Annotated in this window: 49 protein-coding genes, 1 tRNA gene, 1 other RNA gene and 5 pseudogenes (1 of these 56 running past the window's edge); 13 read left to right on the forward strand and 43 right to left on the reverse strand. The window is 44.9% G+C overall.

The window, feature by feature from the left end:
- The 7 genes and pseudogenes from DXA13_RS11065 to rlmD form a co-directional block, all read right to left on the reverse strand.
- Positions 1-181: pseudogene (locus tag DXA13_RS11065) on the reverse strand (IS256 family transposase); the annotation flags it as partial.
- Positions 182-312: 131 nt separating this feature from the next.
- On the reverse strand, positions 313-885 hold the full coding sequence (locus DXA13_RS21760; protein WP_347559829.1) for a DUF1016 domain-containing protein: 573 nt from the start codon (positions 883-885) through the stop codon (positions 313-315).
- A 51-nt stretch (positions 886-936) separates the two neighbouring features.
- A pseudogene (locus tag DXA13_RS21765) lies at positions 937-1,227 on the reverse strand (DUF1016 N-terminal domain-containing protein); the annotation flags it as partial.
- A gap of 563 nt (positions 1,228-1,790) precedes the next feature.
- A complete protein-coding gene (locus tag DXA13_RS11075) occupies positions 1,791-2,762 on the reverse strand; it encodes a virulence RhuM family protein (protein WP_347559830.1) in 972 nt (323 codons plus the stop codon).
- Between the two features lie 194 nt (positions 2,763-2,956).
- Positions 2,957-4,207 carry a recombinase family protein gene (locus tag DXA13_RS11080; RefSeq protein ID WP_118244420.1) on the reverse strand — a complete coding sequence of 417 codons (1,251 nt, stop codon included), beginning with the start codon at positions 4,205-4,207 and terminating at the stop codon, positions 2,957-2,959.
- Positions 4,208-4,301: 94 nt separating this feature from the next.
- Entirely contained in the window at positions 4,302-4,490 is a 189-nt protein-coding gene (locus DXA13_RS23100) for a hypothetical protein (RefSeq protein ID WP_347559826.1), read from the reverse strand.
- Positions 4,469-5,446: a 23S rRNA (uracil(1939)-C(5))-methyltransferase RlmD gene (gene rlmD / locus DXA13_RS11085; RefSeq protein WP_347559827.1), complete on the reverse strand. Its 978-nt coding sequence runs from the start codon at positions 5,444-5,446 to the stop codon at positions 4,469-4,471. Before rlmD ends, DXA13_RS23100 begins: the two co-directional genes overlap by 22 nt.
- 797 nt (positions 5,447-6,243) lie before the next feature.
- Between rlmD and DXA13_RS11095 the strand changes: the two genes are divergently transcribed.
- Positions 6,244-6,771 (forward strand): prolyl-tRNA synthetase associated domain-containing protein, encoded by a 528-nt coding sequence (locus tag DXA13_RS11095; protein WP_347559831.1) that lies wholly within the window; start codon positions 6,244-6,246, stop codon positions 6,769-6,771.
- 8 nt (positions 6,772-6,779) lie between these two features.
- On the opposite strand, the gene DXA13_RS11100 is transcribed toward DXA13_RS11095, so the two are convergent.
- The 5 genes from DXA13_RS11100 to DXA13_RS11120 all read right to left on the reverse strand — a co-directional run bounded on the left by DXA13_RS11100 (position 6,780) and on the right by DXA13_RS11120 (position 12,987).
- A complete protein-coding gene (locus DXA13_RS11100; RefSeq protein WP_118244424.1) occupies positions 6,780-8,573 on the reverse strand; it encodes an aminopeptidase P family protein in 1,794 nt (597 codons plus the stop codon).
- Positions 8,574-8,770: 197 nt separating this feature from the next.
- Positions 8,771-10,174 (reverse strand): dihydrolipoyl dehydrogenase, encoded by a 1,404-nt coding sequence (gene lpdA, locus DXA13_RS11105; protein ID WP_118244427.1) that lies wholly within the window; start codon positions 10,172-10,174, stop codon positions 8,771-8,773.
- A 14-nt stretch (positions 10,175-10,188) separates the two neighbouring features.
- Entirely contained in the window at positions 10,189-10,998 is an 810-nt protein-coding gene (locus DXA13_RS11110) for a Cof-type HAD-IIB family hydrolase (RefSeq protein ID WP_118244429.1), read from the reverse strand.
- Complete coding sequence (locus tag DXA13_RS11115; protein ID WP_147348024.1) at positions 10,982-11,362, reverse strand: M3 family oligoendopeptidase; 381 nt, start codon at positions 11,360-11,362, stop codon at positions 10,982-10,984. The genes DXA13_RS11110 and DXA13_RS11115 overlap by 17 nt, the downstream gene beginning before the upstream one ends.
- Positions 11,317-12,987, reverse strand: a complete 1,671-nt coding sequence (locus DXA13_RS11120) for a M2 family metallopeptidase (protein ID WP_118244433.1) — start codon at positions 12,985-12,987, stop codon at positions 11,317-11,319. The genes DXA13_RS11115 and DXA13_RS11120 overlap by 46 nt, the downstream gene beginning before the upstream one ends.
- A gap of 244 nt (positions 12,988-13,231) precedes the next feature.
- On the opposite strand from DXA13_RS11120, the gene DXA13_RS11125 reads away from it, so the two are divergent.
- Both DXA13_RS11125 and DXA13_RS11130 read left to right on the forward strand, forming a co-directional pair.
- Complete coding sequence (locus DXA13_RS11125; protein WP_347559828.1) at positions 13,232-14,218, forward strand: AEC family transporter; 987 nt, start codon at positions 13,232-13,234, stop codon at positions 14,216-14,218.
- Positions 14,219-14,461: 243 nt separating this feature from the next.
- On the forward strand, positions 14,462-14,974 hold the full coding sequence (locus DXA13_RS11130; protein ID WP_118244435.1) for an SEC-C metal-binding domain-containing protein: 513 nt from the start codon (positions 14,462-14,464) through the stop codon (positions 14,972-14,974).
- 112 nt (positions 14,975-15,086) lie between these two features.
- On the opposite strand, the gene DXA13_RS11135 is transcribed toward DXA13_RS11130, so the two are convergent.
- The gene (locus DXA13_RS11135; RefSeq protein WP_118244437.1) at positions 15,087-16,445 is read right to left on the reverse strand and encodes a citrate/2-methylcitrate synthase; all 1,359 of its coding nucleotides are present in this window, start codon (positions 16,443-16,445) and stop codon (positions 15,087-15,089) included.
- A 158-nt stretch (positions 16,446-16,603) separates the two neighbouring features.
- Between DXA13_RS11135 and DXA13_RS11140 the strand changes: the two genes are divergently transcribed.
- A tRNA-Pro gene (locus DXA13_RS11140) sits at positions 16,604-16,677 on the forward strand.
- Between the two features lie 409 nt (positions 16,678-17,086).
- On the opposite strand, the pseudogene DXA13_RS11150 reads toward DXA13_RS11140, so the two are convergent.
- The 11 genes and pseudogenes from DXA13_RS11150 to DXA13_RS11195 all read right to left on the reverse strand — a co-directional run.
- Positions 17,087-17,936: pseudogene (locus DXA13_RS11150) on the reverse strand (IS256 family transposase); the annotation flags it as partial.
- A gap of 398 nt (positions 17,937-18,334) precedes the next feature.
- Positions 18,335-18,607 carry a hypothetical protein gene (locus DXA13_RS11155; protein WP_118244439.1) on the reverse strand — a complete coding sequence of 91 codons (273 nt, stop codon included), beginning with the start codon at positions 18,605-18,607 and terminating at the stop codon, positions 18,335-18,337.
- 337 nt (positions 18,608-18,944) lie between these two features.
- Positions 18,945-19,370 carry a hypothetical protein gene (locus tag DXA13_RS21770; RefSeq protein ID WP_243009082.1) on the reverse strand — a complete coding sequence of 142 codons (426 nt, stop codon included), beginning with the start codon at positions 19,368-19,370 and terminating at the stop codon, positions 18,945-18,947.
- 47 nt (positions 19,371-19,417) lie between these two features.
- Entirely contained in the window at positions 19,418-20,146 is a 729-nt protein-coding gene (locus tag DXA13_RS11165) for a hypothetical protein (protein ID WP_118244441.1), read from the reverse strand.
- A 132-nt stretch (positions 20,147-20,278) separates the two neighbouring features.
- Positions 20,279-21,184: a dihydrodipicolinate synthase family protein gene (locus DXA13_RS11170; RefSeq protein WP_118244443.1), complete on the reverse strand. Its 906-nt coding sequence runs from the start codon at positions 21,182-21,184 to the stop codon at positions 20,279-20,281.
- An 18-nt stretch (positions 21,185-21,202) separates the two neighbouring features.
- A complete protein-coding gene (locus DXA13_RS11175) occupies positions 21,203-22,225 on the reverse strand; it encodes a tripartite tricarboxylate transporter substrate binding protein (RefSeq protein WP_181995631.1) in 1,023 nt (340 codons plus the stop codon).
- Between the two features lie 121 nt (positions 22,226-22,346).
- Positions 22,347-23,525 (reverse strand): UxaA family hydrolase, encoded by a 1,179-nt coding sequence (locus DXA13_RS11180; protein ID WP_118244448.1) that lies wholly within the window; start codon positions 23,523-23,525, stop codon positions 22,347-22,349.
- A 33-nt stretch (positions 23,526-23,558) separates the two neighbouring features.
- Positions 23,559-23,714 carry a hypothetical protein gene (locus DXA13_RS21015; RefSeq protein ID WP_181995632.1) on the reverse strand — a complete coding sequence of 52 codons (156 nt, stop codon included), beginning with the start codon at positions 23,712-23,714 and terminating at the stop codon, positions 23,559-23,561.
- 126 nt (positions 23,715-23,840) lie between these two features.
- Positions 23,841-25,358 (reverse strand): tripartite tricarboxylate transporter permease, encoded by a 1,518-nt coding sequence (locus DXA13_RS11185; protein ID WP_118244450.1) that lies wholly within the window; start codon positions 25,356-25,358, stop codon positions 23,841-23,843.
- Between the two features lie 61 nt (positions 25,359-25,419).
- Positions 25,420-25,902 carry a tripartite tricarboxylate transporter TctB family protein gene (locus DXA13_RS11190; RefSeq protein WP_118244452.1) on the reverse strand — a complete coding sequence of 161 codons (483 nt, stop codon included), beginning with the start codon at positions 25,900-25,902 and terminating at the stop codon, positions 25,420-25,422.
- Between the two features lie 20 nt (positions 25,903-25,922).
- Positions 25,923-27,101 carry a UxaA family hydrolase gene (locus DXA13_RS11195; RefSeq protein WP_118244454.1) on the reverse strand — a complete coding sequence of 393 codons (1,179 nt, stop codon included), beginning with the start codon at positions 27,099-27,101 and terminating at the stop codon, positions 25,923-25,925.
- Positions 27,102-27,343: 242 nt separating this feature from the next.
- Between DXA13_RS11195 and DXA13_RS11200 the strand changes: the two genes are divergently transcribed.
- Positions 27,344-29,206 carry a sigma 54-interacting transcriptional regulator gene (locus DXA13_RS11200; RefSeq protein ID WP_118244456.1) on the forward strand — a complete coding sequence of 621 codons (1,863 nt, stop codon included), beginning with the start codon at positions 27,344-27,346 and terminating at the stop codon, positions 29,204-29,206.
- A 93-nt stretch (positions 29,207-29,299) separates the two neighbouring features.
- Here the strand turns inward: DXA13_RS11200 and DXA13_RS11205 are convergent, their stop codons facing one another.
- The 7 genes from DXA13_RS11205 to DXA13_RS11235 form a co-directional block, all read right to left on the reverse strand.
- The gene (locus DXA13_RS11205; RefSeq protein ID WP_118244458.1) at positions 29,300-30,124 is read right to left on the reverse strand and encodes a prepilin-type N-terminal cleavage/methylation domain-containing protein; all 825 of its coding nucleotides are present in this window, start codon (positions 30,122-30,124) and stop codon (positions 29,300-29,302) included.
- A gap of 115 nt (positions 30,125-30,239) precedes the next feature.
- Positions 30,240-32,504: a SpoIID/LytB domain-containing protein gene (locus tag DXA13_RS11210; protein ID WP_118244460.1), complete on the reverse strand. Its 2,265-nt coding sequence runs from the start codon at positions 32,502-32,504 to the stop codon at positions 30,240-30,242.
- Positions 32,501-33,784, reverse strand: coding sequence for an AI-2E family transporter (locus tag DXA13_RS11215; protein WP_118244463.1), 1,284 nt, complete (start codon positions 33,782-33,784; stop codon positions 32,501-32,503). Before DXA13_RS11215 ends, DXA13_RS11210 begins: the two co-directional genes overlap by 4 nt.
- Before the next feature lie 168 nt (positions 33,785-33,952).
- A non-coding RNA gene (gene ssrS / locus DXA13_RS11220) (6S RNA) lies at positions 33,953-34,133 on the reverse strand.
- 106 nt (positions 34,134-34,239) lie between these two features.
- Positions 34,240-34,674: a cytidine deaminase gene (cdd, locus tag DXA13_RS11225; RefSeq protein ID WP_181995633.1), complete on the reverse strand. Its 435-nt coding sequence runs from the start codon at positions 34,672-34,674 to the stop codon at positions 34,240-34,242.
- Positions 34,675-34,886: 212 nt separating this feature from the next.
- On the reverse strand, positions 34,887-35,150 hold the full coding sequence (locus tag DXA13_RS11230; RefSeq protein WP_118244465.1) for a hypothetical protein: 264 nt from the start codon (positions 35,148-35,150) through the stop codon (positions 34,887-34,889).
- A 510-nt stretch (positions 35,151-35,660) separates the two neighbouring features.
- Positions 35,661-35,891, reverse strand: a complete 231-nt coding sequence (locus DXA13_RS11235) for a hypothetical protein (protein WP_118244467.1) — start codon at positions 35,889-35,891, stop codon at positions 35,661-35,663.
- A 304-nt stretch (positions 35,892-36,195) separates the two neighbouring features.
- On the opposite strand from DXA13_RS11235, the gene DXA13_RS11240 reads away from it, so the two are divergent.
- The 3 genes and pseudogenes from DXA13_RS11240 to DXA13_RS11250 form a co-directional block, all read left to right on the forward strand.
- Positions 36,196-36,753, forward strand: a complete 558-nt coding sequence (locus DXA13_RS11240; protein WP_243009083.1) for a spore coat associated protein CotJA — start codon at positions 36,196-36,198, stop codon at positions 36,751-36,753.
- Positions 36,753-37,040, forward strand: a complete 288-nt coding sequence (locus DXA13_RS11245; RefSeq protein ID WP_118244469.1) for a spore coat protein CotJB — start codon at positions 36,753-36,755, stop codon at positions 37,038-37,040. Before DXA13_RS11240 ends, DXA13_RS11245 begins: the two co-directional genes overlap by 1 nt.
- Positions 37,040-37,135, forward strand: a pseudogene (locus DXA13_RS11250) (manganese catalase family protein); the annotation flags it as partial. The gene DXA13_RS11245 and the pseudogene DXA13_RS11250, both read left to right, overlap by 1 nt.
- Before the next feature lie 152 nt (positions 37,136-37,287).
- On the opposite strand, the gene DXA13_RS11255 reads toward DXA13_RS11250, so the two are convergent.
- Positions 37,288-37,716, reverse strand: coding sequence for a hypothetical protein (locus DXA13_RS11255; RefSeq protein ID WP_118244471.1), 429 nt, complete (start codon positions 37,714-37,716; stop codon positions 37,288-37,290).
- A gap of 304 nt (positions 37,717-38,020) precedes the next feature.
- Positions 38,021-38,215: a hypothetical protein gene (locus DXA13_RS11265; protein ID WP_118244476.1), complete on the reverse strand. Its 195-nt coding sequence runs from the start codon at positions 38,213-38,215 to the stop codon at positions 38,021-38,023.
- A gap of 137 nt (positions 38,216-38,352) precedes the next feature.
- Here DXA13_RS11265 and DXA13_RS11270 point away from each other — a divergent pair, with 137 nt between their 5' ends.
- Positions 38,353-39,819 (forward strand): recombinase family protein, encoded by a 1,467-nt coding sequence (locus DXA13_RS11270; RefSeq protein ID WP_243009084.1) that lies wholly within the window; start codon positions 38,353-38,355, stop codon positions 39,817-39,819.
- A gap of 118 nt (positions 39,820-39,937) precedes the next feature.
- Here the strand turns inward: DXA13_RS11270 and DXA13_RS11275 are convergent, their stop codons facing one another.
- Complete coding sequence (locus tag DXA13_RS11275) at positions 39,938-40,486, reverse strand: TetR/AcrR family transcriptional regulator (RefSeq protein WP_118244478.1); 549 nt, start codon at positions 40,484-40,486, stop codon at positions 39,938-39,940.
- 242 nt (positions 40,487-40,728) lie between these two features.
- On the opposite strand from DXA13_RS11275, the gene DXA13_RS11280 reads away from it, so the two are divergent.
- Positions 40,729-41,307 carry a manganese catalase family protein gene (locus tag DXA13_RS11280; protein ID WP_118244481.1) on the forward strand — a complete coding sequence of 193 codons (579 nt, stop codon included), beginning with the start codon at positions 40,729-40,731 and terminating at the stop codon, positions 41,305-41,307.
- Between the two features lie 422 nt (positions 41,308-41,729).
- On the opposite strand, the gene DXA13_RS11290 is transcribed toward DXA13_RS11280, so the two are convergent.
- From DXA13_RS11290 to DXA13_RS11325, 8 genes and pseudogenes are all read right to left on the reverse strand, one after another.
- Positions 41,730-42,176 (reverse strand): hypothetical protein, encoded by a 447-nt coding sequence (locus tag DXA13_RS11290; RefSeq protein ID WP_118244485.1) that lies wholly within the window; start codon positions 42,174-42,176, stop codon positions 41,730-41,732.
- On the reverse strand, positions 42,173-42,631 hold the full coding sequence (locus DXA13_RS11295) for a LytTR family DNA-binding domain-containing protein (protein WP_118244487.1): 459 nt from the start codon (positions 42,629-42,631) through the stop codon (positions 42,173-42,175). Before DXA13_RS11295 ends, DXA13_RS11290 begins: the two co-directional genes overlap by 4 nt.
- Before the next feature lie 200 nt (positions 42,632-42,831).
- Positions 42,832-43,308: a CBS domain-containing protein gene (locus tag DXA13_RS11300; RefSeq protein ID WP_118244489.1), complete on the reverse strand. Its 477-nt coding sequence runs from the start codon at positions 43,306-43,308 to the stop codon at positions 42,832-42,834.
- Positions 43,309-43,663: 355 nt separating this feature from the next.
- Positions 43,664-44,452 (reverse strand): peptidoglycan DD-metalloendopeptidase family protein, encoded by a 789-nt coding sequence (locus DXA13_RS11305; protein ID WP_118244491.1) that lies wholly within the window; start codon positions 44,450-44,452, stop codon positions 43,664-43,666.
- 254 nt (positions 44,453-44,706) lie between these two features.
- Complete coding sequence (locus tag DXA13_RS11310) at positions 44,707-45,624, reverse strand: SpoIID/LytB domain-containing protein (protein ID WP_118244494.1); 918 nt, start codon at positions 45,622-45,624, stop codon at positions 44,707-44,709.
- 136 nt (positions 45,625-45,760) lie between these two features.
- Complete coding sequence (locus DXA13_RS11315; protein WP_118244496.1) at positions 45,761-48,220, reverse strand: glycogen/starch/alpha-glucan phosphorylase; 2,460 nt, start codon at positions 48,218-48,220, stop codon at positions 45,761-45,763.
- A gap of 9 nt (positions 48,221-48,229) precedes the next feature.
- Positions 48,230-51,372, reverse strand: a pseudogene (gene ileS, locus DXA13_RS11320) (isoleucine--tRNA ligase).
- Between the two features lie 505 nt (positions 51,373-51,877).
- Complete coding sequence (locus tag DXA13_RS11325) at positions 51,878-53,137, reverse strand: family 10 glycosylhydrolase (RefSeq protein ID WP_243009085.1); 1,260 nt, start codon at positions 53,135-53,137, stop codon at positions 51,878-51,880.
- Positions 53,138-53,531: 394 nt separating this feature from the next.
- Here DXA13_RS11325 and DXA13_RS11335 point away from each other — a divergent pair, with 394 nt between their 5' ends.
- Entirely contained in the window at positions 53,532-54,992 is a 1,461-nt protein-coding gene (locus DXA13_RS11335; RefSeq protein ID WP_118244500.1) for a nicotinate phosphoribosyltransferase, read from the forward strand.
- A 273-nt stretch (positions 54,993-55,265) separates the two neighbouring features.
- Positions 55,266-55,766, forward strand: coding sequence for a hypothetical protein (locus DXA13_RS11340; RefSeq protein WP_118244502.1), 501 nt, complete (start codon positions 55,266-55,268; stop codon positions 55,764-55,766).
- Between the two features lie 176 nt (positions 55,767-55,942).
- Here DXA13_RS11340 and DXA13_RS11345 read toward each other — a convergent pair whose 3' ends face one another.
- On the reverse strand, positions 55,943-56,476 hold the full coding sequence (locus DXA13_RS11345) for a GGDEF domain-containing protein (protein WP_118244504.1): 534 nt from the start codon (positions 56,474-56,476) through the stop codon (positions 55,943-55,945).
- A gap of 457 nt (positions 56,477-56,933) precedes the next feature.
- Between DXA13_RS11345 and DXA13_RS11355 the strand changes: the two genes are divergently transcribed.
- Positions 56,934-57,671, forward strand: partial view of a YwaF family protein gene (locus tag DXA13_RS11355; RefSeq protein WP_118244507.1) — the 5' portion only. The gene runs 30 nt beyond the window's last position; 738 of the gene's 768 nt are visible here — the first part of the coding sequence; its start codon is at positions 56,934-56,936; its stop codon lies off the right edge, out of view.

The raw sequence follows: 57,671 nt of genomic DNA on the forward strand, positions 1-57,671 counted from the left end.
CCAGGTGCTCATCCATCTCTGCTTCCATCATTTCTTTGATTGTGCCGCCAAGCAGATCCTTGAGAGCATCCTGAATATCCTCTGCGGACTGGATGTCATACTCCTGAAGGAGCTGCTGGATAATGTTCCTTTTCCCATCTGTCATTTGTACTTTGTGTACGGGTTTCTTTTCTCTTGCCATAATAAAAGGCTCCTATGATTTTTATTTTACCATAGAAGACCTTATAAAACCTTAGTTACAGAAAAACTTTCACATACTCAGCTTTGTTCAACATAATGCGGACTCGAATTAGGCAACAAGCCGTTGCACAATTACTCCAGCTCTTTTTCAATATCTTCAATGGACGGAAGGCTACTACGCAATTCTTCCGGTAATGCCTTAGCCATCTGGTTTTTCCACTCCTCCACGCCAATGGGATTCTGGTAGCCGGCTAGAGAATACTCTACTACAGTTTCGTTTTTACCCTTTACCAACAACAAACCAATCGTTGGCTTATCGTCCGGGTGTCGCAGAATATCGTTAACCACATTCTGATACATATTTAGTTGGCTAATAAATCCTGGTTCAAAGTCACAGGCTTTTAGCTCAACTACGACAAAGCACCGCAGTTTTAGATGGTAAAACAGAAGATCGAGATAAAAATCATCACCGCCTACTTCCAAATGTACCTGCCGGCCTACAAACGCAAATCCTTGCCCCAGTTCCAAAAGAAAGCTCTGAATATGTTCAGTAAGTTGCCGTTCAATCTCTATCTCCCGCCGGGGCATATCCGTTCCGAGAAAATCAAACAGATACGGGTCTTTAAACACCTGATTAATCAGATCGGAATCCTCTGGCGGAAGTGCTGCCGGGAAGTTATTCACACTCCTACCAGAACGCTCCATCAGTCTGCTTACTATTTGCAAGTCTAAACTTGTTTTACTCCAGCCATTTTCAATTACTTTATAAGCATACCAAATACGACTTTCTTCATCTTTCAGTTTATCCATTAAAGAAATATTAGTTCGCCATAGTATTTGTGCAACGACCCGTTACACAATTTCAAAGTCAGGCCAACTCTCGGCAAACTTTCTCATATATTTTATGTTTCTTGGAGAAAAGCCTGACATTTCCGGGAAGGCATCCTTTAAATCCTTTGCCATACGGTCAATGATTTTGGCGCCCCAGCCTTCCTCCGCCTGCCTTTTTAGAATACTTCTGCCAATGTTCCAGTACAGGTAAATCATATTGGAATTAGCATTTAATACAACAGAAACCCCTGCTTTTGAATTTCCGATTTTACTTCTTCTATAAATTTCAAATAAGCATCACTCATCTCGGAAAGATTCGGCACAACTGGGAATATTACTCCATTTTTATTCTTTCCCATTTGATTTCGATTATCCAATTTCTCACCTCGCTATTCCCTTTAGTTAAATTCCTCTACCTATGCTATACGCTTTTGCAACATCCAAATTATAGTGAGCAACCCGTCTCACTACGGTTTTTTCCCATCCTTTTGAACTATCGCAAAATTTGCGACAGTTGCAGGCTGGTCTTGCAATTCCTCTTTTTCAAAGCGTTTTTAATATATTTTCCAATCGTTTTTTACATTGCGCTCAATTAATTTGGCCATCTGTAAATAAGATAATTTCCATTTTATTCATTGTAATCCACCTGTCATAGCTATTATATATTGCCTTTCTGCTGCAACAGAATGATACTTTCCGTATGTGGTGAGCAGACTATAATAATGGCGAAAAGATATAGTTTCCTTCTTAATGGAAATTATTCGTCAGCATCCTACTAATTATTTTTTTCCGTCCATCTTATCTAATTCCCCAATACTCTCTAAAAAATGACATTCCACAGGAGACAATATATATTCCTGATTTCTTTTATATTTCTCATACTCCAAATGCGCCTTTTCTAAGGCCTGTTGATGTGTTACTTTCCCCTTTGTTGTTAATATATCACGTCTGGTCATCCTTAGATAATCATCAATCGTCTCCAGCCAGTCTTTCATATACATAGGCTCCTGATTTAAAGCATGTACCTCCGCAATATCTAAATATGCCGTAACAATTTTATTGAGCGCATCCAACTCTTTTTCATCAAGATAATTTTTCGCCACTTCTACATCAGAGCGATTTATACGTTTGCCACTCCATGTAGTCAGTCCCATATTATCTTTATCCGCATCTGCCCTTTGATAAATCACCTCTGCCGCTGTATACTTATGTGCTGCCCAATGCATCTTGTTCTGAACCTGTTTAAAAAACTGCACGGAGCTCTCCGCCTTCGGATTATAGTCAATACTAGTCGCATAAATTTCCAGCACTTTTCTCCAAAACACCTTTTCTGAAGACCTTATATTCCGGATACGCGCCAGCAACTCATCAAAATAATTTCCCCCACCAAGATTCTTTAATCGTTCATCATCCAGTGCAAATCCTTTTTTCATATATTCTTTCAGAATATTTGTTGCCCAAATCCTAAATTGTGTTCCTCGTAAAGATTTTACGCGATAGCCAACAGAGATAATAACGTCAAGATTATAAAAATCCACATGATATCTTTTTCCGTCGGAACCAGTTGTTGCAAAATTTGCAACAACTGAATTTCGGCTTAACTCGCCTTCTAAAAAAATATTTTTTATATGTCTGGATATCGTGGATTTATTTCTTTGAAATAGATCTGCTATCTGATCTAACGATAACCAAACAGTATCATTATCAAACGTAACTTCAACTTTGGTAACCCCATCCTCTGTTGTGTACATCAATATATTAGATTTTTCCACTTTCTCTTCCCCCGCCAAAAGATCTCCGAAAAAAATTCGATGATTATACTATTCCTTAAGTTTCCATATCCATTTCACTATATTTTACCATACTCCCCTCACCATTACCATCTGAAAGATTCCTTCCTGTCCGTTTATTTTCCCCTCTGCAACATAACATCCTCGTTTACCTATTATTCAAACTCACATATCTGATATCCCTCTTTTTCAGCATAACAAATTATCAACCGCTTCTCATAAACATCTATTCTCTTTACTCTATCTTTTACAACATTTTCACCATATTCCCCATTACACACAACTTCTCCCAACATATTTCTTACATATTGATCGTTCAAGGTAGGTGAATTTTTACACTCCACCTTTCCTTTTTCCAGCTTTGTCCCGCATCTCCACACAATCTTTCCACGCTCCGTTCTACGCCTGAATCCTCCCCCACAATCCCCACATACCAATAAATTACTAAGCAAATATTTGTTGCTATATCGGTTACCACTGCTAATCTGATTGCCGTCAGCTGTTCTGAGCAGTCTGGCTCTATTAAGCATTTCTGCCTGCACTTTATCAAATATTTCCGAAGAAATAATGGCCGGATGACTTCCTTTTACATAATATCTGATACGCTGTCCTACATTTTTCTTTCGTATACCATTTAGATAATCCTCTGTAAATGTTTTCTGAAGCATCATGTCTCCCTTATATTTCTCATTCTTTAGCATTTGTTGTATTACATTTGCACTCCATACCTCTTTACCTGTAACCGTTTTTATACCATTATCTTCCAGATATTTTTTAATCTGTGAAAATGTGTATCCCCTCAAATATAACTCAAAAATTAATCGTACTACTTTAGCCTGTTCAGGAACAATTACCAATTCCCCTTCCACACACAGATACCCCATAAAATGTTTGTAGCTGCTAAATAATCCTTCTTCAAATTTTCTTTTAATCCCCCACTGAATATTCTCACTCAAGTTTCTGCTTTCTTCTTGTCCCATTGCTCCTGATAAGGTTATTGCCGCTTCTGCATCCGGATCAAGCGAATTCACATTTTCAATTTCAAAATACATTTGAATCCCCCTTTCTTTCAAATATCTCATAATCTGCAATAGCTCTACCGTATTCCTGGATATTCGTTTTGCTGATTTAGTGATTATGTAATCGAATTTCCCCTCTATTGCACTTTCTAACATATGTTTCAATCCGTTACGGCCCTTTTTCCTTAATTCACTTCTTCCACAATCCCAGAATACTCCTGAAAATACCCAACCTGGATGATCTGATATCTGTTCTGTATATGCCACAATTTGATGAGCCAAACTGGTTAACTGCGTCTCTTTCTTAGTGCTGACGCGGCAATATGCCGCCACTCGCAGCGGTTCCATATTCTCTTTTTTCACAGGTATATAATATATCTTTTTCACAACACATTACCTCGTTTCATCAATAAGGAAAAGGCGCGAAAGCCAAAAGCCTTCACGCCTCACCACACGGCAACTATACAATCTCACCTAATCATCATTTAACACTCTTTTGCAACAGGACAATACTTTCCGTATGCCCCGTCGCCGGAAACATATCCACCGGCCACGCCTCCTTCGCCACATACCCCAGCTTTTTAAAATACTTTAGATCCCGGGCCAGCGTCTCTGGGCCGCAGGAGATATATACCACCTTCTTAGGCTTCAGCTTCGCCACCGAATCCATGAATGTTTCCGTACTCCCGCTGCGCGGCGGTCCATGAATACAACGTCGGCACGTCCGCCTTCTGCTGCCATCTCCTCCATAAATCTGCCTGCGTCATTGCAGTAGAAACGAATATTCTTAATCCCATTGCATTTCGCGTTGCTGATGGCGTCACGGACTGCCTCTTTATTCAGCTCTACGCCGATAACACTGTCCGCCGATTTGGAGGCGATAATGCCGATCGTACCGATTCCGCAATATGCATCAACTACCGATTCCTTTCCTGTAAGCCCGGCTAACTCCATCGCCTTTTTGTAAAGTACTTCTGTCTGAACCGGATTTATCTGATAAAAAGATTTGGAAGAAATACGGAAACGGCACCCGCAGAGAATATCCTCTATGTACCCTTTTCCATAGAGCACGTGTTCTTTATCTCCCAGCACCATGCTCGTTCCCCGTCCATTGATATTTTGAATGATCGTAGTGATATCCGGATGCTTCTGTCTGAGCGCCTTTACAAAATTATTCTTGGAAGGAAATACAGGAGAGGCCGTCACTAGAACGACCATAATTTCATTCGTTGTAAATCCCCTTTTCACCAGCACATGGCGAAGAAGTCCGTATCCCGTATCCTCGTCATACGTCCTGATCTTAAATGATCTCAGCATGCCGCGGATTGTGCCTATGATTTCATCCGCTTTCTCATCTTCAATGAGGCAGCTTTCTACAGGTACCACAATATGACTGTTCGCCTGGTATACCCCGGAAATTGGATTTCCTTTCCGATCATGATCGAAGACTGCGTGAACCTTGTTCCGGTAATGATAAGGATTTTTCATGCCGATGATCGGCTTGACCGGACAAATCCCCTTTAACAGTTCTTCCATCATTTTCTGTTTCTTTTTCAGCTGTTCATTATATGGCATGTCAAGAAGCTGACATCCGCCGCATTTTTTATATACAGGACACTGGCCCATTGTTTTCCCTCTTTTCTCCAAACTCTGATTTCATTTTTTCTTTCGTGTTACTGCATTCCTACATGATTTTTATACATGCCCGCTTTCTCTTCTTCCCTATCTCCGATCCCCTGTCTTCCTCCATATCCTCCGGATAGATTCATCCATTTTTTCGTCCGGCTTTCAGAATGTTGCTATTCCGGCAATTCCGGCTTTTCCAGCTTTTCCGGCTGCCGATTTTCTGTCACATATCCATGTCATAAGACTCTTCCTTATTTCTCTTACTTATCTCTCTACTCTGCCTGAATCCGTACAATGCCCTATGCTCTGTCTGTATCCATGCAATGACCTATGCTCTGGTATACCACCTGTTTTTTCCGCTCCGTTCTTGCTTTTTCGCTGATTTCCTGTATAATAATCAAAAAACAGAGGCATTGAGGGCTTTGCAAAGGAGAAACGATTCCTCTCGATATCAGATGAATTGACCTGGCTACTGCCGGGAACGAAAGCCGACATTGGGGCCATCTCCTATTTTACTTTTATACTGCCCTCAAAGCCACCGATAACGGGCAGGCACGGAAAATGCAGACGAAAAATGATACGGTTGTCGTTTTTTGCCATAAACTGCCGCTGCCGTTTTTCAGCCATCATTCAGCAGGAGGATAACAAACATGGGACATCATCATATGGACACGATTCAAACAAATACGCCTCAGTCAGATACCATTCATACCCATACGATACATACGGCCGATTCGGTAACAGCGCCGTTTTTTTATATCGACAGGACAATCTATACAGGACGTCCCAATTCACCAATGGGACGGCTTCCAAAAGAAATCCGCACTTATGATCTGCTGGACAGCCTGGGAGTCTCCTATCAGCGCCTTGACCATGATCCAACGGCGACCATTGAAGCCTGCCACGATATCGATCAGCTCCTTGGAATCGAAATCTGCAAAAATCTGTTCCTATGCAACGCTCAGAAGACAAAGTTCTATCTTCTCATGATACCTGGTTCCAAGAAATTCCGGACCGCACAGCTTTCCAGGCAGATCAATTCTTCCCGCCTTTCCTTTGCCGGCCCGGAATTCATGGAGAAGTACCTCGATATCACTCCCGGTTCTGTCAGCGTTCTGGGGCTTATGAATGACAGGGACAATCATGTTCAGCTTCTCATTGATCAGGCTATTCTGGAAAATGAATATATGGGCTGCCATCCATGCATCAACACATCCAGCCTGCGCATCCGCACAAAGGATATTATGGAAAAATTCCTTCCTGCCATTGGCCATTCCCATCTGACCGTTGTGCTTCCCTCAGATGATGAAGAACACCATTCCTGACCGGATATTTATTTCCTGATCTCTCTCGTATATTCCTCCAGCCATGTCCGTTCCTCTTTATCAAGGTAAGGGGATATCTTTTCCCGAACGGCTTTATGATAGCGGTTCAGCAGCTCGATGTCCCTCTCCTCCATCACGGATACGTCGATGGCATCCAGGTCAATCGGGGCAAAGGTCACGAATTCGAATTCCATGAACTGGCCGTATTCGTTCTTCTCTCCCCTGTGGCAGAGCATCAGGTTCTCTGTCCTGATTCCATGGCTTCCTTCCATGTAAATTCCCGGCTCGTCAGAGGTGAGCATGCCTTCTTCCATCACCCAGTCCTGATCTGCGGCGGACGATTTCCACCGTATGGAATTCGGACGCTCGTGGACATTCAGCAGATACCCGACGCCATGGCCCGTTCCATGATTAAAATTAAGATTTTGCTGCCACAGCGGCTCTCTGGCGATATAATCCAGGTTTGCACCGCTGCAGCCGTAAAGAAATCTGGCATTTCCCAGACGCAGCATCCCCATTGCCACAAGCGTGAAATGCAGTTTTTCTTCGTCTGTCAGTTCACCCAGAGCAATGGTTCTTGTGATGTCCGTCGTGCCTTCATAATACTGTCCGCCAGAATCCACCAGATACAGCCCTCTCGGTTCCAGCTTCGTATTATTCTCCCCGTTCACAGAATAATGGCACATCGCGGCATTTGGACCATAGGCGGAAATCGTATGAAAACTGGGTCCCAGATAGCCCGGCTGCTCTTTTCTCAAAGCTTCCAGTTGATCCGATACCCCCATCTCGTCCATCCTGACTTTTCCGATATTCTTTTTCAGCCAGTATATAAACTTTGTAACGGCAGCGCCATCCTTGATGTGGGCGCGTCTGATGTTTTCCATCTCCGTCTCATTCTTTACAGCTTTCATACGGGAACATGGGTTCATCTTGTCTATAACCACGTTGGAAGAGTCCACGCTTCTCCAGAGAGCCGTATTCATTTTCCCCTTTTCCAAAAGGATTTTCTCATTTTTCAGTCCCTTAACAAATTCATATATCTCTTCATACGGATGCACTTCCAAATGATTTTTCTCGAAATATGACCGGACATTCTGATCAAGTGCCTTTCCCTGAATGAAAATCATGTTCTTCTCTTCGGTCATTACAAAATAGCAGAGGGCCACTGGATTGGTAGGAATATCGTTTCCTCGGATGTTGAGAAGCCATACAATATCATCCAGCGTCGTCATAATATGAACGGACGCGCCTGCATTTTTCATTGCTTTTTTAAGCTCATCCAGTTTGTTGGCGGCACTCTTTCCAGCATATGCTTCGTCCAGAATCCATACGGGTTCTGACGAAAGCGCCGGGCGGTCATTCCAGATTTCTCCCACCAGATCCAAATCACAGCAGATCGTACCCCCTTTTTCTGCCGCACATCGTTCCAACGCCTCTCCCATCTCTGCATTGATGACTCTGCCGTCGAATCCCAGCACGCCTCCGTCCGGAAGTTCACTTTTCACGTATGCCTCTATGGACGGAACGCCCTCTTCCCCCATTTTCATAAGCAGAATACCACTTCCATCCATCTCCGTTTCTGCCTGTACAAAATATCTTCCATCCGTCCACAGGCAGGATTCCTTCTGTGTGACAACCACCGTACCTGCCGATCCTGTAAAACCGGTCATATATTCCCTGCACTTAAAATAAGAGCCTACATATTCCGATTCATGGCAGTCTGCCGTCGGAATCATATAGGCGTCGATCTTCTTATCCCTCATTACGTTTCTGAGGCGTTCCAGTCTGTCCCTGATTTCCATCCGTTCTTTCCTCTCTTTCTTTCATCTTTCCGGAACCGGAAACAAGACGCAGCCGTGATACCAGATGATATATAGACGCTTCCTCCGCTCTGCCTCCTGCCCCGTCGGATATATCTGTTCATATATAATATTATTATAACAGTTTGTCATCTGGTATCAAAAGCCTGCCTGCTTCTGCATTTTTCATTTTAATTCCGTTATCTGCTCATGGCATCCCTGATCGCTTCTGCGATTCCCTCACTGTACGTCGGATGGGCCCTCATAGCCAGCGACAGCTGGGAAGCAGTCAGTCCGTTGGCAATGGCCGTTGCCATTTCTCCGATCATATCCGTTGCACGCGGACACATAATCTGAGCACCTACGATCGTATTCGAGTACGCTTCAAATACCAGGCGGATAAAACCGCTCTGTTCCTTGACAATAATCGATTTTCCATTGGTGCTCATATTATAATGGCCGCATCTCACCTTCATATTCAGTTTTTTTGCCTGCTCCTCCGTAATTCCTACGGTAGCGATTTCCGGATCGGTAAATATACAGCTGGGCACAACCGGAAGGGATACGTACATTCCATTGGGAACGACTCTAAGGCGCATGCTGTGTTCTTTTCCCACGATGGATTCCACTACATATGTTCCCTGAGCAGCCGCCACATGGGCCAGCCGAATCCTTGACACCACATCGCCAACCGCATAAATTCCCGGTTCACTGGTCATGAATCCCTCATCTACAGCCAGGTGGCCGTTTTCCATCTTCAGTTCCACATCTGAGCCGAACAGGCCTTTCATATAAGGCGTACGGCCTGTTGCCATCAGAATCTGGTTGGAGCGGACGGATATCTCCTCTCCGTCCTTTTCCACCACACATGTCAGTCCTTCTCCAATTTCCTTTACGGCTGCTCCGCAGTAAATGGTAATTCCCTTTCTTCTCAGCTCATCCTCCAGTTCTCTGGACACCTCCCGATCCATAGGAGCCAGAAGCGTATCGCTCTGTTCGATAATCGTCACTTTCGAGCAGAGGGCGCTGAAAATCGTTGCAAATTCAACACCGATTACACCGCCTCCGATAATCGTAAGCCTGTCGTAATTCCAGTTTCTAGAGGACAATATCTGATCGCTTGTCACAACACCGGGACGGTTGATTCCAGGTATCGGCGGAATCGTCGGTTTCGCACCGGTAGCTATGATAATATGATCGGCTTCATAGAAATCTTTGCCGTTTACTCCATTCACCTCTATCGTTCTTCCACGCCTGATTGTGGCTGTTCCCATGATCAGGTCCACACTGTTCTTTTCAAACAGTGTTTTTATCCCTTCCCGGTATGTCTTGACTGATTTTCGTTTATAATCCTGCATCTTGCCGAAATCAAAGGAAATGAAATCCGTAGACACACCGAACTCATCACAGTTCTGCATTTTGGCAAACATACCGGAGGCGAACAGAAGGGCTTTCGTCGGAATACATCCCCTGTTAAGGCATACCCCGCCCAGTTTCTCCTTTTCCACAACAGCTGTCTTCAGTCCCAACGATGCGGCCTTCAGAGCCGCCGTGTATCCTCCTGGACCTCCTCCAATAATAATCAGATTATATTTTTCCGCCATATCTCTGCTCCCTTTTATTTATAATTCGTAAAAAGCCCCAGTTCCATGCAGGCTTTCCATATACCGTCCTCTCCAATATCAGCAGTAACGTAATCCGCCGCTTCTTTCAGCGCTTCCACCGCATTTCCCATCGCAATCCCGATTCCCGCCTCCTTAAGAATCTCATAATCATTCATGCTGTCTCCAAATGCGATTGTCTCTGACAGCGGAATCTGATAATATTCACATAAGCGGACAAGCCCGTTCGCTTTGGAGGCTATTATCTCTACGACATCGGCTCCTGTTTTTCCGGCAAACATGGGCAGCTTCAGTTCAGGGAAATTTTTTTCTATATCCTTTACACCCTTTTCCTCTCCAATATAAGCCAGCGTTCTGATCTGGCCGTCTACCAGCTGCCATGGGTCCTTAAACTTACGGCCGCACGTTCCCCAGCGCACCACATCCGATTGAGAGACTACTTCCGGATGCAGATAATAGTCTTCGTCGTCAATCGTAGCGCCGATGCTGTAACCCCTTTCATCCGCAAAGGCAAACAGCCGCTTTAAAAGCTCTTTATCCATCGTATGTTCATAAATCAGTTCTCCGTCCACAGTAATCTTCGTTCCATTCAAATGGATAATCGCATCTGGCTTTACAACTTCCTTATACTCCCTGCTGTAATAATTATCCATATCCCGCCCTGTCGCCAGGATCACATAGGAATCTTCCCTAAGCCGCTCCAGGGCAGCCAGGGCGCTGTCAGGTATGGTATATGTCGCATGATCCAGAAGCGTCTGGTCCAGATCGAAACTGACAATTCTTCTCTTCCTACAACTGTTCATCATCCCTGCCCTCTTCTCCTTTTTCACTTAATGGTTCACTTTCTTCATCAATTTTTTCTACGGCTGCTCCCGTTTTCGCCAGAGCCGCCCTTGCTCTCTTCTTTTTACTGCCCTTTATGATAAGGACTACGACCAGAATAATAATGAGAATCAGCACGATCACCGCAGCCACAGCACCGATCAGCAAAACTCTCATACTCCGTTCGACCGCTCGTTCATACTCAGCCACTTTATCCTCCACATTCATGGCCGCTCTGACAGAATCGGCAATGCCCGAAACGGTGCCGTCTTCAAAAATATTTTCCAGACCGCAGTCTGCTGTCACTTCCTTATAAGGCAGGCTTCCCCCCAAAGCAGAAAGGTGCATATATTTATCAACGGCCTCTTCTCTGTTCTCCAGAGATTCCAGCCAGATGTCCAGGGATGAAAGTGCCGAAGTTGCATAGCCGATATAGTACAAAGGCTCTCAAAGGTATGAGGCACCTCAATCCATGCATACGCCTGATCCGCACCATACGGATACTGATACCCATACTCTCTGGCGATCTCCATAAATGTCCGGTTGATTTCCTCCACGCTCATATCCGGATTTTTATAAACCGTATTCTGGAACTCGTCGTACAGGCAGCCTTCACGGATTCCGTAAAGCATCCGGCTTACCGTTTCATACCGGAATGCCTCTCCGCCCTCTCCAAACAAGTCGTCTGCATAAGGGTAAAACAGCATTTCCAATCCCTGGGAATGTATCTCAAATACATCCATACGGGACAGTTCCCAGATCGAAGGGGTCAGACTGTGAAACATCTGATTATAATGGCCGAATTCATGAATCACTGTGCTGTAATCCCCATAGTATCCGGAAGGACTGTTAAAAATAAATGGAACGCCGTAAGAATAGAGGGTGGCTGTAAAGCCAACGCCCATTTTGCCGTCATCCGCTTCTATATCATAAAGGTGATGATCTCTCATATAGGAATACGCCTCAGACAGCTCCGGATGGATTTTTCCAATATACGGCTCCACTTCGTCCAGAATCTCTTCCCCCTTTTTCCCTTCGCCTGCCTCGATCAGTGCATTTACATCCGTTGTGGACTGAGCAGCCAGTATTTCCGTATAGAGCGGAATAATCTTGTCTTTTACTTCCCTGTAAACCTGTTTTATTTCCTCTGTGGTAAAATCTCTGGCATATATTTCTTTATAAGCATAATCTGCATAATTATCATATCCGTTTTCCTGGGCTATCCCATTTCTCACCTGGACCATTTCCTTATAAATTTCACCGATTACGCTGTTTTTTTCCTTTGACAGGGCCAAGTACACATCATAATTCTCATCCGGGTCTTCCGGGGCTTCTTCGTTATACCGTTCCGTAGTCCACTCTTCCCCGTTCACTTCTGCCGTATAGCTGTCCATCAGCGCCTGATCATATTCCTGAACCAGACTCAGGTCCTGTGCCCTCAGTTCGAATTCTCTTTCCGTCATAGGCTTGTAATCTTCCAGCTGTTCTACGCCGCTTTCTCCTATTTTCTCTCTCAGAAACGGTCCATAGGGAGAATCAATCGCTTTTTTTAATACGATAAAAACGCCGTCTCCCAGCTCATTGCCCATCTGACTCAGCTTCTGGCTCTCTTCCTGCGCTTCCTCATTATGAACATCCTTATAATAAATCAGATCGTTCAGCGTATTCTGGGTATTAAACAGGTCGATCTCCGAGACCATGGTCTCATACAGTTCCTCCACCCGCTCTTCCTGCCCCGCCTTCCCCAGACTGCAGATTTCATCCATTTCTCTGATAGCTGCATCCAGTTTCGTTCTGTCATAGCCCGTATATTTCATTTCTGAATAGTCCAGATCGGAATGGTATTTCGGCTGATACCAGCCGCCCTCAGGTACCTCAGACGCCGCTGATACTGTCCCTGTTACAGTAACGGCAATGATCGCTGCCGATAGGATACTTTGTTTCCAAAAGCATTTACTGCTCTTTTTATTCATTCAATGCTCCTCCTGTATGCTTTTTATGCTTTTATTTCCAAGCTTATCCATAGACCAATCATACCATACCTTTTTGCCTTGCACAATCACGAAAGACGGGAAGAAGGCGCTGCCTTTTTCCTTTCAGCAGCGCCCTCCGTATATAGTTCCACACTTTTAAGGCGTAGAAAACGTTTCGCGCTTTTCATGCGCATAACTGTTTATCCGTTTGTCATGCTCCACATCATGGAAGAGTTTGCCAAGTATGACGTTTGTATGGTACAATCTCCGTAAAGAAACAAACAGAGAGGAACATACCATGCAGATCAGCATTTTACTTATAAAACAGATACTTCAATTATTCTTTATGGTCCTGATGGGATACGCCGTAGTAAAACTTCATCTCCTGAAAGACGATGACAGCAAAATACTTTCCAAACTGGTGCTTTACCTGATTACCCCCTGTGTCATGATTAATGCCTTTCAGGTAGATTTTACAAAAGAGAAAATGAACGGGCTGCTTCTTACCTTTGCAGCCGGCATTCTCCTTCAGGCACTTCTTTTGTTTGCCACATGGTTTTTGCGCTCCGTCTTTCATTTAAATGTCGTAGAATGGACATCAGTTTACTATTCTAATTCAGGAAATCTGATCATCCCGTTAATCACATATATACTTGGGGAAGACTGGGTACTGTACGCCAGCGGTTTTCTTTCTGTACAGATGATCATGCTCTGGACTCATTGTAAAAATGCCTTCAGCCATGAGGGAAAAATCGACTTAAAAACCATTTTCGGCAATATCAATATGATTTCGATCTTTGCAGGAATTATTTTATTTTTCCTGAAAATCCGGCTTCCGGAGGTTGTAAACGGCACTCTGCATTCCGTTGGCAATATGATCGGACCGATCTGTATGATCGTAACTGGCATGCTGATCGGAAATATGGATTTAAAGGCGGTATTTTCAAATAAACGGATTTACTTCATCACATTTTTGCGCCTTGTCGCTTTTCCTCTGGCTGCCATAGTCATCCTGTATGCCAGCCACCTCGCGGCGCTCATGCCGGATGGAAAAACGATCCTGCTTGTAACCTTCCTGGCAGTGATCACCCCGTCCGCTTCCACCATTACACAGATGGCGCAGGTATATGGTGACGACGCCAAATATGCCAGTGCAATTAACGTTATGACGACACTTTTATGTATTCTGACCATGCCGGCGATCGTGTTTCTTTATCAGCTTGTAATATAACAAAAAAACGCTCACTTTCCTGGAAAGTAAAAAACTTCGGCCTGAATACGTTTTGCGTAAACAGGCCGAAGTAAAAGGGGAGGATAAGTATTCTGTTATCTTTGGTAACTGTTTATAGTATTGGCAGAAGCCTGAAGTTTATTCACTTTTAATAAAAAATATTTTGCAAATTCGATCATTCTGTTGTATACTGGCAGTTGGAACTTCATATGAAGAATACGATAAGAAGGATGGAGTTATAAGATGGCTATTTTAGAGACATGGAGAAACCTGGCTTACGGTGACGGCCTGGACGAAAAAAAGCGCGAAGAATTATGGACAAAATATTTTCAGATCGAAAAGGGCATTTATGAAAAGATTCTGTCTGATCCTGCACAGATAATCGAAGGAACAGTTAAGGAACTGGCAGATAGATATGAAACAGAAGTATTGATTATGACAGGATTTTTGGATGGTATCAATGAAAGCTTAAAAGGATATGAAAATCCGATCGATACAATGGAAGAAGATACTCCTGTTAAAATCGAGATCGATCCTGAAAAACTGTACTACAACATGGTAGAAGCAAAAGCCAACTGGCTGTATGAACTGCCTCAGTGGGACAGCATTCTTCCAGAAGACAGGAGAAAAGAACTGTATAAGGAGCAGAGAGCTTCCGGCACGGTACGCCGCCAGACGAGAAAAGTTTATCCAAACGATAAGTGTCCCTGCGGCAGCGGAAAGAAATACAAAAAGTGCTGCGGAAAGAACATGTAATCATAAAGCAAATAACCGTGAACAGATCAGCAGCCCCTGTTTCCCATGATATCCATGAGGAAACGGAGGCTGTTTTTTTCGCTTTTTCGATTGAATCTGTTCCGGTTCTTCCTTAGCTGCGATCCTCCATCTTCGTATATTCTTCGTTTGGCATAACGCTGATATAAGCCGGACGGATGATTTTATCCATATTGATCAGCTCTTCAATACGGTGTGCACTCCAGCCTACAATTCTGGCAATCGCAAAGATCGGTGTAAAGAGTTCCAGCGGGATATCCAGCATGCTGTATACAAATCCGCTGAAGAAGTCCACATTGGCACTTACGCCCTTATACATACGGCGCTCTCCTGAAATCACTTCCGGTGCCAGGCGCTCGATCATGGAATAAAGGTTAAAATCATCATGACGGCCCTTTGCCTGAGAAAGTTTTTCTACAAAGCTCTTTAATATCTCTGCTCTTGGATCAGACTTGGAATACACGGCATGGCCCATGCCGTAAATCAGTCCTTTTTTGTCGAATGCTTCTTTGTGAAGCAGCTTCTCAAGATAATTGCGTACTTCGTCCTCATCCTTTGTATCCTTAACATTGGCGCGAAGATCATTCATCATTTCCACAACCTTGATGTTGGCACCGCCGTGACGCGGACCTTTTAAAGAAGACAATGCCGCCGTAATCGTTGCATATGTATCGGTACCTGATGAAGTTACAACATGCGTGGTAAAGGTAGAGTTGTTTCCTCCACCATGTTCCATATGAAGAATGAGTGCCAGGTCCAGAACATGAGCTTCAAGAGGAGTATACTGCTTATCCGCTCTCAAAAGGCGAAGCAGATTCTCTGATGTGGAAAGCGTTGGATCAGGATGGTGAATATACATGCTTTCCTCTTTTTCATAATGGTTATATGCATGATAGCCATATACGGCCAGGACAGGGAAGAGACTGATTAACATCAGACATTGACGCAGAACATTGGGAATAGAAATATCAGAGGCCTTTGGATCATAAGAGGCAAGTGTCAGAACGCTTCGTGAAAGGGAATTCATCATATCCTTACTTGGAGCTTTCATAATAACATCACGGACAAAATTGGTAGGGAGCGTTCTGCTTCTGGATAAGATCTCCGTAAACTGCAGCAGCTGCTCTCTTGTAGGAAGCGTTCCGAACAGCAACAGGTAGGAAACCTCTTCGAATCCAAATCCACGGTTGTTCATGGTCCCGTTTACAAGATCTTTAATGTTGTACCCTCTGTAGTACAGGCGGCCTTCGCAGGGAACCTTTTTTCCGTCGACTATCTTACTCGCTTCGATCGTTGATATCTTAGTCAGCCCTGAAACAACACCGTTGCCATTCTTGTCACGCAGACCGCGCTGGACATCGTACTTCTCATACAAGTCCGCGTCAATTCCTCCATGCTGAACGCAGATATCTGCAAAAGAGTCTATCGTGTTCATGAATTCGGTTTTGTTCATAACAAACCACCCCTTTTCATAATATTTTAATTTCCATGCGGAAATTTCTACTATTATATTATAAATTGGAAAAAAAATCTATAAAGAATCCCTTAATTTTAATAAAATTTAATTTTTATTGCATTTTATAAATTTTCTGGTATAATGTTATATGATTACGGGGTATGGCGTAGCTTGGTAGCGCGCTCGGCTGGGGGCCGAGAGGTCGCAGGTTCAAATCCTGTTGCCCCGACTATTCTGAAATGTGTCAGAATCCTTATTTTATAAGGCTTCTGGCATTTTTTATGCCTGATTGAAGTGTCATTTTTTGAAGGCAGTTTAAAACAACTTGTATTCGTATGTAAAATTGATATTTTCTTAACACGACATTTCGTTTCACTTTCCCTATATGGATTGTACAGATATTTTAATGTCGTTTCCTTGCTTGTATGTCCCAGCCACCGCCTAATTTCATCTAAAACCCATCCTTCTGCATTCATTCTGGAAGCAACCGTTCTTCTTATACAATGTGTATACTTAAATTCTTTTCCCTTAAATGAAAAGAAAATATCCTTAAATGAGAAAAAGTAAAGTATGCATCTGGAATTCTTTTTAAGAGGTAAAATCCCAGATGCTTTGTTTATATGCGTACAAAATGGCTATCTGTCTTTATCCGACACATATTTCATGGTATAACGCACCTGATGCACGATGCAGCACTGATATTCGGTCTTTGGATAGGCAGCCGCAATTGCTTCTTTGATACCGGTCAGCCCGTCAGCACAGAGGATTAAAATATCTTTTACTCCCCGATTTTTCAAACCATTCAAAACAGATCGCCAATATTTGGAACTTTCATTTTCGCCGACCTCTATGGTCAGGACCTCTTTCCGTCCCTCCTGATTAATCCCGAGAATCACATAAGCCGCAAGCTTGCGGATAACGCCGTTATCACATACGGATTAATGGATGGCATCAATGTAGAGCACCGGATATACTTCTGAAAGGGGGCGGTTCTGCCAGTCTTCGATCTGGGGCATAATTTTATCGGTAACATCTGAGATAAAGCCTTCAGATGCCTCAAAGCCATAAATATCCTCCAGCGTATCAGAAATTTGCCGCGTGGTCATGCCTTTTGCATACATAGAGATGATTTTCTGGTCGATATCGGAGATATCTTTCTGCCGTTTTTTTACTACCTGTGGTTCAAAAGTAGACTTGCTGTCCTGAGGAACCTGGATATCCATGCTGCCATAGCTGCTGTTGATACGCTTTGGTTTGTGGCCATTGCGATAATCATCATTGTCAGAGCGTTCCGACTTTTCATAGCCTAAGTGCTCATCCATCTCGGTTTCCATCATTTCTTTGATGGTGCCGCCAAGCAGATCTTTCAGGGCATCCTGAATATCTTCTGCCGACTGGATATCGTATTCCTGCAGAAGCTGTTGAATAATAAGTTCGCTTTCCCTCTGTCATTTGCACCTTATGTACAGGTTTCTTTTCTCTTGCCATAATAAAGTCCTACTATGGTTTCTTATTTTACCATAGAAGACCTAATAAAACCTTATTTACAGAAAAATTTTCACATGCTCCATTTGTCAATCCCATAAATCCACTTCAATTCTTTAAACCTCTTACCCATTTTCTTGAGTTTATATTGCACTGCATTATCAAAAGTGATTTCCTTCTTGGCTACCATTTTAGCAAGCTGTTTATCAGTACATGAATCATAAGTTTCTTTAACTCTGCAATGTGATTTATTAGGTCGATTTTCAAGACAGCGCTATCGTTGACAATTCATTCATTGTGCTACACATCATATCAATCTCCTTTACATTGTCATTTCTCAAAACAAAAAAGTGTAAAGCCCTAATAATTGTTAGACTTTACACTCTCTGTTTATGGTATGGTTATGCGATTCTGTTTTTTATCTCAGCAAGTTCTTTTTCAAGCTTGTTGACTTTTTCAGTCAAAATATTAACTCGTATTTCGTCGATTGTACTTTTGTCCGCAACTTTTATTGATTGGTTAAGCTTATCAATTAAGTTGCCATGGTTTTCAGCCAGTAGAGATATATTTCTATCAGTAACATTCTCAAGATGTAGCCTGATATCGGTTATGCTGTCATGGATTGGCTTTAACATTTTTGCAATTGCTTGTAAATCCTCATTAGTCAATGCCATTGTCTCACCTCCTATCACTTTACTGTGATGTCGATATAGTAAAGTATACCATATTTACACGGAAGGTGTAAAGTCTATTCAATTGTCATTATGCTCACCTTGAATGAAATTCCAATTTCCACCTACTAATCGTCTTATTTTCCTAAACTTACGTCCTAATAAGCGGATGCTACCCTTTCAACTATTATAGATAAGATTTAAAAATCTTGCCACTCATGCCTTTTTTGTCATTTTTGACGCATATAAACAAAGCATCTGGGATTTCACCTCTTAAAAAGAATTCCACATGCAGACTTTACTCTTTCTCATTTTCGACCTCTGCCTGCATGTTTTAATTCTACCTTTGTCTATTTTTTATAAGCGCCGGTGTCAATGTTACCCAATCCGCCTCAATCTTCTTCAACTGCAGAAGTTCCAGCAGCTTATCTGAATTCAATAATTCCGTCAGTTCAAATGGTATTTGTCCATTCAAACAAAATTCCCTTACAGCATTCTGAGTACAGTCTTCCATCAAAAATATCAGCATTAAAGAACTGTTCCGGTTCCTGCCGTTTCTTTTGCGGGCTTTATATTTCACTTTTTTCGGAAGATCAATGTTCCTGGCAGTGAAGACTCCCTTTTCGATATAATTATAAAGCGTTTTCACTGAGCATGGAATCTCTTCTCCGTGAGTCGCATAAATGTGGGCAATGGATTGTCCCTGCCTCAGTAACGGAGTTAACAGGCAGTTCAGCTCAACAATCAGAAAACACCATCGATCCAAGGCTTTTTGCCTTTCGGATTGATGGTGTTTTCTGATACACGTATTCTTTATCTGAGGGCGCTGCTCATGATCCCGTCAGTATCCATACCTGAAATTCTTCCGGCAAATACGATTAACTGAAGCCGATCCTGTGATATTCTCATATATGCGCGCATGCTGCCTGGTATTCCCTGAATTGTATTGTCCTGATAGGTATAGCAGTACCATGTTCCTGTAGGTAACTGCTTCACGGCTTTTTCTCCCGCATTTCCAACCTGAGAACGCATCAACTCGTCCAGCACCTGTTCCTGATAATCATCTATAAACTGTGCGGCCTCTCCGCTGAAAAGTTCCTGGCTCATAAGTCCGATTAAGATGGTCTCGTCCCCATTGCTGTAATAATTCGATCCGTCGCTTGAAGAGTCAAATGTAAAACCGGAAGGAACAGTAAATGTCAGATTATCAAATGCAACTGTCTCCTGTCCGCTTCCCTGAGACTGTGTATCCGCCTGAGCTTCTGTCCCCTGTGTCTGCACTACCCCGTCTATGACCCATGCTCCACTCTCGTCCACCGTGTAACCGTCCGGCGTCTGTGTTCCCTTCAGGCAATAGCCGTCCGGCATGAAATAATAGCACTTCCCGTCCACCCAGTTCCATCCGTTATTCAGATAGCTTCCGTCGTCGTTCTGGTACCACCATCCCGTTCCGTCCTGCTGCCACTGGCCTGCAAATGCTGTCATGCTCATAGCCGCTGTCATAAAACATACTGCAATTCCTGTTATAATTCCTTTTTTCATGTCCCGTCCCCTTTTCTTTTTTGGTTATGTTTATATCACTAGTATATCCCTTTCAGGACGGACAGTCAAACAGAAAAATAGCACTTATCTTGCAAGAGTTTTACGTGAAATGCCGCCTGTGAACAGCAACAATTAAATATCGGCCGCTTTTCTCTTCGCATCTTCAATTATAAACTTCAGTTTCGCCCTGTCTTCTTCCGGCATTGGAAGGAGCGGTTTTCTTGGCGTACCGCCGCTGCAGCCGACCATCTCCATAGCAGCTTTCAGCCCTGGAATTCCCCACCGGCCTGTAACCGCCGTATTTGCCTCGATCAGAGCAAGCTGTAGTCTGGAAGCCCGTTCCGTCTCTCCCGCTTTGGAAAGCTCATAGAGCTTCACGCATTCATCAGGAAGGACGTTAGCCAAAGCCAGTGTTCCTCCGGCGCCTCCCGCCGCAATTGTCGGGAACAGGAAGCTTGCGCTGCCGGCAAAAACGGCAAAGTCCTCCGGCGTATCCCGGATAATCTCCATGATCTGTACAATGTTGCCTCCGGAATCTTTTACGCCAATAATATTCGGGTGTTTTGCCAGCGCCGCAACGATTGCTGAAGACAGATTGATTCCAGAATTGCCCGGCATGTTGTAAAGAACGACCGGAATCGGACTCTGGTCAGCAACTTCCGTATAAAAAGCCTGAATGACCCGGTCTGTCTGCATCGCTTTTTTATAGTAATTCGGGCTGATCACAAGAGCCGCTTTTGCTCCTGCTTTTGCCGCATATTCACACAGTTCGATCGTATCTCTCGTCGTCTCGCAGCCGGTGCCCGCAATCACGGACTTTTCCGGTCCGATATTCTGACAAACGAGATCGATCATTTCTCTTTTCTCTTCCGGATTCAGGAATACGAACTCACCGTTTGAGCCCATTACGACGATGCCGCTCAGTCCGGTGCCGTTCCAGAACTTTACGTTTTCCGCCATTTTATCTTTATCCAGGTATTTTCCATCATCCGTAAATACGGCCGGCGCCGGTGCATAAATTCCTTCTAACTTCCACATAGATATGTTCCTTCCTGACTACTGTCCCATTGCATCCTTATACGGTTCCATTTGTGCCCACATATCATCCATATAAGTCTGAACTTCTTCGTACGGTACAAATGCCGGCTCTACAAAATATGCTTCTGAAATATCTTTTACATAATCTTCATTCTTCTGGATATTCGCTACTGCATCAGACATCTTCTGAAGGATTGCAGAATCTGTTCCCTTAGGGAATGCGATAAAATATGCGCGTTCTGCGTCGGAGTCCGTCATCCCCAGCTCTGTAGATGTAGGTACGTCCGGGAAGTTCTCATTTCTTTCTTTACCGGTAGTCATTAAAGGAATGATGTCTCCGTTATCGATGTACTGCTTAAATACGCCGTAGCTGTTTACCGCCAGATCCACCTGATCTCCCAGCAAAGCAGGAATCATGGCGGAAGCGCCTCCTGCGTCTACAGGGTTGACTTCAAATCCTCCTGTCTTCTCCATTTTGCACAGAGTAAAATATGAGAAACCGGATATTGTGGTGGCACAGGAATATTTGCCTGGTTCTGCTTTCGCCTTCTCCAAGAAATCAGCGGCATCCGTAATTCCCAGATTCTTTCTTGCGCACAGTACATTCGTATTGTCTACAACGCCGATGCATGCGATATCGAAGCTGTTCTGATCCAGATCCGTAGCTCCCAGCAGTTTGTTCGTATACATGTTTCCTGTGTGATAGAATAAAATCTTATAGCCGTCGTTCTTGGCGTCAGCTACGCTCTGAGCACCTACCGTGCCGCCGGCTCCTTCCGTATTGATAATCGTAACCGTCTGTCCGAGTTCTTTTTCCAGATATTTCGCATACGTTCTCGCATAAAAGTCGGTATCTCCGCCAGCTTTAAACGGCACCACCATCTCGATCGTTCTCTCCGGCCAGCTCGTTTCCGCTGCCTGAGCGCCGTCTGCACTTTCTGCTGTGTCAGATGATCCTTTGGCCTCGGTAGTCTCAGCAGCAGGCGCTGTGCTCTCCGCTTTTCCACCGCCGCTTGATCCGCAGCCTCCAAGTGCAGCCACTGTCAGCCCCATTGCCCATTGTTAATGCCAGTCCCTTTTTAAATCTCTTCATGTTTTTTCCTTCCCTTCTTAAAAATGATTTATAGTTAATAAATAAAACACCTGTTTATGGTCTTCAGACCTACTTTCTTCTCGCAATACAGAACAGATCGTCCGCACCCATTTGTTCGGCCTTTGTGGCTTCTCCTTCCGCCACTTTTACCACAAGTTCAAACAGCTCTTTCCCCTTTTCCTCGATGGAAGCTTCCCCGGAAATGATTTCTCCTGCATGAAAATCAATATTTGCCTTCATCCTGTTGTAGCAGTAGTCATTTCCTGTTATCTTGATTACCGGAACAAAAGGAAATCCTGTCGGCGTCCCACGTCCTGTTGTAAATGCAGCAATCTGGGCGCCGCAGCCCACCATTCCGGTCACCACTTCCCCGTCCTGGCTCTCGTATTCCATCATATATACTCCGGCCTTTTTCTCTTTTGGAGGCACCGCATAGTCCAGGACATCCACGATCGGGGCCGTTCCTGATTTGTGAACCCCTCCCAGGGCCTTTTCCACAACAGAGCTGACGCCCCCGTCAAAATTCCCAGGTGAAATCAGTTCGTTTCTTCCAGGAAATCTCAGATCACAGCCGCTTCTTAGAACCTCTTCGATAGTTGCAACAGAACGGCGTATTTTCTCTGCGACCTCCCCGCTTACCGCACGTCTTGCCAGAATGTCCTCCGTCCCCAGCAGTTCATTCAATTCCGAAAGGATCGTGCTTCCACCTTCCTTCACAAGGAGATCGGACATCTCCCCAACAGATGGATTTGCAGCCAGTCCGCTGGTTGCATCCGTCCCGCCGCATTTAAGCGCAACAGTCAGTTCGTCCAGTCCGCATTCCTCTCTTTTGAGAGAATCGGCATATTTCTTCATCTCTTTGACAATCAGAACCCCTTTCTCTATAGTCTGAAAAGCGTCGCCTACTTCCTGGATTACCAGCTTTTCCACCGGCTTTTTGCTGGCTTTTATTCCTTCATACAGCTCTTCCGGACGGAATCGTTCACACCCCAGCCCTACAACCAGGACAGCTGCGATATTCGGGTGCCTGCCCATGGCAATCAGCGTTCTGGCCGTCAGTTCAAAGTCAAATCCTACCTGGGTACATCCTACCGGATGATGGAGCGCAATTATGCCGTCATCTCCTGCCCTTCTGGCAATCAGCTCCGCCGTCCTGTTGGCGCAGAACACAGAGGGGATAATCGCTACATAATTGCGCACGCCCACCGTGCCGTTCTCTCTTCTGTACCCCAGAAATTTTCTGCCCATTTTTATTCCCCCTGCTCCATTTTTCTACCTCTGTCACATCCCATATTGTGGTTGTGAATCCAGGTTCTTCGGGACTGCCTCCTTCATATATCCGATCTCTTCCCCGTATTTATACACCGGCTGTTTGGCTTCGTAATCTACAGTAGCCACTTTATGGGCAAATTCAACATCCTCCAGCAGAGTGATCACGCCCCTGGCGTCTCGATCGTATCTCCTTTAAATGCATTCTCCAGAACAACGGCTACTGTATCTTTTTCCGGATTTATCACCAAACATCTTCTTACCATGATTTTTCCTCCTTAACCGGCATTGTCTTTAGACGGCCGCCTCACTTCTTTTTTTCTTCATTGCTTTTACATTTTTATATATAGTCAGGATCACAGAGATCATCGCTATCGCCAGAAACAGCCCGGATATCGGTCTCGTAAAGAATGGAACATAGCTTCCCTTGGAAGTCATCAAAGCCCTTCTGAAATATGTCTCTACCGTTGAACCGAGAATAAATCCCATAATCAGCGGAGCAACCGGAAGCTTCAGTCTGATGAATATGTATCCCACTATTCCAAAGGCAATTACGATAAACGTATCAAATACACGGCTGTTAAGACCAAAAGCCCCCACAATACAGAGTACAAATATAATCGGAAGCAAAATGTGTTTCGGAGTCCGAAGCATCATGACAAAAGCCCGCAGTCCGAAAAATTCTTCAAACAGCATCACCACATTTGCGATCAGCATAGCTGCAAATATTCCATAGACAAAAACGGGTTCCTGCTTAAACAGCAGCGGTCCCGGAACAAGTCCGTGTATCATCAGCCCTCCCAGCAGCATGGCCGTTGCCATATCTCCCGGAATGCCCAGGGTAAGCAGAGGAATCATTGCTCCTCCGACAGAGGCGTTATTCGACGTTTCCGTTGCCACCACGCCGTCGATAATCCCTGTTCCGAATTTTTCCGGATGTTTGGACTGATTTTTAGCAACCGTATAGGCGATCAGATTCGATGTGGAACCGCCAAGCCCCGGCAGTATGCCAATTCCTAAGCCGATCAGCGCAGAGCGGACGGCGTTTGGTATCTGTCCTACCCCTTCTTTCACAGAGAAGCCAAATCCCCTGGTGCCCTTTGTCGTGATCCGAAGCACTTCTGCCTTTCCTGTCTTTCTTGAGGTTTCTGCCGTCGTCATAATTTCACTTAATGCAAACATTCCGATCAGTACCGGCAGAATATCCAGACCGGCGCTCAGCTGTGTGCTTCCAAATGTAAACCGGGGAGCTGCATCGATCGGAGCGAGGCCTACGGTGGCCAGCATGATCCCGAATACGCCCGACAGCAGTCCTTTTATCATGGAATCACTGGACAGAGAGGCAATCATCGTCAACGAAAAAACAGCAATTGAAAAGTACTCATAGTCTCCAAACCTCAAAGCCAGATTTGCCAGGTTTGGTGCGATAAAAATCAGCGCAATAATGCTGACAAGCGTACCGGCGAATGAAAAGAACACACCGATTCCGAGAGCCTTGATCGCCTCCCCTTTCTGCGTCATCGGATACCCGTCAAAACAGGTTGCAACTGACGACGGCGTCCCAGGCATTTTTAACAGAATTGCTGAAATTAAGCCTCCGGATACACCGCCTATGTAGATCGAAACCAGCATGGTCATTCCCATAATCGGAGTCATGCTGTAAGATACCGGCAGAAACAGTGCGATTGCCATAGTCGCGCTCAGTCCTGGAATCGAGCCGAATATGATGCCTGCCGCCACACACAGGATAATAATCATAAATCCTGACGGCGTGCAGATCGTTCCCAAACCGGCTGCCAAAGATGATATCATAGATTTTTCCTCCTTATAATGTAATGGATTTCCTGAACAGTTATGATTTCTTTCATGCCCTCTATAAAATTCCCGTCAGAATTCCTGATGGAAGCATCAAGTGCAGGCCATTTCTGAACAGAAAATAGATAATTGCCGAAGCAGCGATCGATATGACCACATAAAGAACCGGCTTCTGTTCTCCCTGGGGGCAAAGAACTGCCATCTGCGCCGTCATATAGAGAATCGAACTGATCAAAAATCCTACCGGTTCCAGAAGCATGACATAGATGAGCGACAGCGCAAATGTCATAATGACGCACCTATAGTCTTTTCTCTCCTCTGTTTTACCGTTTTCTGCCAACTTCATTTTCTTCAGAGCCTGATAGATCTGACAGAAAGACAGGATAATCAGCCCTGTCACACAGATTTTAGGAAAAAAAGCGGAATTAATTAATGATATCTTTGTCAGCTTTATCCTCGGTATCTGCGAAGCATAGACAACTGCGATTACAAGGAAAAAAACACCTGCAAACAGATCCCCCATATTCTTCTTTACTTTCATAAATCCTCCTCCTCGTTTCTTTATACATTGTGTCGTGTTATGCAGAACAGCTCGTCATGGCCGAGTATCTCTGCTTTTGTCTTTTTCTTTCCGTCTGCTACGGAAAGCAGATATTCAAAAATTCTGTTTCCTTCCTGGGCAATTGTCTCTCCCTTTGAAATAATTCCCCCTACGCATAGATCGATATTTTCTTTCATTTTTTCGAAAACCTCTTCATTTCCAGTTACCTTTACGACCGGAACAAAGGGAAATCCAGTAGGCGTACCACGCCCCGTTGTAAAGACGATAATCTGTGCGCCGCAGCCTACCTCTCCTGTGACCACATCCCCGTCCTGTCCTGTAGGCGCGTCCATTAAGAACAGTCCTTTCTGACCGTCTGAAGGAGGGACGGAATAATCAATGACATCTCTGAACTGGGATGATCCTGATTTGTGAACTCCTCCTAGCGCTTTTTCCACCACAGAACTGACTCCTCCGTCAAAATTACCTGTGGAAATCAGGGCGCTTCTGTTTTCAAATTTCTTAACGGTACTGATCTCGCTTAAATGGCGTTCTGTTTTTGCAATACAGTCCCTGATCTTCTGCGATACTTCCTCATTTACTGCTCTGGATGCCAGAATGTGTTCCGTTCCCAAAAGCTCTGTTATTTCTGAAAGCAGAACGCTTCCTCCATTTTCCGTCACCTTGTCGGACATCGCTCCTACAGCCGGGTTCGCCGCTATTCCGGAGGTGGCGTCCGTTCCGCCGCAGTTCAGGCCGATCATCAGTTTTGAAACGGGACACGGCTCTCTGTCCATCGCGTTCAGCTCTTCCGCAAATCCCTTAACAATTCTCACGCCTTTTTCAACTGCCTTCAGCGTATCTCCTTCTTCCTGGATCAGAACCATTTCGGCAGGTTTTCCCGTCTTGCGGACCCCGTCCAAAAATTCCTTGGCTGTAAACCGCTCACATCCAAGGCCTACGATTAAAACGGCTCCCAGGTTTGGATTACAGCCCATTCCAATCAGCGTTCTCGCCGTTATCTCCAAATCCTCTCCGATCTGGCTGCAGCCCACCGGATGTCTGAGACAAACGGCCCCCTCCACCTGACTGGCAATCAATTCTGCTACTTTATTTGCACAGAATACGGACGGAATTACTCCTATATAATTTCTTACTCCAACCTGGCCGTCCGGCCTGCGGTATCCCATAAAATGCATATATACGCGTCCTCCTTTTCCTCATATGGAACACAGAATCATTTCAACTTCCCTCTCCGTTTCCTTATCTATGTATAAAGCAATTTTCATACCAACTTCTAACTGTCTGAAAAAAAGGCCGTTTTAACTGCTGTGACAGATATCAGTCTCATGGTTTTGTTTCATTTTGAGATTATATGTTGCAATATAAGACAAATCGCCTTATACTTGTATTATGACTTATCATTTAGGGAGGGGTACTCTTGCATACAAAAAACGAAATTCTTCTTGTAGCGCCATATCAGGATATGTATCTTCACGCGCAGAATATCATTCAGGAAAACAGCTGGCCGATTGAACTCGTACAAGGCAGCATGGAGACGATCGAGGATGTCTACAATGCAGTAGAAGCCCTGAATCCGTCGATTGTAGTCAGCCGCGGCGGCACCTATCTGCTTTTGAAAAAAAAATTTCCCAATCTGATCTTCGTAGAAATTAAAATATCCGCCTATGATATTCTCAGAGCCTGTCTGGACGCCAAAAAGGCCCCTGGAGACATTGCATTTCTTGGCTTCAGCAATATTATCTGGGGGTTGGATGTCATTGGAACCATGTTGGGAAAAAAAATATACGCTATCAATTTTCAGAAGCGGGAATACAGAGAAAACGTGTCACAGTATATCGAAGAACTGGCTGGGCGCGGGGTCGGATACTTTGTCTGCGACAGCATCAGCCATCATGTAGCCACGCAGCTTGGTTTTTCTTCCCACCTAGTCAGCAGCGAACCTTCTACGCTGAAACAGTTTATGGAAGATGCGCTTCATCTGCTGGAAGTAAAGATTAAAGAGCAGATGAACACGCGGCGATACCGTCTGATTGTAGACTCTGTAGACGATGGGATTATCTCTCTCGACAAATATCAGGACCAGCCGATTATGAACCGGTCTGCAGAATATTTCTGCACCAAAAACCAGCTTGACCACGGACAGCTCATTGAACTGATTGAGAGCGGTGGAAATGACCACGGAGGAAAGACGGAAATTAAAACCCTTCATCAAAACTGTACCATTGCAATTCAGCGCTTTCCTATCGATATCGATGAAAATACCCTTGGCGTCGTAGCCAAGTTTCAGGACGTCACAAAAATACAGAAACTGGAGGAAAAGATTAGAACAGAATTGTCGCAGAAGGGTCTGATCGCAAAATATACCTTTGATGATATCCTGTATGACAGCCAGATTATGAAACGGACCGTAAAAACGGCTCAGAAATTCGCTCTTTCCGAATCCACGGTTCTCATACAAGCCGAGACCGGAACGGGAAAAGAGCTCTTTGCCCAGAGTATACATAATGCCAGTTCCAGGAAAAACAGGCCGTTCGTAGCCATAAATTGTGCGGCGCTTCCTGAAAACCTGTTGGAAAGCGAATTGTTCGGATACGCAGAAGGCGCCTTTACCGGCGCGAAAAAGGGCGGAAAAATGGGATTGATTGAATTGGCCCACACCGGTACCCTGTTTCTGGACGAAATCGGCGACATGCCCCTTGCCCTTCAGACAAGGCTGCTGCGAGTGATCCAGGAGCGGGAGGTTATGCGCATCGGTGACACGCTCATACGTCCCATCGATATCAGAATTATCGCGGCCACCAATATGGATCTGGGAAGCCGGGTAGCTACAGGGGATTTCCGAAGCGATTTATATTACCGGCTCCATATTCTGACCCTTCGGATTCCCACCCTTGATGAACGGCCGGAGGATCTGGTGATTCTGGCGGACAAATTTATAAAGGATGCAGCTTATACCATGAAAAAGCAGATCATCGGCTTCACCCCTGACGCATTCCGGCTGCTGATCAACCATCGGTTTAAAGGCAACGTCAGGGAACTGCAGGGAATTATTGAGCGCTCATCTGTGCTGACAGACGGCCCCTATATCACCAAAGAGGATTTAGACCTGGAGCCGGAACATGATTCCGGGCAAAAAACTTCACCGGCTACGTTGGATGAACTGGAAAAAGATCTTTTGGAAAAAACTCTGAAAGACTGCAATTACAACTACGTCAAGGCCGCAAAGCTTTTAGGGATCAGCCGGTCTACCCTTTACCGCAAAACAAAAAACGCCCTGTAAAACAGGACCAGCCGGAATTTTATAAAATCACATTCTGGCCGCCTGCTTTACAGGGCGTTTCCTGACCGCTGTCCTAGACAGCTGCATTCATGCTTATTTCTGCTCCGAGAACTTCCCCGCATCGATTACAGGATAGCTCTCCTGGCCTATCTTCTTCACATTTACTGGAGCCGTTCCCTTTACAACCTCCTTCTTGCCTGTATCATAGACAGAGCATTCCACCACCGTTCCCTTATCCGCAGTCGTCAGCTTTTTGTCCGCCAGACAGAGCACATAGTCGTCACCATTTTTATACAGAACCCATGTCTTATTCTTAATGTAGATTCCCTGCTTGCTCAGCTCATTTGCAACGACGCCTGCAAGGGAACCCGCACTTCCGTATGCGTTGTCCGTAGTCTTTGCTTCCGAGTCCAGAGTTGCGCTGTTGCCTAATCTTTTAAAAAAGTCTGCCAGTGATTTGTATGTAAAGGTTGCGCCTGGATAATCATCCTTATTGAAAGTCAGCTTGCCCAGCTCATTCTGCAGAAGCTTGATATCCAGCTCCCATTCCCCATGCTTGCTGCAGACAATCGAAATGGTATGGAAGTCGTCTGCAAGCCTGCACTGATACCGTCCTCCGCTCTTACAGACACCGGAATAGATGGCATACATGTCGTACTGATCCTCCTCGTTTACCTTGTATGTACTGATTACGTCGTTCAAAACCTTAAACGCCCCGCTGACATCATCCGGCGGGTCCTGAATTGCCTCCATGGAATACGTATGGGCAATTGTTTCCATATCCGTGATACATGCCGCACGACGCGACCGTTCAATATATTTCAGAAGCTGAGGGGCCAGAAGGCCGGTGAGAACCACCAGAATTGCAACGGCAATAATCAGTTCAATCAGGCTGAATCCCTTTCTGTTTTTATTCATACTACTCCCCCTCTCTTCTTTTATGTTATCATTATCCCATCATGATTACAAGAAGATCGAACCGTACTTTTTTAAATTATCACCGCACAGACGGCCGTCCGAACGGTTACTTTAATTATTTTGCCGCTTCTGTAATATCTACTCCGTCATAGAAAAATTTAAGGATCCGCTCGTATGTACTTCCCTTTTTAGCCATTCCCTGAGCGCCGTTCTGACTCATTCCCACGCCATGGCCAAAACCGCCGCCATAGATATGGAAGATTCCGTCTTTGCCTTCAACGGTAAAGAAACCGCTTGGAAGCGTATCCCATCCATTGACTTTCTTGCCGTCTTTTCTGATAAATTCCAGAGAAGCGTTGCCCAGAATGGATCGGATCTGGCTCTGCCCGTTCACAGTCTTATTGCCTGCTGTTCCTGTAATCTCCAGCTTCTTCGCAATGCCTCCGGCCCCCCGTTCCGTCACCTTAACGCTGGTGATGTTTCCAATTCCCGTTACTTTCTCCTGCAGGATGTCACTCGTTGTAGTAACCTCCCAGCGGTAAAGCGGAAATTCCGAATCATACGCTGCGTATTTCTTGTTTTTAATGAATTCACTGAATGCACTGTTGTCCGTAAGATCGAGTTTCTTTCTGTCGTCCCGCAGAGCAACGCTTTTCAGATATGGAATATCTTCCGGATTTCCTCCCCAGATCGCCCCGTCTGTCGTGGTTCCACAGGACGTTGAAAAGTAAAATGCTTCAATCGGTTTTCCCTCGTACATAAGGATTTTACCATACGTCTCGTCTACAGCCTGATCCGTCCGCGAATCCCTCTCTGCATTATTATAAACCTGGTAATTTGTGCTGTCGTCTACGTGGGCCCCATACTGGCTGTAGCTGTTCGTCTGGATCTGCTGGTATGCAAACGTACGCGCGCAGACAGCCTGGGCCTTTAAAGCCTCTTTCTCATATCCCGGAGGCATCTCGCTCGGTACGACGCGTTTCAGATAATCTTCTACGTAGAGTTCGTTGACAAGAGCAAGCACCGTTCCCTCTTCTGACGTTTCCCGAGTCACCTCCAGACGGCCGCAGTACGACGGCGTACCATATCCCCGCTCCAGCTCCTTAACGGCAACCTCATGCCCGTCTTCTGCAAAAACCTGTACCCTTCCCTTTTCCAGCCTTTCGTCATCAGGAGTAATACATAACTCTGTTCCCGCTTCGATACGCTCTTCTTTTCCATTTCCCCATACAACATTCATTGCGCCTTCTGAAGAAAGGGTCAGAACCGGGTGCAGTGTGGACTTAAATCCTGTATTCATAATGAGAACGCGGATCGTCTTTGCATCAAAAGGGCGTACAATCAGTGCCGCGCAGACCTTCCCCTCCGAAACAACAAATTCCTGTATATCATATCCGACCAGAATATCTTCCGGCTTTTTCTTCTGAAATTCTCCATATGTCTGGAAAACCTGAAAATCGGGACTCAGGGGCATAATTCCATGGCCTTCAATTTCAATCGTATCCTTCTTTACGGCCAGCACGCGTCCCGTCATCCGGTCCTTCTTAACGACGATTTTTTTCACTTTTCCGCGTTCCATCGTGATGTCAACGATGTTGTTGTACATTTCTTTCAGCTTTTCTTCCTTCAGTCCGGTTTCCATATCGCGGATAATATTGCCTACATAAACGCGGCATTCCGTCCCGTTTCCTTGAGAGAGCCATACATTTTCGTATACGACCTTATCGGACACCAGCCCACGCACATCAAGAAGCTCCCCGTCCCTGATCATTACTTTAATTCTGCTGTCTATGTAAGAATCGAGAGCCAGTCCCTCGAATCCGATCGTTCCCTCGCTCGTATATGCGGTCCACGCAGGAGCCTCCTTCACATTCAGCGGTGTGCCGTAAACCAGAATTTCCTTTTCCTGCACCTTTTTTTCCGGATCATTTTTATTCACAAGAGAGTCATAAAACAGCCACCACTCGTCCTGCGGAATTGCTTCGCTTTTGTTCTTTCTCGTCAGACGTATTTTATTTTTCAGTTCCTTTGACATGGCTTCTGCCAGGTAGTCCGCTTCTTCATATGTCAGGTATCCCTGCGCTGATTTCGCATCCGGAGGCGTCAGCTCTTCCGTCAGATATCCCTTTTCATATAAATAGTCCATATATTTTGCATACCAGGCTGAACGGGAATTCTCTGCAAAGTGAGATTTTTTGAGATTCTTCTCAAATTCTTCGCATTCTTCTCTTGAAATCATGGAAAGCACTGCTGCTTTGCAGGCCAGTGCTCTCGAAATTCCCTCTTGTCTTGGTTCATTGCAAACGATGATGACAATCAGCAGCACAACAAGTAGCGGGATGCCGGTTATCCATCCAATAAACTTATAACGGTTTTTCATGTCTCCCTCTGATCTTTCACATATGTCTTCTGTTCTTCATCAATATAATTTAGTCCCCGGTAGTCATCTGTATGACCAGATAATTGTTTTTTATGAAGTGAAGCTTCAATTCCCTCTTTCGAAAGGCGGTAAATGACTGCAAATGTCGGCACGCCGATAATCATTCCCACAAAGCCAAACAGGCCGCCGAACAGCAGGATGGAAAAGAGCACCCAGAAGCTCTGGAGCCCCGTAGAGTTCCCGAGGATCTTAGGTCCGAGTATATTGCCGTCAAACTGCTGGAGGAGCAGAATAAATATCAAAAAATAGAGGCATTTCATAGGACTTACAAGCAGAATCAGAAATGCACTTGGCACGGCTCCGATGAACGGGCCGAAAAACGGTATGATATTTGTTACACCGACGATTACGCTGACAAGCAGCGCATACGGCATATTCATCGCACTGACGCAGACAAAACAGATAATGCCGATGATCAGGGAATCCACCAGCTTGCCGATAATAAAACCGCCGAATACCTGGTGAATAAACCGTACCTCTTCAATGATCTTGTTCGCCAGCTTCACCGGAAAGAGGCCGTAAATTACTTTCTTCCCCTGGGCGGCAAACGTCTCTTTGATGTTCAGCAGATATACCATAACAATTACGCCGATCAGCAGATTTTTCAGGGAAATAATGACACTCCACAGCTTTGTGGATATATTTACCACAATTCCACTCCACAGTCCGCTGGATACATTGCTGATAATCTTGTCCAGATTGGGGGCAACCTTATTGTTTACCCAGTCCTCAACATACATGCTCAGCTGATTGTATATCTGTATTGTCAGTTCCGCGTTATCAGAATCCGTTTTTAATACATCCGCGATCCAAAGCTCCAGATTCTCAAGCATGGCCGGGAGCGTATCGATGATTCCCTTAATACTCGTCACCAGCTGAGGCACAAGCATGGACAAAAGGCCGGCTACGATTAAAAACAGAACGACCAGACTGACGATTGTACCGCACATCTTAGCCGTTGTCCTGATCTTTGCAACATCTTTTCTCTTTTTCGCATACGTTCTTTCAACGGCAGCAACCGCCTTATTGTAGATCGGGTTCAGGAGGTATGCCAGTACTGCACCGTATATGATCGGTTTAAGAATATTGATCAGTATTCCCAGCCATCCCTTGACGCTGTTCATATGAATCATAAGAAATACGAAGGCCACACTGAGCCCAATAACCGATATGGCTGTGACCCCCCAGTAGATATATGTCCGAAAACGAATATTTTTCATGTCTTTCCCCTGCCTGCGATTGTTTTAACTGCCCTTATATTATAATACCAGGGCCAAAAGGTCGGAAATCCGCGCAAGCTTACCTGCATGAGGATTTTGACCCCAACCTCATATTATCATATATTTGCAAAAAGATAAAGCAGCGATTTCTCGCTGCTTTCATCTTTCGTAATCCCAAAATGCCGGCTCTTACCGATTGACTCCTAGCGTTGCTAGGTGGGCAACCTCACTCAGACTTCTGCCTTCCACTACACAATCGGAGGCCTGACATCCGCCTGAAAATATTGGAATCCCGAATGTCATATTGTAGGTTCAAAAAAAGTAAGAGTATCGAACATCCCAGGAATTACAATTCCTCTGTTTGATTGATTTTATTATACAACATAATATTTTGTTTTTCAAGTTCCTTTTACTGTCAAATACCTGCCGCCCCACCCGGTTTTCGACATCCCCTCTTATTTCAGGCTGTCCGGGCCAAAACTCAAGGGAAGCAGTTCCTCCAGTCTGTATTCTTTGACCGGTCCGTCTTCCTTTACAAGAAAAATTCTGAATTCAGCCGGATTGCAGAATTCCCGCATCACCTGACGGCATATGCCGCAGGGCGGGCAGTAGTCCTCTGCTCTTCCTTCCGGGCCGCCGCAGACTGCAATGGCCTCAAATTCTCTTTTCCCATCGCTTACCGCTTTAAAAAATGCCGTTCGCTCCGCACATACTGTAGCTGAATAGGAAGCATTTTCTATGTTATTGCCCGTATAGATCGTCCCATCAGCCGCAAGAAGCGCCGCTGCAACATAAAAATGGGAATAAGGTGCGTACGACTGCATAAGCGCATTCAGTGCAGCCTCTGCCAGACGTCTCTTTTTTTCTTCCATGCTGCCGCCTGCAGCCATCGTTAACCGCCTCCTCCAACAGATCAGTTTTAAATTCGATCCCATTCCCTAAATGACAGAACACAGAGTTCCGCAAGCGGAACTCTCGCGCCTGCGGCGGGTCGCTTCAGCGACATCATTCCTTACCGCTGCAGGGCGACCCTGCCCGGAGGGCTTTTTTGTTACATAGGATAGTCCGGAGAACTTTCCTATGTAACAAAAAACTATCTGCATTAGCAGATAGCCATCGTCTCATGCTCTAATTTCCACTGATCTCTGTACACTTCCAAATCTCTGAGCAGGTCGTCGCATTCGCTGCTGTGTATCCTGAGTTCGAGGTTTCTCGCTGTACGCATAGCAAATACTGCCAATACAGACTTCGCATCCACCACATAATTTCCGCATGACAGTTCCATGTTATAACTGTATGTTCCGGTAATTTCCATAAACTTTATAATAGAATCCATATCCCAAAAGCTGATCCGTACTTTCGTCATGGTGCACGCTCTCCCTTCACGGTATATCTCGCTATTCTGTCGCTGATGCGCCCTGCATCGATCGATTAACAATTAATACTGCTCATAAGAATATTATTATATTTAAGTACTTCTTATTATACCCGTGACCTTAAAAAAAAATCAAGCAGATTATGACAAAATTTTACACAAATTTTACGCACTGTTTTTTTATCGTTTTCGTTATAATACATAGAAGCCGCCGGAACGTCTGTGAAAAGAACATGTCTTCCCATATCAGCTTCGTCCCGGCGGCCTCATTTTTCGTTCCATCTTTCATCTATCCGCACTTTTTTCATGATCCCGCCTCTTTCATGAGGCGGGATCACGCCCTGGCCTAGCGGTCAGGCTTCAGTAGTCTATTCCGCGCTTTTCCGGCGCGTAATTAATTTCAGTTATTGCAGCCGCAATCTGTGTCTGCCTGTACAGCGCCATACCCATCATTCTGAAGCGGCATAATGCCGTTTCCAAACTGCTGGCAGTTGAAGCAGCCTACACGGTATCCTTCATTGTATCCTGCATTAAATCCACTTCTGTAAGCTCTTCTGTTGCTGCACTGGCAGTTATTGTTGCAGCCACAGCCGCTGCAGCTTCCACAGCCACATGATCCTGCTGCCGCTGTTCCGTTGCAGCCTCCGCAGCTTCCTGCTGTTGCTGTTCCGTTGCAGCTTCCACAGCCGCAGCTTCCTGCTGCCGCCGTTCCGTTGCAGCTTCCACAGCCACAGTTTCCTGCTACTGCCGCTGCTGTACCTCTCCAGCCTCCGCAACCACAATTACCGCAACCACAATTTCCACAACCACAATTTCTATTACATCTACACATCCAACACATAACCTTAATCTCCTTTTTTTTGATGTTTGTAATATATCGTATGTCCATGTGTCCAAAAGTGTGCAGCGCGTGTCCTTTCTGCTCTTCATGACGAGATATTTATGAATGAAAGTATAAAAAACCTTTCACAGCCCCTCTTTCTTTTCCATAGACTATTATTAGAAATTCTTCCGAGCTGGAAAGGAGTATTCACCTATGGATTCTTATACAAATTCCCGGCGTTCTGAATATGGACGTTCTCAAATGTTCAGAAACGCCTCCTCTGGGATGACCGTCGGCGTACAGTCATGTTGCTGTACACAGCCGAATATGCAGCCAGGACCACGGTCAAATATGCAGACCTGTCCTTCGTCAAATGTACAGACCGGGCCGCAGCCAAATATGCGTACCATTCCACAGACAAACATGCAGACTGCCCCGCAGACGAATATGCAAACCACCCCGCAAACGAATATGCAGGCAGCCCCTCAAATGGATATGCAAGACAGAGGGCAGGCAGATATGCGCATGCCGATGCAGTCTTCCATGCCCACTCCTTCTGCGCAGGCTGGGGCTTACGCTCCTTCAGGTAATATCAATTGTCCCGGATCTTCCATTGGACCGATCGAAAGTTATACTGAAATTTATCCTGTCGGTATGGGTTATGTTCCAATGCAGCAGTGGCGTCAGACCTACAATCTGGAACAGGGCTTTTCCCGCGGAACCATCTTTCCGGAACTGGATCTGCCGTTTATTATGGGGAGGTGTCAATAATGGAAAATACTGTCTTCAGCACATCGAATCAGGAATCTACTTCACAGCAGATTATGCAGGTGATTAACCAGGCCAGTTTTGCTCTTGATGACGTTCTTCTCTATCTGGATACCCATCCATGTGACCAGGCTGCTCTGACTTACTATCAATACGTTAAGGATTTAAGAAAACAGGCGATGGATGCCTACACTTCTCAATATGGTCCTCTTATGAAAGATCAGGTAAAGCCAGGAAGTTATTGGAATTGGGTAACAGAAAAATGGCCTTGGGAAGGGGGAATTAATTAATGTGGGTATATGAAAAACGATTGCAGTATCCTGTCAATATCAAAACGCCGAATCCAAAAATGGCTCAGTTCATTATGAGTCAGTATGGCGGCCCAGAATGTAAAAACAGATAAAGGAAAACAGATAAAGATGGAACGGAACCATGTACAGCCGGCTGCCGCTCCTGGACATGTTCAAATATGATACAAAAAAGCGGCGGAAGGTTTCTTCTCCTCACCGCCGATTCTCACATGTTAATTATGTACTGTTATTCTGTCTTTACGATCTCCTCTGTCCGACCGTTCCGAATTTTAATTACATATCCGCCGGCACTGTAAACGAGCACGTTTACCTTTGGTACCTTTCGGTTCACAGACATACTTATGATCTTGGCCTCTTTCGGGCAGATATCTCTCAGCGAATCATACAGGCCGTTTCGCTCATCCCCCAGCGGATATGCCATCATCGCTTCATAAGGTACAATATTATCTATGGTTCCCTCCAATACTGCCTCATACAAATACTGTTCCACAGTCTGATATACGGCCAGCGCCTCACTCTCGTGTATATTCTCTGCATTCAGGCGATATACGGCCTGTGTCACAGCGATACCGCTTCCTATCGTCAGGGCCGCCGCCGTAACAGCCAGCACGATCACTGTATCTATGAGTGCCATTCCCGAATTTTTTAACCGCATTTCCCATCCTCCCATCATACCTCTGGAAAAATTGTAACACGGTTAGCTACGTCTGAATGATGGTAATTATTTCCAGCTATGTCCATCTGGTTTTATATCATGCTCCGGCTGTATACGGTGCCGTCTGCTGAATTTCGTTTATGAATGTAATTATATTCTATCATTATCCGGTATTCGGGACAAATGATGTTCGCCGCAAGTTGCGACAGTTGTTGACATCTTACGTCCCTGCGGCCTTTATCCGCATCTCCTTCCTGGAAAGTAATAAAAAGACCCAGAATTATTTCCAGGCCTCCTTCTAACATTACATTCTAATTAACATTTTTCGAAATAACGGCATTTTCCATCCGTCAATCATGCGTTCTTCTGTATCCGGCAGCTCCATTACCCGCTCCTGCAATAGGATCTCAGTCTTCCTTTTACGCTCCCCGGTTAATTCCTCCATTAAAAATGTCTCACCGGATATCTCGATATAATTTACAATTGTCGGTTCAGCCATGTGATCATTCCTCTCTGGTTCATCTTATGTATTTCGGTTTGTACCACTTGCCAAAATTGTTTTTTCACTTTTGCCCGGCCCATACTAAGCGTATTTATTTTTTTCTCAGGTCATACACTGTCACAGGAGATGATTTCATGAAACCTGTGCTGCCCGCGCTCAACATCGGCGCTGCCTACGTCCGTGTCAGTACCGACGACCAGACGGAGCTTTCCCCAGACGCCCAGCTGCGCGTCATCCTGGACGCAGCCAAAGACGACGGCTTTGTCATTCCAAAAGAATATATCTTCATGGAGAAAAAGGGCATTTCCGGAAGGAAAGCTGACAACCGGCCGGAATTCCAGAAAATGATCTCCCTGGCCAAGTCCCAGTCACCCGCTCCATTCAAACGGCTGTATCTCTGGAAATTTTCCCGTTTTGCCAGAAACCAGGATGAAAGCACCTTTTATAAAGGTGTGCTGCGCAAAAAATGCGGAGTGGAAATTAAAAGCGTATCTGAACCGATCGCAGAAGGAATGTTCGGCCGACTGATTGAAACGATCATCGAATGGTTTGACGAATACTACTCGATCAACTTATCCGGAGAAGTATTACGTGGTATGAAGGAGAAGGCAATCCGTCACGGATATCAGATTCCTCCATGTCTCGGATATGATGCTTTAGGCGGCGGAAAGCCTTATATAATTAATGAAAGAGAATATGCCGTTGCTGAATTCATCCATACCTACTATCATGACGGCCATGATCTCTCTTCCGTCGCCAGGGAATGCAACCTCAGAGGCTACCGCACAAAACGGGGCAATCTGTTTGAACGCAGGACCATTGACCGGATGCTGAGGAATAAATTCTATATTGGCATTGTGGAATGGAACGGCATGGAATTTCAGGGTACTCATGAAGTCCGAAATCCTATTTTAAGCGTATTTAAAGAAAACCAGCTCCGCCTGGAGCAGGAATACCGTCCCCTAAAACGGCGGGAGGTATCCTCCTGCCGTCACTGGCTTTCCGGACTCCTAGTCTGTGGTACATGCGGAGCCAGCCTGGCAGTTAATACGGCCGGTGGTAAGGCAAAACGGTCGGACTTTTTTCAGTGCTGGAGATATGCAAAGGGATTCCATACCGGTTCCTGCAGCATATCTGTATCAAAAGCTGAATCAATTGTTCTGATGTCTTTAAAACAGGTACTGGATACCGGCAGGATCGAATTTGAATATATAAAAAAGACGGCTGAAAAACAAAATGACGAAATATCGTCTGTAGAACATGCGCTGAACCGCCTTGCTCTAAAAGAACTTCGGATCAGAGATTCATATGAAAACGGCATCGACACGCTCGAAGAATACAGCCAGAGCAAAGAACGGCTGAAAGCAGAAAAAGAATGCTTAACCGAGCGGTTGAAGGAACTGGAAGCAAACAAGAAGTCAGGAACTGCTTCTATCTCTGTTCAGAAAGAAACCATCATGATAAATATACGGTCTGCTTATGAACTGATTGCTGATCCTGATGTGAGCTATGAAGTAAAAGGAACTGCTCTGCGAAGAATTATCCGTAAAATTGTATACGTCCGGCCGGAAAACCGATTTGAATTTTACTATTACGTCTAAACCGTCTGGTTCCAGGCATGGATCCGGACGGCAGCTGATTGTTCGGAGTTGTTGACACATTACGGCCGTATCCGTTCCTGAATTGTTTTATGGTCCAGCAGGGAATTTCGCGTTTGCTTTATGGTTTTGTACCCGTAATGCGGCAGACGAGAAGTGCCATCTGGCGGGTGTCAATGGAAGGCTGTTCCTCCCTCAGCCATTGCTCCAGCATGGCGACCATACCGCTGATAACAAAGGTTGCCGCATATTTCTGCTCCTCCTGAGATTCCGCTTTATTTCGAGCATAATGGAAATATGAATCCCTTTGCAGGTATTCTCTGCACTTTCTCTGAAGCACACAGCTTTTTCCATTTTGAATTATCAGCCCCAGAATCTCCTTATATTCCCCGAAGAACGCAAAGAACAGCTTTGCGGCATCACAGAGGCTGCCGATCGTTTGCTGACTGTAATGCTCAATAAATTTCTCAAAAATTGTATCCAGATAGAATTCCAGAACTTCTTCTTTGGAATCGAAAATCTGATAAAAGGTCTGGCGGGACAGGCCTGTTGAATCCATAATCATCTTAATGGATATCTGTTCCAGTGAAGTATGTGATAACAGCGATAAAAAGGCTTTGACGATCTCATCTCTTGACCTCAAAGCTGACGGATTGCTTCCCCGATACATAAAACCTCCTTTTGTATAACCGAAGATCATACACGATATCAAATATGTCAAATTTAAGTCCAGTTCATTGACAACCACCTATTTCCTGTTTATACCATAGCATAAATACATACACCTGTCAAAAATAATACATGTGTCTTTTCTGTCTGCTTTGATGATTTTAAATGAGAACGACTCTTTAAAAGCGCTTCGCGTAACACCTCTGCCGTTTCTTTCTAAAACATTTATTTCGGAAAAAACATATGAATACACACCGCTGTTATCTGTTTCTGCACTCTGGCGGACCGGACGGAGAAATCGGTGCTTCTATGCGCTACCTTTCTCAGCGATATGCAATGCCATTTAAAGAATGCAAAGCACTGCTAACCGATATCGGAACAGAAGAACTTGCCCATATGGAGATCGTGGCTGCAATTATTCATCAGCTGACACGGAATCTTACACCTGAGCAAATCGAAGAATCTGGTTTTGGGCCGTATTACATTGATCACACCACAGGGATCTGGCCTCAGGCAGCAGGCGGTATTCCATTTAACGCCTGTGAATTCCAGTCCAAAGGCGACACGATTACCGATCTATACGAGGATATGGCCGCTGAGCAGAAGGCCCGCTCTACCTATGACAATATTCTCCGCCTCGTGAAAGATCCAGACGTCTGTGATCCGATCCGCTATTTAAGGGAGAGGGAAATCGTCCATTTCCAGCGTTTTGGTGAAGCCATGCGCATTACTCAGGATAAACTGGATTCTAAGAATTTCTATGCTTACAACCCTGCATTTGATAAACGTGCAAAGAATTCGTCCGGAACGGGCTGCCGTTAATCCGTAGCCTCAACTCCCGGTTTAAACTTTAAACGACGTGAGTAAAACCATGAGAGCCGCTTCCTGCTGTATACCTGCTGGAAACGGCTCCCATGCCTTTTATCAATTCATTTTCTTTTTAGTCACAAGCCCTGCAAGAATATCATTCATTTCCCTGCCGCTGTCTGCCTTTGCCATCACGGGCTGCTCCTTTCCTTCAACCACCCTACGGTTCTTCATCAACTTTTCCCGGCAACTGGGTAAACTTCAACACATATGTTACATAAAAGAACCTCAGCTCGACCCGGTGAATGCGCCCGTCTATCCTAACGAGAGCCGGTACTGCTTTTTCCACAAACTCCAGTTCTTTGTGATTTTTCCTGCAGTATTCTTCAATCTCATTATAAAATTCATCGGCATTTTCCGGTTTCCGGTTAAGGGTCTCAATCAGAACCCGCTCCCCATATACTTTTCCTCCGTTCAGCTCCCTGGCAACTCGTCTCAGATAAAAAAAAATCTCCGAGCCATATCACGAGCAGCACTGCAAGGTTCACATTTATGATCGGCCTTATTTCATAAGGAATCAGCTGCTCCGCGAAGACTAACATGAATACCAGTATAATCCAGTACATAAGTGCAGGCCTCTTTAACCAGATATTCTCCTTTCCGGGCATCGTATAGAGCCATTGAATCAGAATTCCGGCAAACACATACCCGGTTATAATCATAGGAAGAATTGAAAAATACGATTCTGCCAAATCCATCTGGCCTGCGATGCTGATCCACAATACGGACGATGTCCAGAGTACCAGGCCCAGGAAACTTCCCTTCCAGAGAACTTCCGTATATCTTTTCTCATCCCATTTCCTTCTGCTTATTATATGTCTCATCGTTTCATCTCCTCTCTCAGCCGTTCCTTCAGCCCTGACAGATACCGCCTGGATATATAAACCTTTTCTCCGTTATCACACATGGCTTCCATCAGACCGTTCAGCAGCGGTTTATATGCTGCGATTCTTTCCAGATTTACAATAACAGATCTGGATATTCTGGTAAAATTTCCTGGCAGAACGCATTCCAGTTCGTATAGTCTGGCCCTCGATGTATAGCATTCTTTTTCCAGATGAATTACAAGAGTGTCTTCCCCTGATGTCTCAATAAAACGAATCTGATCGCTTGCAATCTGATATACTGCGCCGTTTTTTTCACCCGCTATTGCAACCAGACGGTATCGCTCGTCTTCTATATACTGCTTTAAGTTTTTTACAGAACTGTCTATTTCATGGACATAGAGCTTTCCATGTTCATCCAGCTCTCTTTCGATCTGGACCACTTCCACTTTCATACCGTTTCCTCATTTCCATTTGTTTTGAATGATTCCTTCTTTTCACAATCAGTATATAATGTTCCCGAAATTATTACCATACCTTTTTGCCAAGCGGCATTTTATGGCAGGTAAGCGGTATAATTCGCATTTTCATACACCAAAAAGGAGCAGATACGACTGATTCTTACTGCCGTTCTGCCCCTTATTATTTCATTCTTTTATGAACAATACTCTTTCTGAAGTCCCGCAATAACCAGCCTGTTACCCTGAGCGGAACGAGAGTCCTTTCCTTCTTTCCCCAGTTTATCATAAAAATACTTTATAATATCTTTTCTCCGTATAATTCCGATAAAATTCTTCTGATCATCCACTACCGGAATAAAGTTCTGTTCCAACGCACGATCTACCATATCTTCCATCTTGGCATCTGCCCGTACCGGTCTGTAATCGATTCGGCGTGGGATCACTGTAACGGGAACTCCCTCTGCCTCCTTGAGATTCAGATTAAACTTATTCTTAATTCCCCACAGCATATCTCCCTCTGTGATGGTACCTATGTATCGTCCCGAGCGGTTAATCACCGGAACAGAAGAATATTTGTGATATTCCATCTTCTCCAGTGCCTGACGAAGCGTTTCGTCTTCATAAATATAAGCCACCTCACTTTTTGGTGTGAGAAAAAATAAAATATTCATCAAGCCCCTCCTATGAATCCTTTTTCATGTTGTTATCAGTATAACACGTTCTTATGAAACTCTTGTGAACGAATTATAATTTTTTTATAACTTTTTTTACATTTTTCTCCAGTATTACATAAGAATAGCAGTCTTTATTCTTAACAACTTTTTATTTACCGACATTCGTTTCATGGCAACGAGGGGGCGTAAAAAGAATACAAAAACAGCACAGCAGATTTGTTTTTTGAAGCTCCCTCGCCTTCGTACCATTGAACTTAATCTCATAAGCCCGGATCTCTTTATTCAATCAAATTGACCGGCTGATCAGGCCAAAAGAAACAGTTCCGCGCCCCAAAAAGCGCGGAACTGTTTGTTATTCCAGATAGTCTAAGGGATCAATCGGTTTACTCTCATGAGCAAGTTCCAAAAATACATTTGTACCTTCTACAGAGTAGTATTTCGTCGGTTCAGCCACATAGCCTAAAAGCTGACCGCGTTCCAGATATTCATTTTCGACAACAGGAATTTCTTTTAACTGGCCGCATGTTGCCAGATATTCATTTCCCATATCCAAAACGATGTAATTTCCAATTTCTTCATTGGAACCGATTTCCACAACTTTGGCATTGGCAGGTGCATAGACAGGCGTGCTTACATCACTCTGAATTACCATGCCAGGATTGCATTTGTACTGCTCAAGTGTTGGGAAAAAAATTGTAGAATCCATACTGTATCCAAGAATTACATTTCCTTCTACCGGCCAACCCATCTTTGAAGTATCCGTAAAGTCAAGTACGAGCGCCTGGGCCGCGTTGTTTCCGGCTCCGGCCGGTTCTACTGTATCATTGCTTTCCTTAGCCCCTTTTGTCTCATGTACCTGGTTTGCCTGATCGGCTTTTTTTGCAGAGCTTTCATTTGACTTCTTGCTGCTCTGCTCTTTTGCCTCTGAACTTCCTGCAACCTGCATGGTCGGTTCCGGCTTTGTCTCTTCCGCGATCATCTGACCATCCTGTTCCATCGGATAGTAAGGGTTTCCATCTTTTACGCGGTTTCCTCTTTGAATAGTAACAGCCCCTGCTGCGGCAACAATAGTCAGCAGGCCTAACACGAGCATAACGAGGAACAATTTGTCCTTCATCAGCTGATTCATTTTCTCTTTCACGTTTATCACCTCGCTACTATTCTTACCAAACCAAGGTGACTTATACAGAGAAAAAAGATTTTTTTCTAGCTAGGAGCCGGGAAGAAACAGCTCAGTTATCCTGTGGATGAGGAGCTTGCTCATCAGACACAGGATGACTGAGCTGGTTTTTACGGCGACAGCCGTAAAGCGAGGAAAACCTCTGGTTTTTCGAGCCTTCCCGGCTCCTTGCGGGCCTCTTTCCGGACTCTTGGCTGCACAGACGGCTGTTCTTTCTACTGTCTCCCTACCTCTACACCGCTGTAGAAATATTTTAATATGTCTTCTGCCGTCCATCCCTCTTCTGCCTTTACTTTGGCGCCGTACTGGCTCATGCCGTAGCCATGGCCGATTCCTTTTGCCACTGCCCGGATGTTTCCTTCATAGTCTTCCAGCACAAAACTGGGGGACGACAATCCCAGAGCATATTCAACTTCCTCTCCCGTATAGCTTTTTGTACCGATCTGAATTTCTTCCACATAATCGGATTCATCCCTGGATATCATTTGAATCTGAGAGATTATGTTTTCTGCCGCCAGTTCTCCCGAATCCGGTATCTCACGAATCCGCGCGGCAAACTCGTCTGCAGAAAATGTTTTTACCTGAAGGAAACCGTCTGCTCCCACATCTTCAGCGCTTTCTGCAGCTTTTATGTAAGGCGTTTCTTCACCAGCCGCCCTTGTTCTTCCGGTACTCGCCCTGTGAAACAGCGGTGTAATCAGTTCGCCTTCATATGTAATTACCATCCCATTCGTATCTTCTACGGCATCTTTTATATTTTTATAATACTCTGCCATCTTTTCCTTTCCCCACATCTTTTTCAGCTGTTTTTCTTCCGGATAATCAATATCAAGAGAGGATTCCGGTATTTCATTTTGATCTCCCATGATACCGTAAATATACGTACGGGCGATTATCGCCTGCGCTTTCAGTGCCTCCTTTCCATAGTCTGCCGGAATCTGCTTTGCGACTACTCCCCACAGATATTCCTCTGCATCCATGTAGGAAACGCTGGATCCCCGGTCCAAAATAATTCTCTTTCCGCTCAAAAGAGCGGCGTGTTTTTCTCTTCCCCCTACACTGCCCGTCCAAGCCAGTGTCACGATGGAAGGAAACAGCACTGCCAGAAACAGTGTCAGCATAATTCTGCGCATCAAAAAAATCCCCTCCTTTCATAAACGTTTCTGGTTTCCCATACTATTTTATGAAAGAAAGGGGTTTTTCATACTTATTAACTGTTCAGGCAGTGTTATCTTCTAATAGATGACCTGCGTCATTAAAAAGCCTTTATTATAATTCCATATCAACTTTTACTTTGTCCAGATGCCAGATATCCTTTACATACTCTTCAATCGTTCTGTCAGAAGTAAATTTGCCGGAGTGAGCCGTATTCAGCATGGCTGCCTTCGCCCACCACTTTTCGTCGCGGTAAGCCTGGTCGATCTTCTTATGAGCCTCTGCATAGGAACGGAAGTCTTTCAGGATGAAATACGTATCCGGCCTGTCGCTGTTCTTCGTATTCAGAAGAGAGTTGTAAATATCGCGGAACAGCTCGGAATCTTCCGGAGAATAATAACCGTTGATCAGCTGCATAAGCACGCGGCGGATATCCTGATCCGTATTAAAGATAATCATCGGATCATAATCACGTTTCTGCTCGTGGCTGATTACTTCGTCAGAAGACATTCCAAAGATAAATGCGTAATCCTGGCCTACTTCTTCCACGATTTCCACATTTGCTCCGTCCATAGTTCCAAGCGTGAGCGCACCGTTCAGCATAAATTTCATATTTCCAGTACCGGAAGCTTCCTTACTGGCCGTGGAAATCTGTTCACTGACATCAGCAGCAGCAAAAATAATTTCTGCGTTGGAAACACGGTAATCTTCAATAAACACAACTTTAATCTTGCCGCCGATGCTCTTATCATTATTGATGACATCTGCAACCGCATTGATTAATTTAATCGTCTTCTTTGCAATGCGGTAGCCTGCCGCCGCCTTTGCACCGAAAATAAATGTCCTCGGAACCATATCCATATTTGGATTGTCCTTGAGCTGATTATACAGATGCATTACATGAAGAATGTTCATCAGCTGACGCTTATATTCGTGAAGTCGCTTGACCTGTACGTCAAAAATGGACCGGGGATCTACATCGATTCCGTTATGCTCTTTGATGTACTGTGCAAGACGTACCTTGTTCTGGTACTTAATGTTCATAAATTCCTGCTGGCATTTCAAATCGTCCGCATATACGGCAAGCTTTTCGATGTGTGCCAAATTGGTGATCCAGTCGCTGCCGATCTTATCGGTTACCCAGTCAGCAAGAAGCGGGTTGCCGTGGAGAAGGAAACGTCTCTGTGTAATGCCGTTCGTTTTATTATTAAATTTATCCGGCATCATTTCATAGAAATCTTTCAATTCCTGATTCTTAAGAATCTCTGTGTGAAGTCTTGCAACACCGTTTACGGAAAAACTTCCTACGATAGCCATATGAGCCATTTTTACCTGGCCGTCATAGATGATTGCCATCTTTTTTATTTTTTCCATGTTTCCAGGATATTGTTTCTGTACGTCTTCCAGGAAACGGCGGTTGATCTCTTCAACAATCTGGTAAATACGCGGAAGAAGTCTTGAGAACAGCTCAATCGGCCATTTTTCCAAAGCTTCTGCCATGATCGTATGGTTCGTATATGCACATGTCTTTGTAGTAACAGCCCATGCTTCATTCCACTCCAATCCCTGCTCGTCAACGAGGATTCTCATGAGCTCTGCCACTGCCACCGTCGGATGCGTATCATTTAACTGGAAAACGACCTTCTCATGGAAATTGCGGATATCGTCGTGTTTTTCCAGGTATTTCTTCACCGCACGCTGCACGCTGGCGGAAATGAAGAAATACTGCTGTTTCAGACGCAGCTCTTTTCCGGCATAGTGATTATCATTCGGGTAAAGAACCTCTACCAGGTTTTTTGCAAGATTCTCCTGTTCTACCGCCTTCTGATAATCTCCCTTATCAAATGCTTCCAGGCTGAACGTGTTAATTGGCTGGGCGTCCCAGATACGCAGTGTATTTACAACGTTGTTGCCGTAGCCCACGATCGGAAGATCGTAAGGGACTGCCATAACGGACTGGTAACCCTTCTGAACGTAACGGTTTCTGTGTCCGTCCCATTCGCTTTCTACATAGCCGCCGAATTTAACTTCTGTCGCATACTCGGAACGGCGGACTTCAAATGGATTGCCGTCTTTCAGCCAGTCGTCCGGCACTTCCATCTGATATCCGTTTTCGATTTTCTGCTTGAACATACCGTAGCGGTAGCGGATACCACAGCCATATGCCGGATAGCCCAATGTTGCCAGAGAATCCAGGAAACACGCTGCAAGACGGCCAAGGCCGCCGTTTCCGAGAGCCGCATCCGGCTCCTGATCCTCAATCGCATTCAGGTCAAATCCCAACTCATCCAGGACTTCTTTGATCTCCTTCTGAGCACAGATATTGATAATATTGTTTCCAAGAGCCCTTCCCATCAGGAATTCCATAGAAAGGTAATAAACAGTTTTTGCGTCCTGTCTTTCATATTCCTTATGAGTCGCAATCCATTCGTCAATGATGACGTCTTTTACCGCATAAGATACGGCCTGAAATGCCTGTGCCGGCGTAGCCTCATCGATCGTCTTACGGAATAAATTCTTCGTGTTGTATATAACACTCTTTTTAAATGTTTCTTTATCAAATCCCCGGTTCATCTTTTCCTCCTATTTGTCGGTCGTCTTCTCAACGCCCAGCATTACTTTCTCGCCGTTGATATTCCATTCTTTTGCATATCCGCCCATCTGGCCAAGCATGATGTGCTCTGCCAGGACTTCATCTTTGATTTCGTCCGCATGGGCTTTCAGGATCTCTGCAATTTTGTCACTGTTATCCTGGTATACGTTAATATGGTCTGTCACTTCAAAGTCTGCTTCTTTACGCATAGTCTGGATTTTGCTGATGATTTCGCGGACAAATCCTTCTTCCACCAGTTCAGGCGTCAGATTTGTGTCCAGAACGACTGTAACCGTATTGTCGCTCTCTGTTACAAAACCTTCTGTCTGGGCCATATCGATCAGTAAATCATCTTTCGTAAGTTCTACCTTTACGCCGTCAAAATCGAGGTCAAAAGCCCAGTTTCATTTAAGGTATCCATTGCTTTATTGCCGTCTGCCTCAGCAAGGGCCTTTTTAATATTGCCAAGCTGTTTTCCGTATTTCGGTCCTACTGTCTTCAGCTGTGGTTTAAAGGTATAAGAGGTAAATGCTCTGACATCGTCAGTAAATTCAACCGCTTTTACATTCAGTTCATCCCTGATGATATCCTGATAAAATTCGGGGAGATCGGCAGGAGCCTTAACGAACATCTTGCCGATCGGCTGACGGTTCTTGATATTGGCTGCATTTCTCGCCGCGCGTCCCATAACAACGATTTTCAGTACTTCATCCATCTTCTCTTCCAGATCGCTGTCAATCATTTCCTCATGTACAGCCGGGAATTCACATAAATGAATGCTCTCCGGTGCGGTTTTATCGATGTTTCTTACGAGGTTTTGGTAAATATCTTCCGTCATAAACGGAATCATCGGGGCTGCAGCCTTGCTGATGGTCACAAGAGCTGTATAAAGCGTCATGTATGCATTGATCTTATCCTGCTCCATGCCCTTAGCCCAGAAGCGTTCACGGCTTCTTCTTACATACCAGTTACTCATATCGTCTACAAATTCCTGAAGAGCTCTTGCTGCCTCCGGAATTCTGTATCCGGCCAGGTTTTCATCCACCGTCTTTACAACGGTATTCAGTTTGGACAACAGCCATTTGTCCATAACCGGAAGTTTCTCATATTCCAATGCGTATTTTGTTGCATCAAAATTATCAATATTCGCATACAACACAAAAAATGCATACGTATTCCACAGAGTTCCCATGAACTTACGCTGGCCTTCCATAACGGCTTTGCCATGGAACCTGTTCGGCAGCCATGGCGCGCTGTTAACATAGAAGTACCATCTGATCGCATCTGCGCCGTACTGGTCAAGAGCTTCAAACGGATCGACGGCATTTCCCTTGGACTTGCTCATCTTCTGTCCGTTTTCATCCTGGACATGTCCCAGAACGATAACGTTCTTGTACGGAGCCTGATTGAAAATCAGTGTAGAAATCGCCAGAAGAGAATAGAACCAGCCTCTCGTCTGATCCACAGCCTCGGAAATGAAATCGGCCGGGAACTGTGCCTTGAACGTTTCTTCGTTCTCAAATGGATAATGATGCTGTGCAAACGGCATCGCACCCGAGTCAAACCAGCAGTCGATTACCTCCGGTACACGGTGCATCTGCTTTCCGCACTCCGGACATGTGATCGTCACGCCATCGATATATGGGCGGTGCAGTTCGATATCATCCGGGCAGTTTGGAGACATTTTCTTCAGTTCTTCAATGCTTCCAACGGAATGCTGATGGCCGCACTCACACTCCCAGATATTGAGAGGCGTTCCCCAGTAACGGTTACGGCTGATTCCCCAGTCCTGAACATTTTCCAGCCAGTCGCCGAAACGTCCTTTTCCGATGCTTTCCGGTATCCAGTTAATTGTGTTGTTATTGCGGATCAGATCGTCTTTTACAGCCGTCATTTTGATAAACCAGGATTCTCTTGCATAATAGATCAGTGGAGTATCGCATCTCCAGCAATGAGGATAGCTGTGTTCAAAATTAGGAGCTGCAAAAAGAAGGCCTTTTTCTTCCAGCGCCTTTAACACAAGCGGATCGGCCTTCTTACAGAAGGTTCCCGCCCATGACGTTTCTTTCGTCATCTCGCCCTTGGCGTCTACCAGCTGAACGAACGGCAGGTTATAATTTCTTCCTACCTTTGAGTCGTCTTCACCGAATGCCGGCGCAATGTGTACGACGCCTGTACCGTCCGTCAGTGTTACATAGGAATCACATGTAATATAAAATGCCTTTTTATGCTGTTTTTCACATATGTCCACAGCAAAGTCAAAGAGCGGCTCATATTCTTTATATTCCAGATCCTTTCCTACATAACGCTCGTTGATCTCATAAGTGTCCGCGCCAAGAACCGTGTCCAGAAGAGCTTCTGCCATATAATAAACGGTTCCGTCGTCCTTCATCGTCACCTTTGCATAAGCTTCGTCCGGATTCACGCAGAGAGCCACGTTAGACGGCAGCGTCCATGGAGTGGTCGTCCATGCGAGGATATACGCGTCTTCATCCTTGCATTTAAATCTTGCGATTGCAGAACGTTCTTTTACATCCTTATATCCCTGGGCAACTTCATGAGAAGAAAGAGGAGTTCCGCAGCGTGGGCAGTATGGAACAATCTTAAATCCCTTGTAGAGAAGTCCCTTTTCCCAAATCTGCTTGAGAGCCCACCATTCTGATTCGATATAGTCATTGTGATACGTAACATATGGATCGTCCATGTCTGCCCAGAAACCTACGGTTGATGAGAAATCTTCCCACATTCCCTTGTATTTCCAGACGCTTTCCTTGCAGTGGGCGATAAAAGGCTCCAGACCGTATTCTTCGATCTGCTCCTTACCATCCAGCCCAAGCATCTTTTCCACTTCCAGCTCTACCGGAAGTCCATGAGTATCCCATCCTGCCTTTCTCGGAACCATATAGCCTTTCATCGTGCGGTATCTCGGAATCATATCCTTGATTACACGTGTGAGAACATGGCCGATATGCGGCTTTCCGTTAGCAGTGGGCGGTCCGTCATAAAACATATAGGTTTCGCCCTGTTTCCTGCTGTCGATACTCTTTTCAAAAATCTGCTCGTCTTTCCAGAACTTTTCAATTTTCTTTTCCCTGTCCACAAAATTCAGGTTTGTAGATACTTTGTCGTACATTTTCTTCCTCCTTACTTGCTTGCAGCCGGCAGAATACAAATTCCCCTATCATCTCTCCGTAAAATCTCTTTGCACGCAGTTCCCATTTCCCGAAAAGAATTTTATTACATCTGGAAATTCAAAGAGTTTTCTGATTTAATCCGATGTAATAAAAAGAGCTCCGCCCTGTAAAAGGACGAAGCTTCCTGGAGACTTCGTTAGACCACCTGTTACTGCATACCGTCATATGAGTTCCCTGTAACGTGGGACATTCGTCAAAGCTTACCACGGCAGTCCGCATTCAGCCCGCAACTCCAGAGTGATTTTCAGTATTGCTTTACTTGCGTCGGGCTCACACCATCCCCGATTCGCTGCTGCTTTCCGGCAATCCTACTGTCTCCTTCATAGTCTTTACACTTATTCATCTATTCTAGTTTTGATATTATCAGCTATTCTAGTATAAATTTACCACTTGTAAATGTCAAGGAATTCTTTCTTATTTTCCCTGTAAACCCGCCTTTTTCCGTCATTTCAGCAGTGGAAGCAGGTTCCCGATCTCTCCCTGGGCGGCCGCTTCTCTAAAACTTCTGTATGCATAGAAACAATAACCGGAAACAGCTCCGTTTTCCCGTCCCTCTTCTACCTGGCGCTTTATGATATCATTTCTTCTCAGCCATTCGGATGAATCGTTATTATCTTTTACATTTGTTCCTGCACGGTAAAGCCCAAGACCCAGATAAAGCCTGACGCCTCCTTTTTTCTTCAGTTCTGCCCATGACTTCAGATTCGCTGAAAATGCATACGGGGCCTCACTGCCGTCTGACGTCCTGGCTTCAAAGCCCCAGTAAATCTGCGGCATGATATAGTCCACATATCCGTCTGATGTCATCCAGCGGTCTACGTCCACGAACAGTTTATTGTCACTTCTCAGATTTTTCAAATACCCCTGAGGGCTTATGCCGAAAAGGACTCCCGGCTTTTTTTGCTTAATAGAGTCGTAGACACGCTTAACAAGATCGCTCACCTGATCCCGCCTCCACTGTGCGATAGGCTGTGCGGAACCGGAAGCCAGATATTCCGGTTTGTCAAACCACAGTGCCTCTTTCGTATCATCTACCTGCGGATAGAAATAATCGTCAAAGTGTACACCGTCCACATCATAGCCGTTCACCACCTCCATAACGCCATTTACAACCAGGTTCTTTACGTCCTCGGAGGCCGGATTGTAGTAATACTCTCCCTGGTGGCACAATACATTTCTGTCATTTGCCGCATTGTTGTCAGAAAGCCATTTCTTAGCAGGACTCTTATCCGAAACCTCTTCCCATTTCATCTGATAACCTGTAATCCTGTAAGGATTAAACCATGCATGGAACTGCATCCCTCTCTCATGGGCAGCTGCAATCATGTATGCAAGAGGATCATAAGGAAGCGGATTGCCCTGCTGCCCTGATGCGAATTTTGACCATGGATAACAGGAGGAAGGATACATGGAATCCCCATGGGAACGGACGTGGACAAACACGGCATTCATCCCCCAAAGCGCACATTCATCCATGACCTTATCCACTGTTTTCTGAAAGTTTTCCTCATCCTTGGGCCATTCATTCCAATCCAGATATGAAATCCATACGCCATGCAGTTCTTCTTCCGCAGTTGTTCTGCTTTTACTCGTAACTGCCCCATAGGCAAACTCCTGTCCCGCAGCTGCCTGCCATCCTGGCAGCGTCAATGCCATTGCCGCTGCGATTATAAGGGATACCGCCCCTTTCCAATTTTTACCCACCCGATTTTTCCTCCTGATTATGTACAATATTTTTTTCTGTGCTGGTAGCGCACCCTACGCTTCTCTGTGGCGCGTCCGCTTCGCCAGACTGGCCTTTTTTCGCCCTCACGGGCTTTTTTCGCCGGGCTGTGACCTCAATTCCGCTTCGCTCCATTTCGGTCACGGGCTTCGCCCCATGTAATAAGCCAGAGATAAATTTCTTTACGTGCAAGCACGACATAAATTTTTCTCTAACTTATTTCGCCCGGCTCATTGCCTACGTGGACATTATACCAGAATTTTCCATTGTTTGGGGGGGATTTATTGTTATGTTTTTGACAATGTTCTTGTTATTTCTTGTAATTGTGATATACTACCTAAAATGCTTTCACAAAATACACAAGGAGAAGTTATTATGAATCAAAGAAACCTGACCTTACTCACTGATTTTTATGAACTGACCATGATGCAGGGATATTTCAAAGAGCAGAATGCCAATGAGACCGTAATTTTCGATGCGTTTTACCGCGTCAATCCAAACGGCAACGGCTATGCGATCTGTGCAGGGCTGGAACAGGTAATCGAATATGTTGAAAATCTTCATTTTGATAAAGAAGATGTGGACTATCTCCGATCTACCGGAATGTTCGAAGAGGATTTTCTGGAATATCTGGCAAACTTTAAGTTTTCCGGCGACATCTATGCAATTCCGGAGGGAACCGTCGTATTTCCCCGGGAACCTCTTATAAAGGTAGTTGCACCGATTATGGAAGCGCAGCTGGTGGAAACCGCTATTTTAAACATTATCAACCATCAGAGCCTCATTGCCACAAAGACGGCCCGCGTCGTACATGCCGCTCAGGGTGATGGTATTATGGAATTCGGCCTGCGCCGTGCCCAGGGACCGGATGCCGGGATCTACGGCGCCAGAGCTGCAATGATTGCCGGCTGCATTGGAACATCCAACGTCCTGGCCGGCCAGATGTTTGACGTTCCGATCAAAGGCACTCATGCGCATAGCTGGATCATGAGCTTCCCTGATGAGCTTTCTGCATTCCGCGCTTATGCGAAGCTTTATCCATCCGCCTGCATTCTGCTTGTCGATACTTATGACACATTAAAATCCGGCGTTCCGAACGCGATTAAGGTTTTTCAGGAGATGAAAGACGCTGGAATCCCTCTCACCTTTTACGGTATCCGCCTCGACAGCGGCGACCTGGCATACCTGTCCAAAAAAGCAAAAGAAATGCTGGATGAGGCCGGTTTCTCTGATGCGGTCATATCGGCTTCCAACGATCTGGACGAATATTTGATCGACAGCCTGAAAATACAGGGAGCCACGATCAATTCCTGGGGCGTCGGTACCAACATGATTACTTCAAAAGACTGCCCTTCTTTCGGCGGTGTTTATAAACTGGCTGCCGTAATGGACAAGCAGACCGGAAAATTCATACCCAAAATCAAGTTATCTGAAAATGCCGAGAAGATTACGAATCCCGGCAACAAGACGATCTATCGAATCTATCAGAAGGACACTGGTAAAATTATTGCTGATCTGATTTGTCTCGCAGAAGAACAGTTTGACAGCAAAAATTCCCTGCTCCTCTTTGATCCAATCGAAACCTGGAAAAAAACTCATCTGGCGCCAAACAGCTATACGCTTCGCGAGCTTTTAATACCTGTTTTCAAGGGAGGAACCTGTATTTATCATTCACCGAAAGTCATGGATATTCAGGCATACTGCAGAAAAGAGCTGGATACCCTGTGGGATGAGTCACGCCGCCTGATCAATCCTCATGAAGTTCATGTGGATCTTTCCAATGAGCTTTGGCACGTAAAGAATCAGCTTCTTGACTCCTATCATTACGGTGAATAAGTTGTTCATTTTATATTCACAATCTTTTTACATCTGTGCTTAAATTTATTCATATTTGTCTTTTATACTGATTACAGTAGCAAAGCAAATAAAGCAAATACCAATGCTAGCCAAGCACACTATTAGATTAAATTTTTTTCATAATTGCCGGCTTTCCCACAAGGGAAGCCGGCTCCTCCCTTTTTATGGGGTGTTTTACACACATTTCTTTCTTCTTTCACCTGTTATCCCCAGATTCATATAATAATATAACTGAATTTCCAGGAGGTTCTCATGGATTCCTCTTACTTATCGGTAACAGGTACGGTAACCGCCATTGAAATGATGAATACATCTTCCAATGACTGGTGCGGCTGTTCCATGCTCATAACCATAATCTCTCCATCCCATGGCACAGCCAATCTTGTGATCGCACCTTACACTTATATTCTGGAGCAGGAACCGATCGCCGTCGGTGATACCATTACTGCCTTTTATTCTGCAACTGCTCCCATGCCTCTGATCTATCCGCCGCAGTATCGCGTCATGGCCGCTGCGAAAGATATTGCCGGCAGAAACGTCGTTCTGGATACATTTGATGCATCTCTTGTCAGCGGCAACGGTCTTTTAAAACTCACTCCTGACGCCTCGACACGTGTGATTCTCCCAAACGGACAGCCATATTCCGGTTCTTTAGAAGGCAGAACCATGCTTGCCGTTTACGGCGCTTCCACAAGAAGCATACCGGCGATTGCCACACCTTCTATCCTTGTTGTCTTCTGCTGCCAGAAGTAACAGGAGGCTCAATCTTTTCCCCTGATAAATACGCTCATTTTGCAGGGCTCTGCTGCCATCTCAAAGCAGCTTCCGCCCACACATAAGCACCACAGAACAGAATACAATAAAAAAGAAAGAAATCTTATCGTGCCATCTGGCCGGCTGTAGATTTCTTTCTTTTCAGTTATTCAATATTATTCATACCAGCAAAATTCTCTGCTGGATTTTTTTGCTGTGTACATGGCTGTGTCACTTCTCTGATAAACGGTTCTGAACTCTTCGTGACCATGTATCTGCGTGATTCCAATCGAACAGTTCGTCACACATTCCGGACAGATTTCTTCGGCTGTCTGCCTGAATCCTGCAGTCATTTTTCCAATCATCGCTTCTATTGCTGCCATCCCGATAGTCTCTGAAATAAGAACGGCAAACTCATCCCCTCCCATGCGCCCAATCACTGCCGTTGCAGGAAATACTTCCTTTAACAGACCCGCGGTCCGCTCCAGAACAATATCACCTGTCAAATGTCCATACAGATCATTAATTCCTTTAAAGTTGTCCACATCTATCATCAAAAAATATCCATCCTCTGTTTTTTCCAGCTTCTGACTCACATAAGACTCAAAACTCATTCTGTTGTAAAGTCCAGTCAGTAAGTCCAGCTCAGATCTTTCCTTAAAATACAGAAGCTTTTGCTGTAATTCCTTTACCTTCTCTTCCTCTGTCATTCTTCTTCCTCCGAGCGGCAGTATCTTAATCTTTCACGGCGCATATTTGCTCTAATTATAGAGCAATTCTACCTTATTTTTATCATAAAATCAATAGTAAGTTCCCATAATAACGAACAGAGGAGAATCTTATGGAACAAAAAATAAGGCATGATGTCTATCTTGGCCATAATATCAGACGCCTGCGGCTCTCCCGTGGTCTTACCCAGGAACAGACTACTGCGCGGATGCAGATTCTGGCTGCAGCCTCAGCAGAGGAACTTATGCAAAAATCGAAGCCGGCATACAAAATATCAGCGTTGAGGAACTTCTTGCTTTAAAAGAAGTATTTCACGCTGAATTTGAGGACTTTTTTTCATCCTATCTGCCCTCCGGCTTCTGATCCTGTTCTTTTTTACTTTTTCTGGAATTCTTTTCCTTCCCGGAGTATAATCATATTCTGTCAGGAGGATTGATCATGGAAAATTTCTTTCAATTCACAGCATGGCCGATGGTGCCGCCGCTTCCCTATTCTGCTTTTCACATGATTTTGAGCCTTTCAGGAATTATTCTGGCCATATGTTCTGCCCGTCTGCTTGCCGGATGTGCCGGAGCCGGAAAACATCCAGGCCGCGTGCTATTTATATCCGGCCTGTTCCTCTCAATTTGTGAACTGTACAAACAGGGATTTTTGTATACAATTGTCAACTCCGGCAGCTATGACTGGTGGTATTTCCCCTTCCAGCTCTGCAGCATACCGATGTATCTCTGCCTCCTTTATCCTTTTGTATCATCTGGCTCCCGTTATTCGATGATGAGTCAAAAAGTCTGCGCAACTTTTATACAGGATTTTGGACTTCTTGGCGGTTTTATGGCTCTGGCCGACCCATCCGGCCTTATGCACCCATACTGGACTCTGACTATGCACGGCTTCCTGTGGCATTTTATTCTTATTTTTATTGGCTTCTACTGTTGCTTCAGCAAGATCAGCGACCTTTCCTCAGGAAGCTTTTCCCGTGTGCTTCCTCTCTTTTTTCTGTGCTGTATCATCGCTACCGTGATCAATGTAGCTGCAGGACCTGACGGCAATGCCGATATGTTTTATATTACGCCCTATTATCCTTCGCTTCAGAGAGTATTTCATACAATTGCTCTATTCGCAGGAATTATTCCTGGAAATATCGTTTATCTGTTCTGCGTATGCCTTGGGGCCGGC

Source organism: Clostridium sp. AM58-1XD (genome assembly GCF_003464085.1).
Taxonomy (GTDB): domain Bacteria; phylum Bacillota; class Clostridia; order Lachnospirales; family Lachnospiraceae; genus Lachnoclostridium_A.

Coding starts and splice junctions, on each gene's coding strand:
- DXA13_RS11155 (WP_118244439.1), bottom strand. CDS start 18,607: ATGGCATTGACTAATGAGGATTTACAAGCAATTGCAAAAATGTTAAAG.
- DXA13_RS11345 (WP_118244504.1), bottom strand. CDS start 56,476: ATGACAGAGGAAGAGAAGGTAAAGGAATTACAGCAAAAGCTTCTGTAT.
- DXA13_RS11290 (WP_118244485.1), bottom strand. CDS start 42,176: ATGAGACATATAATAAGCAGAAGGAAATGGGATGAGAAAAGATATACG.
- DXA13_RS11135 (WP_118244437.1), bottom strand. CDS start 16,445: ATGAACAAAACCGAATTCATGAACACGATAGACTCTTTTGCAGATATC.
- cdd (WP_181995633.1), bottom strand. CDS start 34,674: ATGGCTGCAGGCGGCAGCATGGAAGAAAAAAAGAGACGTCTGGCAGAG.
- DXA13_RS11165 (WP_118244441.1), bottom strand. CDS start 20,146: ATGAAAAAAGGAATTATAACAGGAATTGCAGTATGTTTTATGACAGCG.
- DXA13_RS11130 (WP_118244435.1), top strand. CDS start 14,462: ATGGCTATTTTAGAGACATGGAGAAACCTGGCTTACGGTGACGGCCTG.
- DXA13_RS11210 (WP_118244460.1), bottom strand. CDS start 32,504: ATGAAAAACCGTTATAAGTTTATTGGATGGATAACCGGCATCCCGCTA.
- lpdA (WP_118244427.1), bottom strand. CDS start 10,174: ATGGCGGAAAAATATAATCTGATTATTATTGGAGGAGGTCCAGGAGGA.
- DXA13_RS11190 (WP_118244452.1), bottom strand. CDS start 25,902: ATGAAAGTAAAGAAGAATATGGGGGATCTGTTTGCAGGTGTTTTTTTC.
- DXA13_RS11335 (WP_118244500.1), top strand. CDS start 53,532: ATGAATCAAAGAAACCTGACCTTACTCACTGATTTTTATGAACTGACC.
- DXA13_RS11275 (WP_118244478.1), bottom strand. CDS start 40,486: ATGTATCGGGGAAGCAATCCGTCAGCTTTGAGGTCAAGAGATGAGATC.
- DXA13_RS23100 (WP_347559826.1), bottom strand. CDS start 4,490: ATGGATTCGGTGGCGAAGCTGAAGCCTAAGAAGGTGGTATATATCTCC.
- DXA13_RS11075 (WP_347559830.1), bottom strand. CDS start 2,762: ATGTACACAACAGAGGATGGGGTTACCAAAGTTGAAGTTACGTTTGAT.
- DXA13_RS11180 (WP_118244448.1), bottom strand. CDS start 23,525: ATGGGCAGAAAATTTCTGGGGTACAGAAGAGAGAACGGCACGGTGGGC.
- DXA13_RS11310 (WP_118244494.1), bottom strand. CDS start 45,624: ATGCGCAGAATTATGCTGACACTGTTTCTGGCAGTGCTGTTTCCTTCC.
- DXA13_RS11205 (WP_118244458.1), bottom strand. CDS start 30,124: ATGAATAAAAACAGAAAGGGATTCAGCCTGATTGAACTGATTATTGCC.
- DXA13_RS11170 (WP_118244443.1), bottom strand. CDS start 21,184: ATGTGGAAGTTAGAAGGAATTTATGCACCGGCGCCGGCCGTATTTACG.
- DXA13_RS11255 (WP_118244471.1), bottom strand. CDS start 37,716: ATGCGGTTAAAAAATTCGGGAATGGCACTCATAGATACAGTGATCGTG.
- DXA13_RS11100 (WP_118244424.1), bottom strand. CDS start 8,573: ATGGAAATCAGGGACAGACTGGAACGCCTCAGAAACGTAATGAGGGAT.
- DXA13_RS11195 (WP_118244454.1), bottom strand. CDS start 27,101: ATGCATTTTATGGGATACCGCAGGCCGGACGGCCAGGTTGGAGTAAGA.
- DXA13_RS11230 (WP_118244465.1), bottom strand. CDS start 35,150: ATGACGAAAGTACGGATCAGCTTTTGGGATATGGATTCTATTATAAAG.
- DXA13_RS11110 (WP_118244429.1), bottom strand. CDS start 10,998: ATGATGAACAGTTGTAGGAAGAGAAGAATTGTCAGTTTCGATCTGGAC.
- DXA13_RS11095 (WP_347559831.1), top strand. CDS start 6,244: ATGGGACGGCTTCCAAAAGAAATCCGCACTTATGATCTGCTGGACAGC.
- DXA13_RS11315 (WP_118244496.1), bottom strand. CDS start 48,220: ATGAACCGGGGATTTGATAAAGAAACATTTAAAAAGAGTGTTATATAC.
- DXA13_RS11120 (WP_118244433.1), bottom strand. CDS start 12,987: ATGAATAAAAAGAGCAGTAAATGCTTTTGGAAACAAAGTATCCTATCG.
- DXA13_RS11265 (WP_118244476.1), bottom strand. CDS start 38,215: ATGGCTGAACCGACAATTGTAAATTATATCGAGATATCCGGTGAGACA.
- DXA13_RS11295 (WP_118244487.1), bottom strand. CDS start 42,631: ATGAAAGTGGAAGTGGTCCAGATCGAAAGAGAGCTGGATGAACATGGA.
- DXA13_RS21760 (WP_347559829.1), bottom strand. CDS start 885: ATGGAGCGTTCTGGTAGGAGTGTGAATAACTTCCCGGCAGCACTTCCG.
- DXA13_RS11300 (WP_118244489.1), bottom strand. CDS start 43,308: ATGAATATTTTATTTTTTCTCACACCAAAAAGTGAGGTGGCTTATATT.
- DXA13_RS11125 (WP_347559828.1), top strand. CDS start 13,232: ATGACGTTTGTATGGTACAATCTCCGTAAAGAAACAAACAGAGAGGAA.
- DXA13_RS11245 (WP_118244469.1), top strand. CDS start 36,753: ATGGAAAATACTGTCTTCAGCACATCGAATCAGGAATCTACTTCACAG.
- DXA13_RS11340 (WP_118244502.1), top strand. CDS start 55,266: ATGGATTCCTCTTACTTATCGGTAACAGGTACGGTAACCGCCATTGAA.
- DXA13_RS11185 (WP_118244450.1), bottom strand. CDS start 25,358: ATGATATCATCTTTGGCAGCCGGTTTGGGAACGATCTGCACGCCGTCA.
- DXA13_RS11240 (WP_243009083.1), top strand. CDS start 36,196: ATGGATTCTTATACAAATTCCCGGCGTTCTGAATATGGACGTTCTCAA.
- rlmD (WP_347559827.1), bottom strand. CDS start 5,446: ATGGGCCAGTGTCCTGTATATAAAAAATGCGGCGGATGTCAGCTTCTT.
- DXA13_RS11280 (WP_118244481.1), top strand. CDS start 40,729: ATGAATACACACCGCTGTTATCTGTTTCTGCACTCTGGCGGACCGGAC.
- DXA13_RS11215 (WP_118244463.1), bottom strand. CDS start 33,784: ATGAAAAATATTCGTTTTCGGACATATATCTACTGGGGGGTCACAGCC.
- DXA13_RS11270 (WP_243009084.1), top strand. CDS start 38,353: ATGAAACCTGTGCTGCCCGCGCTCAACATCGGCGCTGCCTACGTCCGT.
- DXA13_RS11115 (WP_147348024.1), bottom strand. CDS start 11,362: ATGCACCTTTCTGCTTTGGGGGGAAGCCTGCCTTATAAGGAAGTGACA.